The organism is Endozoicomonas sp. ALB091 (assembly GCF_049310265.1).
Lineage (GTDB): Bacteria > Pseudomonadota > Gammaproteobacteria > Pseudomonadales > Endozoicomonadaceae > Endozoicomonas.
On the sequence record NZ_JBLYNQ010000013.1, the window covers coordinates 1 to 57,671 of the forward strand.

The 57,671-nt window shown below is 50.7% G+C and carries 24 protein-coding genes (1 of these 24 running past the window's edge); 4 read left to right on the plus strand and 20 right to left on the minus strand.

Features of this window, described 5'->3' with window-relative positions:
- The 10 genes from ACO6UX_RS23410 to ACO6UX_RS23455 form a co-directional block, all read right to left on the minus strand.
- Positions 1 to 575, minus strand: a 575-nt coding sequence (locus tag ACO6UX_RS23410; protein WP_422450707.1) for a hypothetical protein, incomplete at its 3' end; no start/stop codon positions are given.
- A gap of 147 nt (positions 576 to 722) precedes the next feature.
- Positions 723 to 3,845: a DUF1601 domain-containing protein gene (locus ACO6UX_RS23415; RefSeq protein ID WP_422450708.1), complete on the minus strand. Its 3,123-nt coding sequence runs from the start codon at positions 3,843 to 3,845 to the stop codon at positions 723 to 725.
- A 156-nt stretch (positions 3,846 to 4,001) separates the two neighbouring features.
- Positions 4,002 to 7,256 carry a DUF1601 domain-containing protein gene (locus tag ACO6UX_RS23420; RefSeq protein WP_422450709.1) on the minus strand — a complete coding sequence of 1,085 codons (3,255 nt, stop codon included), beginning with the start codon at positions 7,254 to 7,256 and terminating at the stop codon, positions 4,002 to 4,004.
- A gap of 106 nt (positions 7,257 to 7,362) precedes the next feature.
- Positions 7,363 to 10,785 carry a DUF1601 domain-containing protein gene (locus ACO6UX_RS23425; protein ID WP_422450710.1) on the minus strand — a complete coding sequence of 1,141 codons (3,423 nt, stop codon included), beginning with the start codon at positions 10,783 to 10,785 and terminating at the stop codon, positions 7,363 to 7,365.
- A 155-nt stretch (positions 10,786 to 10,940) separates the two neighbouring features.
- The gene (locus ACO6UX_RS23430; protein WP_422450711.1) at positions 10,941 to 12,239 is read right to left on the minus strand and encodes an RAP domain-containing protein; all 1,299 of its coding nucleotides are present in this window, start codon (positions 12,237 to 12,239) and stop codon (positions 10,941 to 10,943) included.
- A 45-nt stretch (positions 12,240 to 12,284) separates the two neighbouring features.
- Positions 12,285 to 13,535, minus strand: coding sequence for a DUF1601 domain-containing protein (locus ACO6UX_RS23435; RefSeq protein ID WP_422450712.1), 1,251 nt, complete (start codon positions 13,533 to 13,535; stop codon positions 12,285 to 12,287).
- Between the two features lie 106 nt (positions 13,536 to 13,641).
- Positions 13,642 to 16,911: a DUF1601 domain-containing protein gene (locus ACO6UX_RS23440; protein WP_422450713.1), complete on the minus strand. Its 3,270-nt coding sequence runs from the start codon at positions 16,909 to 16,911 to the stop codon at positions 13,642 to 13,644.
- A gap of 106 nt (positions 16,912 to 17,017) precedes the next feature.
- Positions 17,018 to 19,885 (minus strand): DUF1601 domain-containing protein, encoded by a 2,868-nt coding sequence (locus ACO6UX_RS23445; RefSeq protein WP_422450714.1) that lies wholly within the window; start codon positions 19,883 to 19,885, stop codon positions 17,018 to 17,020.
- A gap of 156 nt (positions 19,886 to 20,041) precedes the next feature.
- Complete coding sequence (locus tag ACO6UX_RS23450; protein WP_422450715.1) at positions 20,042 to 22,747, minus strand: DUF1601 domain-containing protein; 2,706 nt, start codon at positions 22,745 to 22,747, stop codon at positions 20,042 to 20,044.
- A gap of 123 nt (positions 22,748 to 22,870) precedes the next feature.
- Positions 22,871 to 25,780, minus strand: a complete 2,910-nt coding sequence (locus ACO6UX_RS23455) for a DUF1601 domain-containing protein (RefSeq protein WP_422450716.1) — start codon at positions 25,778 to 25,780, stop codon at positions 22,871 to 22,873.
- Here ACO6UX_RS23455 and ACO6UX_RS23460 point away from each other — a divergent pair.
- Positions 25,775 to 25,993, plus strand: coding sequence for a hypothetical protein (locus tag ACO6UX_RS23460; RefSeq protein ID WP_422450717.1), 219 nt, complete (start codon positions 25,775 to 25,777; stop codon positions 25,991 to 25,993). The two genes, ACO6UX_RS23455 and ACO6UX_RS23460, sit on opposite strands and share 6 nt — an antisense overlap.
- 1 nt (position 25,994) lies before the next feature.
- Here the strand turns inward: ACO6UX_RS23460 and ACO6UX_RS23465 are convergent, their stop codons facing one another.
- Positions 25,995 to 29,420 carry a DUF1601 domain-containing protein gene (locus ACO6UX_RS23465; protein ID WP_422450718.1) on the minus strand — a complete coding sequence of 1,142 codons (3,426 nt, stop codon included), beginning with the start codon at positions 29,418 to 29,420 and terminating at the stop codon, positions 25,995 to 25,997.
- Here ACO6UX_RS23465 and ACO6UX_RS23470 point away from each other — a divergent pair.
- Positions 29,415 to 29,633 carry a hypothetical protein gene (locus ACO6UX_RS23470; RefSeq protein ID WP_422450719.1) on the plus strand — a complete coding sequence of 73 codons (219 nt, stop codon included), beginning with the start codon at positions 29,415 to 29,417 and terminating at the stop codon, positions 29,631 to 29,633. The genes ACO6UX_RS23465 and ACO6UX_RS23470 overlap by 6 nt on opposite strands.
- A gap of 1 nt (position 29,634) precedes the next feature.
- Here ACO6UX_RS23470 and ACO6UX_RS23475 read toward each other — a convergent pair whose 3' ends face one another.
- Positions 29,635 to 32,400, minus strand: coding sequence for a DUF1601 domain-containing protein (locus ACO6UX_RS23475; RefSeq protein ID WP_422450720.1), 2,766 nt, complete (start codon positions 32,398 to 32,400; stop codon positions 29,635 to 29,637).
- Between ACO6UX_RS23475 and ACO6UX_RS23480 the strand changes: the two genes are divergently transcribed.
- The gene (locus ACO6UX_RS23480; RefSeq protein WP_422450721.1) at positions 32,395 to 32,613 is read left to right on the plus strand and encodes a hypothetical protein; all 219 of its coding nucleotides are present in this window, start codon (positions 32,395 to 32,397) and stop codon (positions 32,611 to 32,613) included. The genes ACO6UX_RS23475 and ACO6UX_RS23480 overlap by 6 nt on opposite strands.
- 1 nt (position 32,614) lies before the next feature.
- Here ACO6UX_RS23480 and ACO6UX_RS23485 read toward each other — a convergent pair whose 3' ends face one another.
- From ACO6UX_RS23485 to ACO6UX_RS23510, 6 genes are all read right to left on the minus strand, one after another.
- The gene (locus ACO6UX_RS23485; protein ID WP_422450722.1) at positions 32,615 to 36,040 is read right to left on the minus strand and encodes a DUF1601 domain-containing protein; all 3,426 of its coding nucleotides are present in this window, start codon (positions 36,038 to 36,040) and stop codon (positions 32,615 to 32,617) included.
- Between the two features lie 140 nt (positions 36,041 to 36,180).
- Positions 36,181 to 39,447, minus strand: coding sequence for a DUF1601 domain-containing protein (locus ACO6UX_RS23490; RefSeq protein WP_422450723.1), 3,267 nt, complete (start codon positions 39,445 to 39,447; stop codon positions 36,181 to 36,183).
- Positions 39,448 to 39,674: 227 nt separating this feature from the next.
- Positions 39,675 to 42,692, minus strand: coding sequence for a DUF1601 domain-containing protein (locus ACO6UX_RS23495; protein ID WP_422450724.1), 3,018 nt, complete (start codon positions 42,690 to 42,692; stop codon positions 39,675 to 39,677).
- Positions 42,693 to 42,743: 51 nt separating this feature from the next.
- Positions 42,744 to 45,524, minus strand: coding sequence for a DUF1601 domain-containing protein (locus ACO6UX_RS23500; RefSeq protein WP_422450725.1), 2,781 nt, complete (start codon positions 45,522 to 45,524; stop codon positions 42,744 to 42,746).
- 84 nt (positions 45,525 to 45,608) lie between these two features.
- Positions 45,609 to 48,863, minus strand: a complete 3,255-nt coding sequence (locus tag ACO6UX_RS23505; protein WP_422450726.1) for a DUF1601 domain-containing protein — start codon at positions 48,861 to 48,863, stop codon at positions 45,609 to 45,611.
- 206 nt (positions 48,864 to 49,069) lie between these two features.
- The gene (locus tag ACO6UX_RS23510) at positions 49,070 to 52,375 is read right to left on the minus strand and encodes a DUF1601 domain-containing protein (RefSeq protein WP_422450727.1); all 3,306 of its coding nucleotides are present in this window, start codon (positions 52,373 to 52,375) and stop codon (positions 49,070 to 49,072) included.
- 99 nt (positions 52,376 to 52,474) lie between these two features.
- On the opposite strand from ACO6UX_RS23510, the gene ACO6UX_RS23515 reads away from it, so the two are divergent.
- Positions 52,475 to 53,916 (plus strand): ISNCY family transposase gene (locus tag ACO6UX_RS23515; RefSeq protein ID WP_422448707.1). Its coding sequence is split into 2 segments (ribosomal slippage): positions 52,475 to 52,910 and positions 52,910 to 53,916, totalling 1,443 coding nucleotides; the frame shifts between segments, so codons are not numbered across the junction.
- Between the two features lie 345 nt (positions 53,917 to 54,261).
- Here the strand turns inward: ACO6UX_RS23515 and ACO6UX_RS23520 are convergent.
- Both ACO6UX_RS23520 and ACO6UX_RS23525 read right to left on the minus strand, forming a co-directional pair.
- Complete coding sequence (locus ACO6UX_RS23520; protein ID WP_422450728.1) at positions 54,262 to 57,156, minus strand: DUF1601 domain-containing protein; 2,895 nt, start codon at positions 57,154 to 57,156, stop codon at positions 54,262 to 54,264.
- Between the two features lie 76 nt (positions 57,157 to 57,232).
- Positions 57,233 to 57,671: the 3' end of a DUF1601 domain-containing protein gene (locus ACO6UX_RS23525; protein ID WP_422450729.1), read on the minus strand. The gene runs 2,621 nt beyond the window's last position; 439 of the gene's 3,060 nt are visible here — the last part of the coding sequence; its start codon lies beyond the right edge, outside the window; it ends in the stop codon at positions 57,233 to 57,235.

Here is a 57,671-nt window from a genome sequence, read left to right on the forward strand (position 1 = left end):
CAGTTAAATATTATTGCATCAAGCAGAGTTGACAATAAGGCAGCTTGAGTCAACTGAACACGCTCATGCATGGGTTTATAAGGGGTAAAAACACCCGCTGAAGTCAATGAATGAAGAGTTGTCGTCAGGCTTCGCCAATCCCAACGCCGTGTTGGGGTAAAATTTTGCAGCATACGTATCAGCTGGCTTTGTTCCGCCCGGTTTAACGGTCTTTTAGCAGCTGACGTGTATCTTTTAATTGAAAGGGCATATTGACTGTGATTTTTTCCATTATAGCGATGACCGAAACGATCCGCTTTACTCAACAGATCAGCCATTATTTCCTGTTTGATGAGGGCATTAAAATCCTGAGCAGGGTTTACTGAACGGCCCTGTAGATGTTGAGAAGAGCTTGCTCCAGAAGAATGGTAAAATTCATGGCGACCCGGCGCAGTGCGGGGGGGATTATCCCATGGTCTGACTGTGGCATGTCTGTATCGTCCACGCCCTGAAGAAGGGGCATGGCCTTTCGGTTGGTTGTAATCATTACCTGATCTTGTGTATTTACCATTGATACCAGCAGATCTTCTATCCATAATTATATTTCATTAATTCATGAGAATATAAAAAGCAGACTGCGGTTCTGTTCAGAAGTTCATTTTGCTGAACTGTCTAGTAGTTGGAGAAGAACATCTACTCTGAATTGTAAAAACGGTTCCTGAGTCTTGATGGCAGGGAGACGATTACTGGCTGTTTGTTCTCTTCTTTATTCGATCAATAAATGGTTTCATTAAATCCCGGTTCCAACGCTGTTTAACCGGAATTTCAATGACCTCAAACCCTGCTTTTTGCAACAGTGCAATTTTCAGCAGAGTCGAACCCTTCCTGGTTTTGAAATCACCATTCACGTAATGAGACGGTCCCTGAACTTCAATCACCATGTTGTGATCTGGCAGTAACAGGTCAACCGGAGGTAATGAGTTCAGACTCTTTTCTTCTTCAATCTTCAAAGAGGGCATGCATGATTGGAGTTGATTGCGGAAGTCGGCCTGATGTTTTGAAATGGTTGTCTGGTAATGGGGGGTGAACGGACACGCTCTGCCAAGCCAACTGGCGGCCATGGCAATGATGGTTTGATCCTCTTCATTATCTGGTGATGTATTTTCCAGGCGAGTCAACAGGTCATCCATGTGCTTTTCAAGCACGTTATTTTTATTGGCATTGGAGTCTAGAGACAACCTGGCACAGCATACCATTACGCCCCAGAGAGACATCGATATAACTTGCCTGCAGAGCTGAGGGTTTTCACTGATTCGGTAGACAAGCGATTCGAATGTAGAGGTAACCACATTCAGCTCAACGAGTTCACCCAGTTTCGCCATGGCCCACAGCAGGTTGGCGATACCCTGTGGTTTAAAGTTAGCTTTCTGTGCGCTCACGTGGGGTAACAGCGCAGCCACGGCCGCTTGGAACTCTGGTGTCCACTCCTGCCCGTTATCCACCAGTTTCGCCATGGCCCACAGCAGGTTGGCGATGTGCTGAGGAATAAATTGGTCTTTCTGTGCGTTCACGTGAGGCAACAGCGTGGCCACAGCCTCGTTGAGCGCTGGTGTCTGCTCCTGCCCGTTGTCCACCAGTTTCGCCATGGCCCACAGCAGGTTGGCGATCTCTTGTGGTTTAAAGGTAGCTCTCTGTGCATTCACGTGGGGCAACAGTGCGGTCACGGCCTCGTTGAGTTCTGGTGTCGACTCCTGCCCGTTGTCCACCAGTTTCGCCATGGCCCACAGCAGGTTGGCGATGTGCTGAGGAATAAATTGGTCTTTCTGTATTTTCACGCGGGGCAACAGTGCGAGCACGGTTTTGTTAAGCGCTGTTGTCTTCTCCTGCCCGTTGTCCACCAGTTTCGCCATGGCCCACAGCAGGTTGGTGATACCCTGTGGTTTAAAGTGAGCCTTTTGTGCGTTCACGTGGGGCAACAGGGCGGCCACAGCTTCTTTGAGCTCTGGTGTCGACTCCTGCCCGTTGTCCACCAGTTTCGCCATGGCCCACAGCAGGTTGGCGATATCCTGGGCTTTAAATTGGTCTTTCTGTACGTTCACGTGGGGCAACAGGGCGGCCACGGCCTCGTTGAGCCCTGGTGTCCGCTCCTGCCCGTTGTCCACCAGTTTCGCCATGGCCCACAGCAGGTTGGCGATACCCTGGGCATTAAATGTGTTTTTCTGTGCGTTCACGTGGGGCAACAGCGCGGCCACGGCCTCTTTGAGTCCTGGTGTCCACTCCTGCTCGTTGTCCACCAGTTTCGCCATGGCCCACAGCAGGTTGGCGATATCCTGGACATTAAATTGGTCTTTCTGTGCGTTCACCCGGGGCAACAGCGCGACCAGGGCTTCGTTGAGCCCTGGTGTCCGCTCCAGCCCGTTGTCCACCAGTTTCGCCATGGCCCACAGCAGGTTGGCGATATGCTGAGGAATAAATTGGTCTTTCTGTGCGTTCACGAGAGGCAACAGGGCGGCCACGGCCTCGTTGAGCCCTGGTGTCCGCTCCAGCCCGTTGTCCACCAGTTTCGCCATGGCCCACAGCAGGTTGGCAATGGCCTGGGCATTAAGTTGGTTTTTCTGTGCGTTCACGAGGGGCAACAGGGCGGCCACGGCCTCGTTGAGCCCCGGTGTCCGCTCCAGCCCGTTGTCCACCAGTTTCGCCATGGCCCACAGCAGGTTGGCAATGCCCTGGGCATTAAGTTGGTCTTTCTGTGCGTTCACGAGGGGCAACAGGGCGGCCACGGCCTCGTTGAGCCCTGGTGTCCGCTCCAGCCCGTTGTCCACCAGTTTCGCCATGGCCCACAGCAGGTTGGCAATGGCCTGGGCATTAAGTTGGTTTTTCTGTGCGTTCACGAGGGGCAACAGGGCGGCCACGGCCTCGTTGAGCCCTGGTGTCCGCTCCAGCCCGTTGTCCACCAGTTTCGTCATGGCCCACAGCAGGTTGGTAATGCCCTGGGCATTAAGTTGGTCTTTCTGTGCGTTCACGAGGGGCAACAGGGCGGCCACGGCCTCGTTGAGCCCTGGTGTCTGCTCCAGCCCGTTGTCCACCAGTTTCGCCATGGCCCACAGCAGGTTGGCGATACCCTGGGCATTGAATTGGTCTTTCTTTACGTTCACGTGGGGCAGCAGGGCGGCCACGGCCTCGTTGAACTCTGGTGTCTGCTTCTGCCCGTTGTCCACCAGTTTCGCCATGGCCCACAGCAGGTTGGCGATTCCCCGGGCATCAATATCCCTGGCTTCAGGTTTTTGGTTGCAGTTAAATATTATTGCATCAAGCAGAGTTGACAATAAGGCAGCTTGAGTCAGCTGAACACGCTCATGCATGGGTTTATAAGGGGTAAAAACACCCGCTGAAGTCAATGAATGAAGTGTTGTCGTCAGGCTTCGCCAATTCCAGCTCCGTGTTGGGGTAAAATTTTGCAGCATACGTATCAGCTGGCTTTGTTCTGCCCGGTTTAACGGTCTTTTAGCAGCTGACGTGTATTCTTTAATTGAACTGGCAAATTGACTGTGATTTTTTCCATTATAGCGATGACCGAAATGATCCGATTTACTCAACAGATCATCCATTATTTCCTGTTTGATGAGGGCATTAAAATCTTGAGCAGGGTTTACTGAACGGCACTGTAGATGTTGAGAAGAGCGTGTGCCAGAAGAATGGTAAAATTCATTGCGATCCGGTGCAGTGCGGGGGGGATTATCCCATGGTCTGACTGTGGCATGTCTATATCGTCCACGCCCTGAAGAAGGGGCATGGTTATTCGGTTGGTTGTAATTATTACCTGATCTTGTGTATTTACCACTGATACCAGCAGATCTTCTATCCATAATTATATTTCATTAATTCATGAGAATATAAAAAGCAGACTGCGGTTCTGTTCAGAAGTTCATTTTGCTGAACGGTTTATAAACGCAAGTGGTTGGAGGAGAACATCTACTCTGAATTGTGAAAACGGTTCCTGAGTCATGATGACAGGGAGACGATTACTGGCTGTTTGTTCTCTTCTTTACTTGATCAATAAATGGTTTCATTAAATCCTGGTTCCAAAGCTGGTTAACCGGGATTTCAATGACCTCAAACCCTGCTTTTTGCAACAGTGCGATTTTCAGCAGAGTCGAACCTTTCCTGGTTTTGAAATCACCATTCACGTAATGAAACGGCCCCTGAACTTCAATAATAATGTTGTGATCTGGCAGTAACAGGTCAACCGGAGGTAATGAGTTCAAACTCTTTTCTTCTTCAATCTTCAAAGAGGGCATACAGGATTGGAGTTGATTGCGGAAGTCGGATTGACGTTTTGAAACGATTGTCTGGTAATGGGGGTTGAACGGACACGCTCTGCCAAGCCAACTGGCGGCCATGGCAATGGTGGTTTGATCCTCTTCATTATCTGGGAATGTATTTTCCAGGCGAGTCAACAGGATATCCATGTGCTTTTCAAGCACACTATTTTTATTGGCATTGCAGTCCAGATACAACCTGCCACAGCATACCATTACTCCCCAGAGAGATATCAATATCGCTTGCTGAGAGAACTGAGGGTTTTCACTGATTCGGTAGACAAGCGATTCGAACGTGGATGTAACCACGTTCAGCTCAACGAGCTCACCCAGTTTCGCCGTGGCCCACAACAGGTTGGCGATACCCTGGGCTTTAAATTGGTCTTTCTGTGCGTTCACTTGGGGCAACAGCGCGGCCACGGCCTCTGTGAAATCTGGTGTCCACTCCTGGCTGTTGTCCACCAGTTTTGCCATGGCCCACAGCAGGTTAGCGATAGCCTGGGCATTAAATTGGTCTTTCTGTGCGTTCACGTGGGGCACCAGCGCGGCTACGGTCTCTTTAAGCTCTGGCGTCTGCTCCTGGCCGTTGTCCACCAGTTTCGCCATGGTCCACAGCAGGTTAGCGATAGCCTGGGCATCAAATTGGTCTTTCTGTGCGTTCACGTGGGGTAACAGCGCGGCCACGGCCTCGTTGAGCCCTGGTGTCCGCTCCTGCCCGTTGTCAGCCAGTTTCGCCATGGCCCACAGCAGGTTGGCGGTAGCCTGGGCATTAAATTGGTCTTTCTGTGCGTTCACGTGGGGCAACAGCGCGGCCACGGCCTCGTTGAGCCCTGGTGTCCGCTCCTGCCTGTTGCCCACCAGTTTCGCCATGGCCCACAGCAGGTTGGCGATAGCCTGGGCATTAAATTGGTCTTTCTGTGCGTTCACGTGGGGCAACAGCGCGGCCACGGCCTCGTTGAGCCCTGGTGTCCGCTCCTGCCCGTTGTCCACCAGTTTCGCCATGGCCCACAGCAGGTTGGCGATGCCCTGGGCATTAAATTGGCCTTTCTGTGCGCTCACGTGGGGCAACAGCGCGGCCACGGCCTCGTTGAGCTCTGGTGTCTGCTCCTGCCCGTTGTCCACCAGTTTCGCCATAGCCCACAGCAGGTTGGCGATAGCCTGGGCATTAAATTGGTCTTTCTGTGCGTTCACGTGGGGCAACAGCGCGGCTACGGTCTCTTTAAGCTCTGGCGTCTGCTCCTGCCCGTTGTCCACCAGTTTCGCCATGGCCCACAGCAGGTTGCCGATATCCTGGGCATTAAATTGGTCTTTCCATGTGTTCACGTGGGGCAATAACGCGGCCACGGCCTCTTTGAGCCCTGGTGTCTGTTCGTGCCCGTTGTTCACCAGTTTCGCCATGGCCCACAGCAGGTTAGCGATACCCTGAGGAATAAATTGATCTTTTTGTGCGTTCACTTGGAGCAACAGCGCGGTCACGGCCTCTTTAAACTCTGGTGTCCACTCCTGCAAGTTGTCCACCAGTTTCGCCATGGCCCACAGCAGGTTGGCGATACACTGGGCATTAAATTGGTCTTTCTGTGCGTTCACCTGGGGCAACAGCGCGGCCACGGCCTCGTTGAGCCCTGGTGTCTGCTCCTGCCCGTTGTCCACCAGTTTCGCCATAGCCCACAGCAGGTTGGCGATACACTGGGCATTAAATTGGTCTTTCTGTGTGTTCACGTGGGGCACCAGCGCGGCTACGGTCTCTTTAAGCTCTGGCGTCTGCTCCTGGCCGTTGTCCACCAGTTTCGCCATGGCCCACAGCAGGTTGCCGATATCCTGGGCATTAAATTGGTCTTTCCATGTGTTCACGTGGGGCAATAACGCGGCCACGGTCTCTTTGAGCCCTGGTGTCTGTTCGTGCCCGTGGTTCACCAGTTTCGCCATGGCCCACAGCAGGTTAACGATACCCTGAGGAATAAATTGATCTTTTTGTGCGTTCACTTGGAGCAACAGCGCGGCCACTGCCTCTTTGAGCCCTGGTGTCCGCTCCAGCCCGTTGTTCACCAGTTTCGTAATGGCCCACAGCAGGCTGGCAATGTCCCGGGCGTTAAGTTGGTTTTTCTGTGTGTTCACGAGGGGCAACAGTGTGGCCACAGCCTCTTTGAGCCCTGGTGTCCACTCCTGCAAGTTGTCCACCAGTTTCGCCATGGCCCACAGCAGGTTGGCGATATGCTGAGGAATAAATTGGTCTTTCTTTGCGTTTACGTGGGGCAACAACGCGACCACGGCCTCTTTGAGCCCTGGTGTCTGCTCCTGCCCGTTGTCCACCAGTTTCGCCATGGCCCACAGCTGGTTGGCGATTCCCCGGGCATCAATGTCCCTGGCTTGAGGTTTTTGGTTGCACTTGAATATTATTGCGTCAAGCAGAGTGGACAATAAGGAAGCTTGAGTTAGCTTGACACGCTCATCCATGGGGTTATGAGGGGTAAAAAAACCCGCTGAAGTCAATGAATGTAGTGTTGTCGTAAGGCTTCGCCAGTCCCAACGCCGTGTTACGGTAAAATTTTGCAGCAAACGTATCAGCTGGCTTTGTTCAGCTTGATTTAACGGTCTTTTAGCAGCTGATGTGTATCTTTTAATTGAATCAGCATACAGACCGTGATGTCTCCCATCATAGCGATCACCGAAACGATAAGATTTACTCACCAGATCATCCATTATTTCCTGTTTGATGAGCGCATTAAAATCCTGAGCAGGGTTTACTGAGCGGCCCTGTAGATGTTGAGAAGAACGTGTGCCAGAAGAATGGTAAAATTCATTGCGACCCGGCGCAGTGCGGGGGGGATGATCCCATTGTCTGACTGTGGCATGTCTATATCGTCCACGTCCTGAAGAAGTGGCATGGCCATCCGGTCGGTTATAATAATTATCTGATCTTGCGTATTTACCACTGATACCAGCAGAACTTCTATCCATAATTATATTTCATTAATTCATGAAAATATAACAAGCAGACTGCGGTTCTGCTCAGAAGTTCATTTTGCTGAACTGTCTATAAACGCCAGTGGTTGGAGAAGAACAACTACTCTGGATTGTTAAATGATTCAGAGCCATGCCCTTTTGGTTGGGTGTTTATCCTGGTCTTTATTTGATCAATACATCGTTTTATTGAATCCGAGCTCCAAAGCGTGTTAATCGGGATTTCAATGACCTCAAATCCTGATTTTTGCAGCAGAGCAATTTTAAGTAGAGTTGAACCATTCCGGGTTTTGAAATCGTTACTCACGTAATGAAACGGTCCCTGAATTTCAATCACCATGTTGTGATCTGGCAGTAACAGGTCAACCGGAGGTAATGAGTTCAAACTCTTTTCTTCTTCAATCTTCAAAGAGGGCATGCATGATTGGAGTTGATTGCGGAAGAAGGTTTGAGGTTTTGAAATGGTTGTCTGGTAATGGGGGACGATCGGACACGGTCTGCCAAGCCAACTGGCGGCCATGGCAATGACGCGTTGATCCTTTTCATTGTCCGGGGGGGTATTTTCCAGGCGAGTAAGCAGGTCATCCATGTGCTTTTCAAGCACGTTATTTTTATTGGCATTGGAGACCAGAGACAACCTGGCACAGCATACCATTACGCCCCAGAGAGACATAAATATATCTTGCTGAGAGAACTGAGGGTTTTCACTGATTTTGTGGACAAGCGATTTGAAGATAGAGGTAACCACGTTCAGCTCAACGAGTTCACCCAGTTTCGCCATGGCCCACAGCAGGTTGGCGATTTCCTGTGGTTTAAAGTTAGCTTTCTGTGCGCTCACGTGGGGTAACAGCGCAGCCACGGCCGCTTTGAACTCTGGTGTCCACTCCTGCCCGTTATCCACCAGTTTCGCCATGGCCCACAGCAGGTTGGCGATGTGCTGAGGAATAAATTGGTCTTTCTGTGCGTTCACGTGAGGCAACAGCGTGGCCACAGCCTCGTTGAGCGCTGGTGTCTGCTCCAGCCCGTTGTCCACCAGTTTCGCCATGGCCCACAGCAGGTTGGCAATAAACTGGACATGAAATTGGGTTTTCTGTGCGTTCACCCGGGGCAACAGCGCGACCAGGGCTTCGTTGAGTCCTGGTGTCGACTTCTGCCCGTTGTCCACCAGCTTCGCCATGGCCCACAGCAGGTTGGCGATATGCTGTGGGTTAAAGTCAGCTTTCTGTGTGTTTACGTGGGGCAACAGCGCGGCTACGGCCTTGTTGAGTTCTGGTGACCTCTCATGCCCGTTGTCCACCAGTTTCGCCATGGCCCACAGCAGGTTGGCGATATCCTGTGGGTTAAAGTCAGCTTTCTGTGCGTTTACGTGGGGCAACAGCGCGGCTACGGCCTTGTTGAGTTCTGGTGTCGACTCCTGCCCGTTGTCCACCAGTTTCGCCATGGCCCACAGCAGATTGGCAATACCCTGTGGTGTAAAGTTGGCTTTCTGTGCGCTCACGTGGGGCAACAACGCGGCCATGGCCTCGTTGAGCTCTGGTGTCCGCTCCTGCCCGTTGTCCACCAGTTTCGCCATGGCCCACAGCAGGTTGGTGATTTGCTGTGGTTTAAAGTTAGCTTTCTGTGCGATCACTTGGGGCAATAGCGCGGCCACGGCCTCGTTGAGTCCTGGTGTCCGCTCCAGCCCGTTGCCCACCAGTTTCGCCATGGCCCACAGCAGGTTGGCAATATGCTGAAGAATAAATTGGTTTTTCTGTGCACTTACCTGGGGTAACAGTGTGGCTACAGCCTCTTTGAGACCCGGTGTCCACTGCTGCCCGTTGCCCACCAGTTTCGCCATGGCCCACAGCAGGTTGGCGATATCCTGGACATTAAATTGGTCTTTCTGAGCGTTCACCCGGGACAACAGCGCGACCAGGGCCTTGTTGAGTCCTGGTGTCCGCTCCAGCCCGTTGTCCACCAGTTTCGCCATGGCCCACAACAGGTTGGAAATGCCCTGGGCATTAAGTTGGTCTTTCTGTGCGTTCACATGGGGCAACAGGGCGGCCACGGCCTCGTTGAGCCCTGGTGTCCACTCATGCTCGTTGTCCACCAGTTTCGCCATGGCCCACAGCAGGTTGGTGATATCCTGGACATTAAATTGGTCTTTCTGTGCGTTCACCCGGGGCAACAGTGCGACCAGGGCCTCGTTGAGCCCTGGTGTCCGCTCCAGCCCGTTGTCCACCAGTTTCGCCATGGCCCACAACAGGTTGGCAATGTCCCGGGCATTAAGTTGGTTTTTCTGTGCGTTCACATGGGGCAGCAGCGAGGCCACGGCCTCGTTGAGCCCTGGTGTCCGCTCCAGCCCGCTGTCCACCAGTTTCGCCATGGCCCACAGCAGGTTGGCGATTTCCTGTGGTTTAAAGTTAGCTTTCTGTGCGTTCACCCGGGGCAACAACGCGGCCACGGCCTCGTTGAGCTCTGGTGTCTGCTCCTGGCCGTTGTCCACCAGTTTCGCCATGGCCCACAGCAGGTTGGCGATACCCTGAGGAATAAATTGGTCTTTCTGTACGTTCACGTGGGGCAGCAGCGCGGCTACGGCCTCGTTGAGCTTCGGTGTCTGCTTCTGCCCGTTGTCCGACAGTTTCGCCATGGCCCACAGGAGGTTGGCAATATTCTGGGTATTAAATTGGTCTTTCTGTGCGTTCACATGGGGCAACAGCGTGGGCACAGCTTCTTTGAGCTCTGGTGTACACTCCCCGTTGTCCACCAGTTTCGCCATGGCCCACAGCAGGTTAGCGATACCCAGAGGAATAAATTGGTCTTTCTGTGCATTCACGTGGGGCAGCAGGGCGGCCACGGCCTCTTTGAACTCCGGTGTCTGCTTCTGCCCGTTGTCCACCAGTTTCGCCATGGCCCACAGCAGGTTGGCGATTCCCAGGGCATCAATATCCCTGGCTTGAGGTTTTTGGTTGCACTTGAATATTATTGCATCAAGAAGCGTGGACAATAAGGCAGCTTGAGTGAGCTTAATACGCTGATCCACGGGGTTATGAGGGGTAAAAACACCCGCTGAAGTCAATGAATGAAGTGTTGTTGTCAGGCTTCGCCAATTCCAACTCCGTGTTACTGTGAAATTTTGCAGTAAATGTATCAGCTGGCTTTGTTCGGCTCGATTTAACGGTCTTTTAGCAGCTAACGTGTATTTTTTAATTGAACTGGCATATCGACCGTGATGTCTCCCATCATAGCGATGACCGAAACGATCCGATTTTCTCAACAGATCATCCATTACTTCCTGTTTGATGAGCGCATTAAAATCTTGAGCAGGGGTTACTGAACGGCGCAGTAGATGTTGAGAAGGGCATGCGTCAGAAGAACGGTAAAATTTATTACGCCCCGGGTTATTGCGTGGGGTATCATCCCACTGCCTGACCATGGCATGTCTATATCGTCCACGCCTTGAAGAAGCGGCATGGCCACCCGGTCGGTTATAATAATTATCTGATCTTGCGTATTTACCACTGATACCAGCAGAACTTCTATCCATAATTAAATTTCATTAATTCATGAAAATATAAAAAGAAGACTGCTGTTCTGTTCAGAAGTTCATTTTGCTGAACTGTCTATAAACGACAATGGTTGGAGAAGAACATCTATTCTGAATTGTGAAAATGGTTCTGAGTCATGATAGCAGGTAGACGATTACTGGCTGCTTGTTCTCTTCTTTACTTGATCAATAAATGGTTTCATTAAATCCTGGTTACAAAGCTGGTTAACCGGGATTTCAATGACTTCAAACCCTGCTTTTTGCAACAGTGCGATTTTCAGCAGAGTCGAACCTTTCCTGGTTTTGAAATCACCATTCACGTAATGAAACGGCCCCTGAACTTCAATAATAATGTTGTGATCTGGCAGTAGCAGGTCAACTGGAGGCAATGAGTTCAGGCACTTTTCTTCTTCAATCTTCAAAGAGGGCATGCATGACTGGAGTTGATCGCGGAAGAAAGTTTGAGGTTCTGAAATGGTTGTCCGGTAATGGGGGACGATCGGACACGCTCTGCCAAGCCAACTGGCGGCCATAGTAATAATGTGTCGATCCTTTTCATTGTCCAGGGATGTATTTTCCAGGCGAGTCAACAGGTCATCCATGTGCTTTTCAAACACGTTATTTTTATTGGCATTGGAGACCAGCGACAACCTGGCACAGCATACCATTACGCCCCAGAGAGATATCAATATATCTTGCCTGGAGAGCGGAGGATTTTCACTGATTCGGTAGACAAGCGATTCGAACGTAGAGGTAAACACATTCAGCTCAACGAGTTCACCCAGTTTCGCCATGGCCCACAGCAGGTTGGCGATGCCCTGTGGTTTAAAGTTAGCTTTCTGTGCGTTCACGTGGGGTAACAGTGCGGCCATGGCCGCTTTGAACTCTGGTGTCCACTCCTGCCCGTTGTCCACCAGTTTCGCCATGGCCCACAGCATGTTGGCGATGTGCTGAGGAAGAAATTGGTCTTTCTGTGCGTTCACATGGGGCAACAGCGTGGCCACAGCCTCGTTGAGCGCTGGTGTCCGCTTTTGCCCGTAGTCCACCAGTTTCGCCATGGCCCACAGCAGGTTGGCAATATGCTGGGCATTCAATTGGTCCTTCTGTGCGTTCACGTAGGGCAACAGGGCGTCCACGGCCTCGTTGAGCCCTGGTGTCCGCTCCAGCCCGTTGTCCACCAGTTTTGCCATGGCCCACAGCAGGTTGCTGATCTGCTGAGGAATAAATTGGTCTTTCTGTGCGTTCACGCAGTGCAACAGCGCGGCCACGGCCTCGATGAACTCTGGTGTCTGCTCCTGGCTGTAGTCCGACAGTTTTGCCATGGCCCACAGCAGGTTGGCGATAACCAGTGGTTTAAAGTCAGCTTTCTGTGCGTTCACATGGGGCAACAGCGCGGCCACGGCCTCTTTGAGCTCAGGTGTCCGCCCCTGCCCGTTTTTCACCAGTTTCGCCATGGCCCACAGCAGGTTGGTGATATCCTGTGGTTTAAAGTTAGCTTTCTATACGTTCACGTGGGGCAATAGTGTGGCCACGGCCTCGTTGAGCCCTGGTGTCTGCTTCTGCCCGTTGTTCACCAGTTTCGCCATGGCCCACAGCAGGTTGGTGATATCCTGGACATTAAATTGGTCTTTCTGTGCGTTCACCCGGGATAACAACGCGACCAGGGCTTCGTTGAGCGATGGTGTCTGCTCCTGCCCATTGTCCACCAGTTTCGCCATGGCCCACAGCAGGTTGGCGATATGCTGAGGAATAAATTGGTTTTGCTGTGCGTTCACATAGGGCAACAGGGCGGCCACGGCCTCGTTGAGCCCTGGTGTCCGCTCCTGCCCGTTGTCCACCAGTTTCGTAATGGCCCACAATAGGTTGGCGATTCCCTGGGCCTTAAATTGGTCTTTCTGTGCGTTCACGTGGGGTAACAGCGCGACCACCGCCTCTTTGAGCCCAGATGTCCACTCCAGCCCGTTGTCCACCAGTTTCGCCATGGCCCACAGCAGGTTGGCGATACCCTGAGGAATAAATTGGTCTTTCTGTGCATTCACGAGGCGCAACAGGGCGGCCACGGCCTCTTTGAACTCTGGTGTCTGCTTCTGCCCATTGTCCACCAGTTTCGCCATGGCCCACAGCAGGTTGGCAATTCCCTGAGCATCAATATTCCTGGCTTCAGTTTTTTGGTTACAGTTAAATATTATTGCATCAAGTAGCCTTGACAATAAGTGAGCTTGAGTAAGCTTAACACGCTCATCCATGGGTTTATGAAAGGTAAAAACACCCGCTGAAGTCAATGAATGAAGTGTTGTCGTCAGGCTTCGCCAGTTCCAGCTCCGTGTTACTGTATAATTTTGCAGCAAATGTATCAGCTGGCTTTGTTCGGCTCGATTTAACGGTCTTTTAGCAGCTGACGTGTATTTTTTAATTGAACTGGCATATTGACCGTGATGTCTCCCATCATAGCGATGACCGAAACGATCCGATTTTCTCAACAGATCAGCCATTATCTCCTGTTTGATGAGGGCATTGAAATCCTGAGCAGGGTTTATTGAACGGCCCTGTAGATGTTGAGAAGAGCTTGCTCCAGAAGAATGGTAAAATTCATTGCGACCCGGTGCAGTGCGGGGGGGATGATCCCACTGCCTGATCGTGGCATGTCTATATCGTCCACGCCCTGAAGAAGCGGCATGGCCACCCGGTCGGTTATAATAATTATCTGATCTTGCGTATTTACCACTGATACCAGCAGAACTTCTGTCCATAAGTATATTTCATTAATTCATGAAAATATAAAAAGCAGACTGCTGTTCTGTTCAGAAGTTCATTTTTCTGAACTGTCTATAAACGCCGATGGTTGGAGAAGAACAATTACTCTGGATTGTTAAATGATTCAGAGCCATGCCCCTTCGGTTGGGTGTTGATTATGGTCTTTATTTGATCAATACATCGTTTTATTGAGTCCGGGCTCCAAAGCGTGTTAATCGGGATTTCAATAACCTCAAATCCTGATTTTTGCAGCAGTGCAATTTTCAGTAGAGTCGAACCATTCCGGGTTTTGAAATCGTTACTCACGTAATGAAACGGTCCCTGAATTTCAATCACCATGTTGTGATCTGGCAGTGACAGGTCAACTGGAGGTAATGAGTTCAGACTCTTTTCTTTTTCAATCTTCAAGGAGGGCATGCATGATTGGAGTTGATTGCGGACGACAGTTTGAGTTTTTGAAGTCATCGTCTGGTAATGGGGGGCGAAAGGACACGGTCTGCCAAGCCAACTGGCGGCCATGGCAATGGTAGTTTGATCCTCTTTATCCGGTGATGTATTTTCCAGGCGAGTCAACAGGTCATCCATGTGCTTTTCAAGCACGTTATTTTTATTGGCATTGGAGACCAGATACAACCTGGCACAGCATACCATGACTCCCCAGAGAGACATCGATATATCTTGCCTGGAGAGCTGAGGTTTTTCACTGATTTTGTGGACAAGCGATTCGAATGTAGAGGTAACCACATTCAGCTCAACGAGTTCACCCAGTTTCGCCATGGCCCACAGCAGGTTGGCGATATGCTGGGGAATAAATTGGTCTTTCTGTGCGTTCACGTGGGACAACAGGGCGGTGACGGCCTCATTAAGCTCCGGTGTCCGGTCATGCACGTCGTCCACCAGTTTCGCCATGGTCCACAACAGGTTGGCGATTTCCTGTGGTTTAAAGTTAGCTTTCTGTGCGTTCACTTGGGGCAACAGCGCGGAGACGGTCTTTTTGAGCTCTGGTGTCTGCCCCAGTCCGTTGTCCACCAGTTTCGCCATGGCCCACAGCAGGTTGGCGATAGCCTGGGCATTAAATTGGTCTTTCTGTGCGTTCACGAGAGGCAACAGGGCAAACACGGCCTTTTTGAGCGCTGGTGTCTGCTCCAGTCCGTTGTCCACCAGTTTCGCCATGGCCCACAGCAGGTTGGCGATATGCTGGGGAATAAATTGGTCTTTCTGTGCGTTTACGTGGGGCAACAGGGCGACTACGGCTTCCATGATACCTGTTGCCTGCTCCTGCCCGTTGTCCACCAGTTTCGCCATGGCCCACAGCAAGTTGGTGATTTCCTGTGGTTTAAAGTTAGCTTTCTGTACGTTTATATGGGGCAACAGCGCGGCCACGGCCGCTTTTAGCGCTGGTGTCAGCTCTTGCCCGTCCACCAGTTTCGCCATGGCCCACAGCAAGTTGGCGATACCCTGGGCAGTAAATTGGTTTTTCTGTGCGCTCACAAGGAGCAACAGCGCGGCCACTGCCTCTTTGAACTCTGGTGTCCACTCTCCGTTATCCAACAGTTTCGCCATGGCCCACAGCAAGTTGGCGATATGCTGAGGAGTAAATTGGTCTTTATGTGCCTTTACGTGGGGCAACAGCGTGGCCACGGCCTCGTTGAGTTCAGGTGTTCGCTCCTGCCCGTTGTCCACCAGTTTCGCCATGGCCCACAGCAGATTGGCGATATGCTGAGGAATAAATGGGGCTTTTTGAGCGTTTACGTGGGGCAACAGCACGGCCACCGCTTCGTTGAGTTCTGGTGTCTGCTCCTGCCCGTTGTCCACCAGTTTCGCTATGGCCCATAGCAGGTTGGCAATACCCTGGTCATTAAACTGGTCTTTCTGTGCGTTCACGTGGGGCAACAGCGCGGCAACGGCCTCTTTGAACCCTGGTGTGTGCTCCTGCCCGTTGTCCACCAGTTTCGCTATGGCCCACAGCAGGTTGGCGATTTCCTGTGGGTTAAAGTTAGCTTTCTGAGTGTTCACGTTGGGCAATAACGCGGCCACAGCCTCTTTGAGTTCTGGTGTCTGCTCCTGCCCGTTGTCCACCAGTTTTGCCATGGCCCACAGCAGGTTGGCGGTACCCTGAGGAATAAATTGGTCTTTCTGTGCGTTCACGAGGAGCAACAGGGCGGCCAGGGCCTCTTTGAACCCTGGTGTCCGCTCCAGCCCGTTGTCCATCAGTTTCGCCATAGCCCAAAGCAGGTTGGCAATGCCCTGGGCACTAAGTCGGTTTTTCTGTGCGTTCAGAAGGGGCAGCAGGGCGGCCACAGCCTCTTTCAGCCCTGGTGTCCGCTCCAGCCCTTTGTCCACCAGTTTCGCCATGGCCCACAGCAGGTTGGCAATGCCATGGGCATTAAGTTGGTTTTTCTGTACGTTCACGAGGGGCAACAGGGCGGCCACGGCCTCGTTGAGTTCTGGTGTCTGCTCCTGCCCGTTGTCCACCAGTTTTGCCATGGCCCACAGCAGGTTGGTGATACTCTGAGGAATAAATTGGTCTTTCTGAGCGTTCACGAGGAGCAACAGCGCGGCCACGGCCTCTTTGAACCCTGGTGTCCGCTCCAGCCCTTTGTCCACTAGTTTCGCTATGGCCCACAGCAGGTTGGCGGTATCCCGGGCATTAAATTGGTCTTTCTGTGCGTTCAAGTGGAGCAAAAGTGCAGCCACTGCCTCGTTGAACGCAGGTGTCAATTCTTGCCCGTTGTCCACCAGTTTCGCCATGGCCCACAGCAGGTTGGCGATACCCCGGGCTTCAGGTTTTTGGTTGCAGTTAAATATTATTGCATCAAGTAGCGTTGACAATAAGTGAGCTTGAGTAAGCTTAACACGCTCATCCATGGGTTTATGAAAGGCAAAAACACCCGCTGAAGTAAATGAATGAAGTGTTGTCGTCAGGCTTCGCCAGTTCCAGCTCCGTGTTGGGGTAAAATTTTGCAGCATACGTATCAGCTGGCTTTGTTCCGCCCGGTTTAACGGTCTTTTAGCAGCTGACGTGTATTTTTTAATTGAACTGGCATATTGACCGTGATGTCTCCCATCATAGCGATGACCGAAACGATCCGATTTTCTCAACAGATCAGCCATTATCTCCTGTTTGATGAGGGCATTGAAATCCTGAGCAGGGTTTATTGAACGGCCCTGTAGATGTTGAGAAGAGCTTGCTCCAGAAGAATGGTAAAATTCATTGCGACCCGGTGCAGTGTGGGGGGGATGATCCCACTGCCTGACCATGGCATGTCTATATCGTCCACGCCCTGAAGAAGCGGCATGGCCACCCGGTCGGTTATAATAATTATCTGATCTTGCGTATTTACCACTGATACCAGCAGAACTTCTATCCATAATTAAATTTCATTAATTCATGAAAATATAAAAAGCAGACTGCTGTTCTGTTCAGAAGTTCATTTTGCTGAACTGTCTATAAACGCAAATGATTGGAGAAGAACAACTACTCTGGAATATGAAAACGCAAGATATTTACCCTGGCCTTTATTTGATCAATAAAGGGTTGCCTTAAATCCTGGTTCCAAAGCTGGTTAGCCGGAATTTCAATGACCTCAAACCCTGCTTTTTGCAGCAGTGCGATTTTCAGCAGCGTCGAACCCTTCCTGGTTTTGAAATCACCATTCACGTAATGAGACGATCCCTGAATTTCAATCACCATGTTGTGATCTGGCAGTAGCAGGTCAACCGGAGGTAATGAGTTCAGACTCTTTTCTTCTTCAATCTTCAAAGAGGGCAAGCATGATGTGAGGTGATTGCGGACGACAGTTTGAGGTTTTGAAGTCATTGTCTGGTAATGGGGGGCGAACGGACACGCTCTGCCAAGCCAACTGGCGGCCATGGCAATGATGGTTTGATCCTCTTCATTATCCGGGGAGGTATTTTTCAGGCGAATAAACAGGTCATATATGTGTTTTTTAAGCCAGTCATTTTTATTGGCATTGGAGACCAGAGACAACCTGGCATAGCATACCATTACACCCCAGAGGGAGATAAATATGTCTTGCTGAGAGAGCTGAGGGTTTTCACTGATTTTGTGGACCAGCGATTTGAAGATAGAGGTAACCACGTTCAGTTCAACGAGCTCACCCAGTTTCGCCATGGCCCAAAGCAGAATAGCGATTTCCCGGGGTTTAAAGTTAGTTTTCTGCGCATTCACGTGGGGCAACAGCGCGGTGACGGCTTCTTTAATCTCTGGTATCTGCACGTTGTCCACCAGTTTCGCCGTGGCCCACAGCAGGTTGGCAATTTCCTGTGGTTTAAAGTTAGCTTTCTGTGCGTTCACTTGGGGCAACAGCGCGGTGGCGGCCTTTTTGAGCTCTGGTGTCGGCTCTTGCACGTCGTCCACTAATTTCACCATGGCCCACAGCAGGTTGGCGATCCCCTGGGCATCAAATTGGTCTTTCTGTGCGTTCACGAGGGGCAACAGGGCAACCACGGCCTCGTTGAGCGCTGGTGTCTGCTGTTGCCCGTTGTCCACCAGTTTCGCCACGGCCCACAGCAGGTTGGCAATATTCTGGGCATTAAATTGGTCTTTCAGTGCGCTCACTTGGGGCAACAGCGCGGCCACGGCTTCCATGAGACCTGTTGCCTGCTCCTGCCCGTTGTCCACCAGTTTTGCCATAGCCCAGAGCAGGATAGCGATTTCCTGTGGTTTAAAGTTAGCTTTCTGCGCATTCACCTGGGGCAATAGCACGGCCACGGTCGCGTTGAATTCTGGTGTCCCTTCTTGACCGTTGTCCGACAGTTTCGCCATTGCCCACAGCAGGTTGGCGATATGCTGGGCATTAAATTGGTTTTTCTGTGCATTCACTTTCGGCAACAGTGCGGCAACGGCCTCTTTGAGCCCTGGTGTTCGCTCCTGCCCGTTGTCCACCAGCTTCGCCATGGCCCACAGCAGATTGACGATCCCCTGGGCATTAAATTGTTCTTTCTGTGCGTTCACGAGGGGCAACAGGGCGACCACGGTCTCTTCGAGTTCTGGAGTCCACTCCTGCCCGTTGTTCACCAGTTTAGCCATGGCCCACAGCAGGTTGGCGATTTCCTGTGGTTTAAAGCAAGCTTTTTGTGTGTTTACGTAGGGCAACAGCGCAGCTACAGCCTCTTTGAGTTCTGGTGTCTGCTCCTGACCGTTGTCCACCAGTTTCGCCATGGCCCACAGCAGGTTGGCGATAGCCTGAGGAATAAATTGGTCTTTCTGTGCGTTCACGTGGGGCAACAGGGCGGCCACGGCCTCGTTAAGCCCTGGCGTCCGCTTCTGGCCGTTGTCCATCAGTTTCGCCATGGCCCACAGCAGGTTGGCAATACCCTGCGGTTTAAAGGTAGCTTTTTGTACGTTCACGTGGGGCAGCAGCACGGCTACGGCCTCGTTGAGCTCTGGTGTCCGCTTTTGTCCGTTGTCCGACAGTTTCGCCATGGCCCACAGCAGGTTGGCAATATTCTGGGCATTAAATTGGTCTTTCTGTGCGTTCACATGGGGCAACAGTGTGGCCACAGCTTCTTTGAGCTCTGGTGTCCACTCCCCGTTGTCCACCAGTTTTGCCATGGCCCACAGCAGGTTGGCGATACCCAGAGGAATAAATTGGTCTTGCTGTGCATTCACGTGGGGCAACAGTACGGCCACGGCCTCTTTGAACTCTGGTGTCTGCTTCTGCCCGTTGTCCACCAGTTTCGCCATGGCCCACAGCAGGTTGGAGATTCTCAGGGCATCAATATCCCTGGCTTGAGGTTTTTGGTTGCACTTGAATATTATTGCATCAAGTAGCGTGGACAATAAGGCAGCTTGAGTGAGCTTAACACGCTGATCCACGGGTTTATGAGGGGTAAAAACACCCGCTGAAGTCAATGAATGAAGTGTTGTCGTCAGGCTTCGCCAGTTCCAGCTCCGCGTTGCTGTAAAATTTTGCAGCAAACGTATCAGCTGGCTTTGTTCCGCTCGATTTAACGGTCTTTTAGCAGCTGACGTGTATTTTTTAATTGAACTGGCATATTGTCCGTGATTTCTCCCATCATAGCGATGACCGAAATGATCCGATCTACTCACCAGATCAGCCATTATTTCCTGTTTGATGAGGGCATTAAAATCCTGAGCAGGGTTTACTGAACGGCCCTGTAGATGTTGAGAAGAGTTTGCTCCAGAAGAATGGTAAAATTGATTGCGACCCGGTGCAGTGCGGGGGGGATTATCCCATTGTCTGACTGTGGCATGTCTATATCGTCCACGCCCTGAAGAAGGGGCATGGCCTTTCGGTTGGTTGTAATCATGACCTGATCTTGTGTATTTACCACTGATACCAGCAGATCTTCTATCCATAATTATATTTCATTAATTCATGAGAATATAAAAAGCAGACTGCTGTTCTGTTCAGAAGTTCATTTTTCTGAAATGTCTATAAAACCAGGTGTTTGGGGATACACATCGACCCCTGGTGTCACCCATCCGTTATTTGCAAATCATCCGGGGCGAGATTCATGAACAAAATGTGTTCAACGCTGGCACGCCATCCCTTGAATGTGACAACGGTTTTTGAGTCATGATGGAAGGGGGGAGATTACTGGTTTTTTTTCTCTTCTTTTTTTTGCTTTTTGGTTTGCGTGGTTGCTGTTCTGCAGGTTCTTCGGCAGTGAAGTAGCCTTGTTCTTCCCACCCTTCATCGGCAGTAAAGTATTCCTCATCTGTCTCCCCGCTGGTAAATGATTCAGAGTCATGCCCCTGTGGCGGGATGTTTATCCTGGTCTTTATTTGATCAATACACAGTTTTATTAAGTCCCGGTTCCAAATCTGTTTAAACGGGACTTCAATGACCTCATATCCTGCTTTTTGCAACAGTGCGATTTTAAGCAGGGTTGATCCATTCCTGGTGCTGAAATCACCATTTACGTAATGAAACGGTCCCTGGACTTCAATCACAATGTTGTGATCTGGCAGTAGCAGGTCGACTGGAGGTAATGAGTTCAGACTCTTTTCTTCTTCAATCTGCAAAGAGGGAATGCATGATTGGAGTTGATTGCGGAAGTCAGATTGACGTTTTGACATGATTATCGGGTAACAGGGAGTGACCGGATAGGCTCTGCCAAGCCAACTGGCGGCCATTACAATGATGGATTGATCCTCTTCATTGTCTGGGCAGGTATTTTCCAGCCGGGTAAACAGGTCCTCCATGTGCTTTTCAAGCACGTTATTTTTATTGGCATTGGAGGCCAGAGACAACCTGGCACAGCATACCATTACTCCCCAGAGAGACATCAATATCGTTTGTTGACAGAGCTGAGGATTGTCACTGATTCGGTAGACAAGCGATTCGAACGTAGAGGTAACCTCGTTCAGCTCAACAAGCTCACCCAGTTTCGCTATGCACCACAGCAGGTTGGCGATATGTTGAGGAATAAATTGGTCTTTCTGTGCGTTTACGCGGGGCAAAAGTGCAGCCACAGCCTCGTTGAGTTCCGGAACCCGCTCCCGGCCGCTGTCCATCAGTTTCGCCATGGCCCACAGGAGCTTGGTTATCCCCTGGGCATTAAATTGGTCTTTATGTGCGTTCATGTGGGGCAAAAGTGCGGCCAGGGCCTTTTTGAGCCCTGGTGTCTGCTCCTGGCCGTTGTCCACCAGTTTTGCCATGGCCCACAGGAGGTTGGCGATTTCCTGTGGTTTAAAGTTAGCTTGATATGCGTTCACGTGAGTCAACAGCGTGGCCCCAGCTGCTTTGAGATCTGGTGTCCACTCCCCGTTGTCCACCAGTTTCGCCACGGCCCACAGAAGGTTGGCGATATGCTGAGGAATAAATTGGTCTTTCTGTGCGTTCACGCGGGGCAACAGCGCGGCGACGGCCTCATTGAGCTCGGTTGTCCGCTCCAGCCCGTTGTCCACCAGTTTCGCCATGGCCCACAGCAGGTTGGCGATCTGCTGAGGAGTAAATTGGTCTATATGTGTGCTCATGTGGGTCAACAGCGTGGCCACAGCATCGTTGAACTCTGGTGTCCGCTCCAGCCCGTTGTCCACCAGTTTCGCCATGGCCCACAGCAGGTTGGCGATACCCTGGGCCTTAAATTGGTCTTTCTGTGCATTCACATAGGGCAACAGCCCGGTTATGGCCTCGTTGAGATCTGGTGTCTGCTTAAAGCCGTTGTCCACCAGTTTTGCCATGGCCCACAGCAGGTTGGCTATTTCCTGTGGGTTAAAGTTAGCTGTCTGGACACTCACGTGGGGTAACAGGGCAACCACAGCTTCTTTGAGCCCACGTGTCTGCTCCTGCCCGTTCTCCACCAGTTTCGCCATGGCCCAGAACAGGTTGGTGATGCCCTGGGCACTAAATTGGTCTTTCTGTGCTTTCACGAGGGGCAACAGCACGGCCACAGACTCGTTAAACTCAGGTGTTCGCTCCAGCCCGTTGTCCACCAGTTTCGCCATGGCCCACAGCAGGTTGGTGATACCCTGGGCCTTAAATTGGTCTTTTTTTGCGTGGACGCAGGGCAACAGCACGGCCACGGCCTCGATCAGTTCTGGTGCACACTGCTGGCCGCTGTCCACCAGTTTCGCCATGGCCCACAGCAGATTGGCGATTCCCCGGGCATCAATATCCCTGGCTTCAGGTTTTTGGTTGCAGTTAAATATTATTGCATCAAGTAGCGTTGACAATAAGGCAGCTTGTGTTCGCTTAACACGCTCATCCATGGGTTTATGAGGGGTAAAAACACCTGCTGAAGTCAATGAATGAAGTGTTGTCGTCAGACTTCGCCAATTCCAGCTCCGTGTTGCGGTAAAATTTTGCAGTAAACGTATCAGCTGGACTTGTTCAGCTCGATTTAGAGGTCTTTTAGAAGCTGACGTATATTTTTTAATTGAACTGGCATATTGTCCGTGATGTCTCCCATCATAGTGATAACCCAGGTGATCCGATTTTCTCACCAGACTTTCCATTAACTCCTGATTGATAAGGGCATTAAAATCCTGGGCAGGGTTTACTGAACGGCGCTGTAGATCTTGAGAAGAGCTTGCGCCCGAAGAATGGTGGAATTTGTTGACCTCCGGAGTATTGCGGGGGGAATTATCCCACTTTCTGACTGTGCCATGTCTGTATCGCCCACCCATTGAAGAAGCGACACGGTCATCCTGTTGGTTGTAATCATTACCTGATTTTGCGTATTTACCGCTGATATCAGCAGAGCTTCTATCCATAATGATATTTCATTAATTCATGAAAATATAAAGGGCAGACTGTTATTCTGTTCAGAAGTTCATTTTACTGAAATGTCGATAAAACTGACACTCATTCCCTTGAATGTGAAAACGGTTCTTCAGTCATGATGGAAGGGGGGAGATTACTGGCTTTTTTTTTCTCTTCCTTGTTCTACTTTTTGGTTTGCCTGGTTGCTCTTCTCTATGTTCTTCGGCGGTTAAGTAACCGTGATCTTGCCATCCTGCATCGGCAGCAAAGTATGCCACATCTCTCCCTGGGCGTGTAAATGATTCAGAGCCATGCCCCTGTGGCGGGGTGTTCACCCTGGTCTTTATTTGATGAATACATCGTTTGATTAAATCCCGGTTCCAAAGCTGGTTAACCGGGATTTCAATAACCTCAAATCCTGCTTTTTGCAGCAGTGCAATTTTAAGCAGAGTCGAACCATTCCGGGTTTTGAAATCACTACTCACGTAATGAAACGGTCCCTGAATTTCAATCACAATGTTGAGATCTGGCAGTAACAGGTCAACCGGAGGTAATGAGTTCAGACTCTTTTCTTCTTCAATCTTCAAAGAGGGAAAGCATGATTGGAGTTGATCGCGAAAGTCAGATTGAAGTTTTGACCTGATAGTCTGGTAATGAGGGACGACCGGACACGGTCTGCCAAGCCAACTTGCGGCCATGGCAATGATGCGTTGATCTTCTTCATTGTCCGGGCATGCATTCTCCAGGCGAGTAAAGAGATCATCCATGTGCGTTTCAAGTACGTTATTTTTATTGGCATTGGAGACCAGAGACAACCTGGCGCAGCATACCATTACTCCCCAGAGCGTCATCAAGATATCTTGCCTGGAGAGTAGAGGGTTTTCATGGGTTCTGTACACAAGAGATTCGAACATAGATGTAACCGCATTCAACTCAACGATCTCACCCAGTTTCGCTATGGCCCACAGCAGGCAGGCAATATCCACTGATTTAAAGTTGGCATTCTGTACGTTTTCGTTGGATAACAGCGAGTTGACAGCTTCTTTGAGCCCTGGTGTTTGCTCTTGCCCGTTGTCCACCAGTTTTGCAATGGCCCAAAACAGGTTGGCAATTTCCTGGGCATTAAATTTGTTTTTCTGTGTGTTCACGTTGGGCAACAGCGCGGCCACGGCATCTTTCAGTTCTGCTGTCCGCACCAGCCCCTTGTTGACCAGTTTCACCATGGCCCACAGCAGATTGGCGATTTCCTGTGGCTTAAAGTTAGCTTTCTGTTCGTTCATGAGGGGCAACATGCCAACCACGGCCTTGTGGAGCCCTGGTAACGGCTCTGGCCCGTTGTCCACCAGTTTCGCCATGGCCCAGAACAGGTTGGCAATAGCCTGGGCATGAAATTGGTCTTTATATGCATTCACGTAAGGTAACAGTGCGGTGACAGCTTGTTTGAGAGCTGGTGTCGGATCCAGCCCGTTGTCCACCAGTTTCGCCGTGCCCCACAGCAGGTTGACGATACCTTTTGGCTTAAAGTTGGCTTTCTGTGCGTTTACGCAATGCAACAGCGCGGCTACGGCCGCTTTGAACTCCGGTGTCTGCTCCTGCCCGTTGTCCACAAGTTTCGCCATGGCCCACAGCATGTTGGCAATATCCCGTGGTTTGTAAGCTTTCTGTGGGTTCACACTGGGCAACAGCACGACTACCGCCTTGTTCAGCTCTGGTGTCCGTTTCTGCCCACTGTCTACCAGTTTCGCCAAGGCCCACAGCAGGTTGGCGATTTCCTGTGGTTTAAAGTTAGCTTTCTGGACGTTCACGTGGGGCAACAGCGCGGCCACGGCTTCGTTGAGTTCTGGTGTTTGCTGCTGGCCATGCTCCATCAGTTTCGCCATGGCCCACAGCAGGTTGGCGATTTCCTGTGGTTTAAAGTTAGCTTTCTGTGCGTTCACGAAAGGTAACAGCGCGGCTAAGGCCTTGTTGAACTCTGGTGTTTGCTCCTGGCCGTTGTCCATCAGTTTCGCCATGGCCCACAGCAGGTTGGCGATTTCCTGGGAGTTAAAGTTAGCTTTCTGTGCGTTCGTATGGGGCAATAGAGCGGCCACGGCCTCGTTGAGTTCTGGTGTCTGCTCCTGTCCATTGTCCACCAGTTTTGCCATGGCCCACAGCAAGTTGGCGATACCCTGGGTCTTAAATCGGTCTTTCAGTGCATTCACGCGGGGCAACAAGGCGGCCATGGCCCCATTGAGTGCTGGTGTCTGCTCCTGCCCGTAGTTCACCAGTTTCGCCATGGCCCACAGCAGGTTGGCGATATGCTGAGGAATAAACTGGTCTTTATTGGTGTTCACATGGGGCAATAGCGCGGCCATGGCCTCTTTGAACTCTGGTGTCTGCTCCTGCCCGGTTTCCACCAGTTTCGCCATGGCCCACAGCAGATTGGCGATGCCCTGGGCATCAATATCCCTGGCTTCAGGTTTTTGGTTGCACTTGAATATTAATGCATCAAGTAGCGTTGACAATAAGGCCGCTTGAGTAAGCTGAACCAGCTGATCCATGGGTTTATGAAGGGTAAAAACACCCGCTGAGGTAAATGAATGAAGTGTTGTTGTCAGACTTAGCCAATTCCAGCTCCGCGTTGCTGTAAAATTTTGCATCACACGTATCAGCTGGCTTTGTTCCGCTCGATTTAACGGTCTTTTAGCAGCTGACGTGTATTTTTTAATGGAACTGGCATATTGGCCGTGATGCCTCCCATCATAGCGATGACCGAGCCGATCAGATTTACTCACCAGGCCATCCATTATTTCCTGTTTGATGAGGGGATTAAAATCTTGAGCAGGGTTTACCGAACGGCACTGTATATGTTGTGAGGAGCGTACGGCAGAAGATCGGTAAAATTTATCACGCCCCGGGTTAGTGCGGGGGGGATTATCCCATTGTTTGACTGTGGCATGTCTGTATCGCCCACGCCTTGAATCAGCGGCATGGTCGTCCGGTTGGTGGTAATTATTACCGGATCCTGCGTATTGACCACCGATACCAGCAGAGCTTCTATGCATAGTTATTTTTCATTAATTCATGAAAATATAAAAAACAGACTGCTGTTCTGTTCAGAAGTTCATTTTGCTGAAATGTCGATAACACCACACGGTTGGGGATACTCATCTACCCCTGATGCCACCAATCCATTATTTTCAAATCATCCGGGGCGAGATGCATGGGCAACAGGTGTTCAACGCTGGCACTCCCTTGAATGTGCATACGGTTCTTGAATCATGATGGAAGGGAGGAGATTACTGGCTTTTTTCTTGTCCTTTTTCTCCTTTTTGATGTACCTGTTTGCTTTTCTGAATGTTCTTTGACGGTTAAGTAACCGTGATCTTGTCGTCTTTTATCGGTAGTAACGTATGCCTCATCTCTGTTAAGTGATACAGAATGACCCTGTGGCGGGATGCCTGCCCTGGCCTTTATTTGATCAATATATAATTTCATTGAATCCTGATTCCAAAGCATGTTGGCCGGGATTTCAATGACTTCAAATCCTGATTTTTTCAGCAGTGCGATTTTCAGCAGAGTCGAACCATTCCTGGTTTTGAAATCAGCACTTGTGTAATGAGATGGTCCCTGAATTTCAATAACAATGTTGTGATCTGGCAGTAGCAGGTCAACCGGAGGCAAGGAGTTCAGACTCTTTTCTTCTTCAATCTTTAAAGAGGGAATGCATGATTTGAGTTGATCAAGGAAATTGGATTGAGGTATTGAAATGGTTGTCTGGTAATGGGGGATGATCGGACACGTTCTGCCAAGCCAACTTGCGGCCAGGGCAATGATGGATTGATCATCTTCATTGTCGGGAGGTATATTTCCCAGGCGAGTAAACAGGTCATCTATGTGTTTTTCAAGCACATTATTTTTATTGGCAGTGGCGAGCAGAGACAACCTGGCACAGTATACCATGACTCCCCAGAGAGACATCAATATGCCTTTTTGAGAGAGCAGGGGGGGTTCACGAATTCGGTAGACAAGCGATTCGAACGTGGAGGTAAACACGTTCAGTTCAACGAGTTCACCCAGTTTTGCCATGGCCCACAGCAGGTTGGCGATACCCTGAGGATTAAATTGGTCCTTCAGTGCGTTCACGTGAGGCAACAGCGCAGCCACGGGCTGGTTGAACTCTGGTGTCTGGTCCTGTTTGCTGTCCACCAGTTTTGCCATGGCCCAGAGCAGGTTGGTGATACCCTGAGCATTAAATTGGCCTTTCTGCGCGGTCACATGAGGCAACAGCACGGCCACAGCCTCGTTAAACTCTGGTGTTCGCTCCAGCCCGTTGTCCACCAGTTTCGCCATGGCCCACAGCAGGTTGGTGATATGCTGGGGAATAAATTGGTCTTTCTGTGCGTTTACCAGGGGCAACAGCACGGCCACAGCCTCGTTAAACTCAGGTGTTCGCTCCAGCCCGTTGTCCACCAGTTTCGCCATGGCCCACAGCAGATTGGCGATATGCTGAGGAATAAATTGTTTTTTCTGTGGGTTCACGAGAATCAACAGTGCAGCCACGGCCTCGTTGAGCTGTGGTGTCCGGTCCTGTCCGTTGTCCACCAGTTTTGCCAAGGCCCACAGCAGATTGGCGATATCCCGCGCATTAAATTGGCTTTTCTGTGCGTTCACATGAGGCAACAGCGCGGCCACGGTCTTTTCGAGTCCTGTTGCTCTCTCCTGTTTGTTGTCCACCAGTTTCGCCATGGCCCCCAGCAGGTTGGTGATTTCTTTTGGTTTAAATTCAGATTCCTGTGCAATCACGAGGGGCAATAGCGCGGCCAGAGCCCCGTTGAACTCTGGTGTCCTGTCCTGCCCATTGTCCACCAGTTTTGCCATGGCCCACAGCAGGTTGGCGATACCCTGTGGTTTGAAATCAGCTTTCTGTGCTTTCACGTTGGGCAATAGAGCCGCCACGGCCTCTTCGAGTTCTGCTGTCTGCTCCAGCCCGTTGTCCACCAGTTTCGCCATGGCCCACATCATGTTGGTGATATGCTGAGCAAAAAACTGGTCTTTCTGTGCTTTTATCCGGGGCAACAGCGCGGCCACAGCCTCGTTGAGCTCTGGTGTCCGCTCATGCCTGTTGTCCACCAGTTTTGCTATGGCCCACAGCAGGGTGGCGATTTGCTGATGAATAAATTGTTCTTTCTGTTCGTTCACGCGGGGCAGCAACGCGGTCAGGACTCCGTCGAGCCTTGTTGTCTGCTCCAGCCCGTTGTCCACCAGTTTTGCCATGGTCCACAGCAGGTTGGCGATATCCTGTGGTTTAAAGTTAGCTTTCTGTGCGTTCACGTGGGGCAATAACACGGCTACGGTCTTACTGAGATCTGTTGTCTGCTCCAGCCCGTTGTCCATCAGTTTCGTCATGGCCCATAGCAGGTTGGCGATTTCCTGCGGGTTAAGTTTGGCTTTCTGAACGTTCACCTGGGGCAACAATGTAACCAGAGCCTCTTTGAACTCTGGTGTTTGTTCCTGCCCGTTGTCCAACAGTTTTGCCATGGCCCAGAGCAGGTTGGTGATATCCTGGGCATTAAATTGGCCTTTCTGCGCGTTCACATGGGGCAACAGCACGGCCACGGTTTCTTTGAGCTGTGGTGTTCGCTCCTGCCTGTTGTCCATCAGTTTCGCCATGGTCCACAGCAGGTTGGCAATTTCCCTTGGTTTAAAGTCAGTTTTCTGTGCGTTTACCTGGGGCAACAACGCGGCCACGGCCTTGTTGAGCTCTGGTGTTCGCTCCTGCCCGTATTCAACCAGTTTTGTTATGGCCCACAGCAGGTTGGTGACTCCCTGTGGTTTAAAGTTAGCTTTCTGTATGTTCACATGTGGCAACAGCAAGGCCACGGCCTCGTTGAGCCCCGGTGTCCGCTCCTGCCAGTTGACCACCAGTTTCGCCATGGCCCACAGCAGGTTGGCGATACCCTGGGCTTTAAATTGATTTCTCTGTGCGTTCACGTGGGGCAACAGGGCGGCCACGGCCTCTTTGAGCTCTGGTGTCTGCTCCAGCCCGTTTTCCACCAGTTTCGCCATGGCCCACAGCAGGTTGGCGATTCCCTGGGCATCAATATCCCATGATGCAGCTTTTCGGTTGCACTTGAATATTATTGCATCAAGCAGTGTTGACAATAAGGCAACCTGAGTATGCCTGACACGCTCATCCACGGGTTTATGAGGGGTAAAAACACCCGCTGAAGTAAATGAGTGAAGTGTTGTTGTCAGGCTTCGCCAACTCCAACGCCGTGTGGCTGTATAATTTTGTAAAAAAACCATCAGCTGGCTTTGTTCCGCTCGGGTTAAGGGGCTTTGAGAAGCTAACGTGTATCTCTTGATTGAATTGGCATATTGACTGTGATTTTTCCCATCATAACGATAACCGAAATGATCAGATTTACTCATCAGTTCATCCATTACTTCCTGTTTGACGAGGGCATTGAAATCTTGAGCAGGGTTTACTGAACGGCACGGCAGGTTTTGGGCAAAATATGGGGCAGAAGAGTGGTAAAATTCATTACGCTCCGGAGTAGTGCGGGGGATATTATCCCGCTTTCTGACGGTGGCATGTTTAAATTGTCCACGCTTTGAATAAGCGGCATGGTCATCCGGTTGGTTGTAATCATTACCTGATCCTGCGTATTGACCACCGATACCAGCAGAGCTTCTATGCATAGTTATATTTCATTAATTCATGAAAATATAAAAGACAGACTGCTGTTCTGTTCAGAAGTTCATTTTGCTGAAATATCGATAAAACCGCACGGTTGGGGATACTCATCTACTCCTGATGCCACCAATTCGTTATTTCCAAATCATCCGGGGCGAGCTGCATGGGCAACAGGTGTTCAACGCTGGCACTCCCTTGAATGTGAAAACGGTTCTTGAGTCATGATGGAAGGGAGGAGATTACTGGTTTTTTTCTCGTCCTTTTTCTCCTTTTTGGTTTACCTGTTTGCTCTTCTGAAGGTTCTTTGGCGGTTAAGTAACCGTGATCTTGCTGTCTTTTATCGGTAGTAACGTATGCCTCATCTCTGTTAAGTGGTACAGAATGACCCTGTGGCGGGATGCCTGCCCTGGTCTTTATCTGGTCAATATAGAATTTCATTGAACCCTGATTCCGAAGCATGTTGGCCGGGATTTCAATGACTTCAAATCCTGATTTTTTCAGCAGTGCGATTTTCAGCAGCGTCGAACCCTTCCTGGTTTTGAAATCAGCACTTGTGTAATGAGATGGTCCCTGAATTTCAATCACCATGTTGTGATCGGGCAGTAGCAGGTCAACCGGAGGCAATGAGTTCAGACACTTTTCTTCTTCAATCTTTAAAGAGGGAATGCATGATTGGAGTTGATCACGGAAATTGGATTGAGGTTTTGAAATGCTTGTATGGTAATGGGGGATGATCGGACACGTTCTGCCAAGCCAACTTGCGGCCATGGCAATGATGGATTGATCATCTTCACTGTCGGGGGATGTATTTCCCAGGCGCGTAAACAGGTCATCCATGTGTTTTTCAAGCGCATTATTTTTATTGGCAGTGGCGAGCAGAGATAACCTGGCACAGCATACCATGACTCCCCAGAGAGACATCAATATGGCTTGCTGAGAGAGCCGGGGAGTTTCACGGATTCGGAAGACAAGCGATTCGCACGTGGCGGTACACTCGTTTAGCTCAATGAGTTCACCCAGTTTTGCCATGGCCCACAGCAGGTTGGCGATACCCTGAGGATTAAATTGGTCCTTCAGTGCGTTCACGTGGGGCAACAGCGCAGCCACAGCCTCATTGAACTCTGGTGTCTGGTCCTTTTTGCTGTCTACCAGTTTCGCCATGGCCCACAGCAGGTTGGCGATTTCCTGAGGGGTAAAATGAGCTTTTTGTGCGTTTACATGGGGCAACAGGGCGGCCACTACATCATTGAACTCTGGCGTCCGTTCTTGCCCGTTGTCCAGCAGTTTTGCCATGGCCCACAGCAGGTTGACGATTTCCTGTGGGTTAAAGTTAGCTTTCTGTGCGTTCATGTGTGGCAACAGCGCGGCCACGGCCTCGTTGAGTTCTTGTGTCTGCTCCTGCCCGTTGTCCACCAGTTTCGCGATGGCCCACAGCAGATTGGCAATATGTTGAGGAATAAATTGTTCTTTCTTTGCGTTCACGCGGGGCAGCAATGCGGTCACGACTCCGTTGAGCCTTGCTGTCAGCTCCAGCCCGTTGTCCACCAGTTTCGCCATGGCCCAAAGCAGGTTGGCGATACCCTGTGGTTTAAAGTTAGTTTTCTGTGCGTTCACGTGGGGCAATAGCGCTGCTACGGCCTCCCTGAGATCTGTTGTCTGCTCCAGCCCGTTGTCCACCAGTTTTGCCATGGCCCACAGCAGGTTGGCGATTTCCTGCGGGTTAAGTTTGGCTTTCTGTGCGTTCACCTGGGGCAACAATGTAACCAGAGCCTCTTTGAGCGCTGGTGTTCGCTCCAGCCCGTGTTCAACCAGTTTTGTTATGGCCCACAGCAGGTTGGCTATTCCCTGTGGTTTAAAGTTCGCTTTCTGCATGTTCACATGTGGCAACAGCGCAGCCACGGCCTCATTGAGCCCTGGAGTCCGCTCCCGCCCGTTGACCGCCAGTTTCGCCATGGCCCACAGCAGGTTGGCGATCCCCTGAGCATTAAATTGATCTTTTTGTGCGTTCACATGAGGCAGCAGCGCGGCCATAGCCTCGTTGAGCTCTGGTGTTCGCTCCTGTCCGCTGTCTACCAGTTTCGCCATGGCCCACAGAAGGTTGACGATTCCCTGAGCTTTAAACTGGTCCTTCTGTGCGTTCACGTGGGGCAACAGCGCGGCCACGGTCTCTTTGAACTCTGGTGTCTGCTCCAGCCCGTGTTCAACCAGTTTCGCCATGGCCCACAGCAGGTTGGCAATGCCCTGAGGAATAAATTGGTCCACCTGTGCTTTCACGTGGGGCAACAGCGCGGCCACGGCCTCTTTGAGCCCTGGTGTCTGCTCCTGCCCGTTGTCTACCAGCTTCGCCATGGCCCACAGCTGGTTGGCGATTCCCCAGGCATCAATGTCCCGGGCTTGAGGTTTTTGGTTGCACTTGAATATTATTGCATCAAGTAGCGTTGACAATAAGGCAACCTGAGTGTGCCTGACACGCTCATCCACGGGTTTATGAGGGGTAAAAACACCCGCTGAAGTAAATGAGTAAAGTGTTGTTGTCAGGCTTCGCCAGCTCCAACGCCGTGTGGCGGTATAATTTTGCAAAAAAATCATCAGTTGGCTTTGTTCCGCTCGGGTTAAGGGGCTTTGCGAAGCTAACGTGTATCTCTTAATTGAATTGGCATATTGACTGTGATTTTTCCCATCATAACGATAACCGAAATGATCAGATTTACTCATCAGATCATCCATGACTTCCTGTTTGATGAGGGCATTGAAATCTTGAACAGGGTTTACTGAACGGCACGGCAGGTTTTGGGACAAGTATGGGGCAGAAGAGTGGTAAAATTCATTACGTCCCGGAGTAGTGCAGGGGATATTATCCCTCTTTCTGACGGTGGCATGTTTATATTGTCCACGCTTTGAATAAGCAGCATGGTCATCCGGTAGGTTGTAATCATTACCTGATCCTGCGTATTGACCACCGATACCAGCAGAGCTTTTATGCATAGTTATATTTCATTAATTAATGAAAATATAAAAAGCAGACTGCTGCTCTGTTCAGAAGTTCATTTTGCTGAAATGTCGATAAAACCACACGGTTGGGGATACTCATCTACTCCTGATGCCACCAATTCGTTATTTTCAAATCATCCGGGGCGAGCTGCATGGGCAACAGGTGTGCAACGCTGGCACTGCCTTGAATGTGAAAACGGTTCTTGAGTCATGATGGAAGGGAGGAGGTTACTGGTTTTTTTCTCGTCCTTTTTCTCCTTTTTGGTTTACCTGTTTGCTCTTCTGAAGGTTCTTTGGCGGTTAAGTAATCGTGATCTTGCGGTCTTTGATCGGTAGTAACGTATGCTTCATCTCTGTTAAGTGATACAGAACAATCCTGTGGCAGGATGCCTGTCCTGATTTTTATTTGATCAATATATGATTTCATTAAATCCTGATTCCAAAGTATGTTTGCCGGGATTTCAATGACTTCAAATCCTGATTTTTTCAGCAGTGCGATTTTCAGCAGAGTCGAACCCTTCCTGGTTTTGAAATCAGCACTTGCGTAATGAGATGGTCCCTGAATTTCAATAACCATGTTGTGATCTGGCAATAGCAGGTCTACCGGAGGCAATGAGTTCAGACATTTTTCTTCTTCAATCTTTAAAGAGGGAATGCATGATTGGAGTTGATCACGGAAATTGGATTGAGGTTTTGAAATAGTTGTCTGGTAATGGGGGATGATCGGACACGGTCTGCCAAGCCAATTTGCGGCCATGGCAATGATGGAGTGATCATCTTCATTGTCGGGGGATGTATTTCCCAGGCGAGTAAACAGGTCATCCATGTGTTTTTCAAGCAAATGGTTTTTGTTGGCAGTTGCGACCAGAGACAACCTGGCACAGCATACCATGACGCCCCAGAGAGACATCAATATGACTTGCTGAGAGAGCCGGGGGGGGTCACGGATTTGGTAGACAAGCGATTCGCACGTGGCGGTAAACTCGTTCAGCTCAATGAGTTCACCCAGTTTCGCCATGGCCCACAGCAGGTTGGCGATACCCTGAAGATTAAATTGATCCTTCTGCGCGTTCACGTAAGGCAACAGCGCAGCTACGGTCTCGTTGAACTCTGGTGTCTGGCCCTGCTTGCTATCCACCAGTTTTGCCATGGACCAGAGCAGGTTGGCGATTTCCTGGGGGTTAAAATGAGCTTTTTGTGCGTTTACATGGGGCAACAGGGCGGCCACTACATCATTGAACTCTGGCGTTCGTTCCTGCCCGTTGTCCACCAGTTTTGCCATGGCCCACAGCAGGTTGGCGATACCCTGTGGGTTAAAGTTAGCTTTCTGAACGTTGACTTGGGGCAACAGCGTGGCCACGGCCTCTTTGAGCCCTGGTGTCCGGTCCTGTCCGTTGTGCACCAGTTTTGCCATGGCCCATAGCAGGCTGGTGATTTCCTGTGGTTTAAAATGAGCTTTCTGTGCGTTCACGCAGGGCAACAGCGCAACCACTGCCTCGTTGAGCTCTGGTGTCCGGTCCTGTCCGTTGTCCACCAGTTTCGCCATGGCCCAGAGCAGGTTGGTGATACCCTGAGCATTAAATTGGCCTTTCTGCGCGGTCACATGAGGCAACAGCACGGCCACAGCCTCGTTAAACTCTGGTGTTCGCTCCAGCCCGTTGTCCACCAGTTTCGCCATGGCCCACAACAGGTTGGTGATTTCATTTGGTTTAAATTCAGCTTTTTGTGCCATCACTTGAGGCAACAACACGGCCAGAGCCCCGTTGAGCTCTGGTGTCCTGTCCTGCCCGTTGTCCACCAGTTTCGCGATGGCCCACAGCAGGTTGGCGATACCCTGTGGTTTGAAATCAGCTTTCTGTGCTTTCACGTTGGGCAATAGAGCCGCCACGGCCTCTTCGAGTTCTGCTGTCTGCTCCAGCCCGTTGTCCACCAGTTTCGCCATGGCCCACATCATGTTGGTGATATGCTGGGCAATAAACTGGTCTTTTTGTCCGTTCACATGAGGCAACAGCGCGGCCACAGCCTCGTTGAACTCTGGTGTCCATTCCTGCCTGTTGTCCACCAGTTTCGCGATCGCCCACAGCAGGCTGGCGATTTGCTGAGGAATAAATTGTTCTTTCTGTGCATTCACGCCAAGCAGCAACGCGACCACGGCCTCTTTGAGTTCTGCTGTCTGATCCAGCCCGTTGTCCACCAGTTTTGCCATGGCCCATAGCAGGTTGGCGATACCCTGTGGTTTAAAGTTAGCTTTCTGTGCGTTCACGTGGGGCAATAGCACGGCTACGGCCTCGCTGAGATCTGTTGTCTGTTCCAGTCCGTTATCCACCAGTTTCGCCATGGCCCATAGCAGGTTGGCGATTCCCTGGGGGTTAAGTTGAGCTTTCTGTACGTTCACGTGGGGCAACAATGCAACCAGAGCCTCTTTGAGCCCTGGTGTTTGCTCCTGCCTGTGGTCCACCAGTTTTGCCATGGCCCAAAGAAGGTTGGCGATATCCTGCGCATTAAATAGGCCTTTCTGTGCGTTCACGCAGGGCAACAGCGCGGCTACAGCTTCTTTAAGCTCTGGTGTCTGCTCCAGCCCGTTGTCCACCAGTTTCGCCATGGCCCACAGCAGGTTGGCAATTTCCCTTGGTTTAAAGTCAGTTGTCTGTGCGTATACCTGGGGCAACAACGCGGCCACGGCCTGGTCGAGCTCTGGTGTTCGCTCCTGCCCGTGTTCAACCAGTTTGGTTATGGCCCACAGCAGGTTGGCGATTTCCTGTGGTTTAAGGTGAGCTTTCTGTGCGTTCACTTGGGGCAACAGCGAAGCCACGGCCTCGTTGAGCCCTGGTGTCCGCTCCTGCCCGTTGACCGCCAGTTTCGCCATGGCCCACAGCAGGTTGGAGATCCCCTGAGCATTAAATTGATCTTTTTGTGCGTTCACATGGGGCAACAGCGCGGCCATAGCCTCGTTGAACACTGGTGTTCGCTCCTGCCCGCTGTCTACCAGTTTGGCCATGGCCCACAGCTGATTGGCGATTCCCCGGGCATCAATGTCCCGGGCTTGAGGTTTTTGGTTGCACTTGAATACTATTGCATCAAGCAGCGTTGACAATAACGCACCCTGCGTGTGCCTGACACGAACATCCACGGGTTTATGAGGGGTAAAAACACCCGCTGAAGTAAATGAATGAAGTGTTGTTGTCAGGCTTCGCCAACTCCAGCGCCGTGTGGCGGTATAATCTTGCAAAAAAATCATCAGCTGGCTTTGTTCCGCTCGGGTCAAGGGGCTATGGGAAGCTAACGTGTATCTTTTAATTGAATTGGCATATTGACTGTGATTTTTCCCATCATAACGATAACCGAAATGATCCGATTTACTCATCAGATCATCCATTACTTCCTGTTTGACGAGGGCATTGAAATCTTGAGCAGGGTTTACTGAACGGCACGGCAGGTTTTGGGCAAAATATGGGGCAGAAGAGTGGTAAAATTCATTACGTCCCGGAGTCGTGCGGGGGATGTTATCCCTCTTTCTGACGGTGGCATGTCTAAATTGTCCACGCCTTGAATAAGCGGCACGGTCATCCGGTTGGTGGTAATTATTACCGGATCCTGCGTATTGACCACCGATACCAGCAGAGCTTCTATGCATAGTTATATTTCATTAATTCATGAAAATATAAAAAGCAGACTGCTGTTCTGTTCAGAAGTTCATTTTGCTGAAATATCGATAAAACCACACGGTTGGGGATACTCATCTACTCCTGATGCCACCCATTCGTTATTGCCAAATCATGATACAGAATGACCCTGTGGCCCGATGCCTGCCCTGGCCTTTATCCGGTCAATATATAATTTCATTGAATCCTGATTCCGAAGCATGTTGGCCGGGATTTCAATGACTTCAAATCCTGATTTTTTCAGCAGAGCGATTTTCAGCAGAGTCGAACCATTCCTGGTTTTGAAATCAGCACTTGCGTAATGAGATGGTCCCTGAATTTCAATCACCATGTTGTGATCTGGCAGTAGCAGGTCAACCGGAGGCAACAAGTTCAGACACTTTTCTTCTTCAATCTTTAAAGAGGGAATGCATGATTGGAGTTGATCACGGAAATTGGATTGCGGTATTGAAATGGTTGTCTGGTAATGGGGGATGACCGGACACGTCCTGCCAAGCCAACTTGCGGCCATGGCCATGATGGATTGATCCTCTTCATTGTCGGGGGATGTATTTCCCAGGCGAGTAAACAGGTCATCCATGAGTTTTTCAAGCACATCATTTTTATTGGCAGTGGCGAGAGACAACCTGGCGCAGCATACCATGACGCCCCAGAGAGACATCAATAGGGTTTGCTGAGAGAGCCGGGGAGTTTCACGGATTTGGTAGACAAGCGATTCGCACGTGGTGGTAAACTCTTTCAGCTCAATGAGTTCACCCAGTTTGGCCACGGCCCACAGCAGGTTGGCGATACCCTGAGGATTAAATTGGTCCTTCAGTGCGTTCACGTGGGGCAACAGCGCAGCCACGACCTCGTTGAACTCTGGTGTCTGGTCCTGTCTGGTGTCCACCAGTTTCGCCATGGCCCAGAGCAGGTTGGTAATACCCTGAGCATTAAATTGGTCTTTCTGCGCCTTCACATGAGGCAACAGGACGGCCACAGCCTGGTTAAACTCCGGTGTTCGCTCCAGCCCGTTGTCCACCAGTTTCGCGATGGCCCACAGCAGGTTGGTGATATGCTGGGGAGTTAATTGGTCTTTCTGTGCGTTTACCATGGGCAACAGCACGGCCACAGCCTCGTAGAGCCGTGATGTTTGCTCCAGCCCGTTGTCCACCAGTTTCGCCATGGCCCACAGCAGGCTGGCGATATGCTTGGGAATAAATTGTTTTTCCTGTGGGTTCACGTGAATCAACAGTGCCGCCACGGCCTGGGTGAGCTCTGGTGTCCGGTCCTGTCCGTTGTCCACCAGTTTTGCCATGGACCACAGCAGGTTGGCAATATCCTGTGCATTAAATTGGCTTTTCTGAGCGTTCACATAAGGTAACAGCGCGGCCACGGTCCTTTCGAGTGCTGTTGTTCGCTCCTGTTTGTTGTCCACCAGTTTCGCCATGGCCCACAGCAGGTTGGCGATTTCCTTTGGTTTAAATTGAGCTTTTTGTGCCATCACGTGAGGCAACAGCGCGGCCAGAGCGCCGTTGAGCTCTGGCGTCCTTTCCTGCCCGTGGTCCACCAGTTTTGCCGTGGCCCACAGCAGGTTGGCGAGACCCTGTGGTTCAAAATCAGCTTTCTGTGCCTTCACGTTGGGCAATAGCGCGGCCACGCCCTCTTTGAGTTCTGCTGTCTGCTCCAGCCCGTTGTCCACCAGTTTTGCCATGGCCCACATCAGGTTGGTGATATACTGGGCCATAAACTGGTCTTTTTGTCCGTTCACATGGGGCAACAGCGTGGCCACAGCCTCGTTGAGTTCTGGTGTCCACTCCTGCCTGTTTTCCACCAGTTTCGCGATGGCCCATAGCAGGCTGGCGATTTGCTGAGGAATAAATGGTTCTTTCTGTGCGTTCACGCGAAGCAGCAACGCGGCCACGGCCTCTTTGAGTTCTGCTGTCTGATCCAGCCTGTTGTCCACCAGTTTTGCCATGGCCCACAGCAGGTTGGCGATACCCTGAGAATTAAATTGGTCCTTCTGTGCGTTCACGTGGGGCAATAGCACGGCGATGGTCTCGCTGAGATCGGTGGTCTGCTTTAGCCCGGTGTCCACCAGTTTTGCCATGGCCCACAGCAGGTTGACGATACCCTGTGGTTTAAAGTTGGTTTTTAGTGCGTTCAGCAATAGCACGGTTACGGCCTCGCTGAGATCTGTTGTCTGCTCCAGCCCGTGGTCCAGCAGTTTCGCCATGGCCCAGACAAGGTTGGTGATATCCTGCGCATTAAATAGGCCTCTCTGTGCGTTCACACAGGGCAACAGTGCGGCCACAGCTGCTTTAAGCTCTGGTGTCTGCTCCAGCCCGTTGTCCAACAGTTTCGCCATGGCCCACAGCAGGTTGGCAATTTCCCGTGGTTTAAAGTCAGTTTTCTGTGCGTTTACCTGGGGCAACAACGCAGCCAGGGCTTTGTTGAGTTCTGGTGTTCGCTCCTGTCCGTGTTCAACCAGTTTGGTTATGGCCCACAGCAGGCTGGCGATTCCCCATGGTTTAAAGTTCGCTTTCTGTAGGTTCACATGTGGCAACAGCGCAGCCACGGCTTCATTGATCCCCGGAGTCCGCTTCTGCCCGTTGACCACCAGTTTCGCCATGGCCCACAGCAGGTTGGTGATCCCCTGAGCATTAAATTGATCTTTTTGTGCGTTCACATGGGGCAACAACGCGGCCATAGCCTTGATGAGGCCTGGTGTTCGCTCCTGCCCACTGTCGACCAGTTTGGCCATGGCCCACAGCAGGTTGGTGATTCCCTGGGCATCAATATCCCACGCTGCAGCTTTTCGGTTGCACTTGAATACTATTGCATCAAACAGCGTTGACAATAAGGTGCCCTGAGTGTGCCTGACACGAACATCCACGGGTTTATGAGGGGTAAAAACACCCGCTGAAGTAAATGAATGAAGTGTTGTTGTCAGGCTTCGCCAACTCCAACGCCGTGTGGCGGTATAATCTTGCAAAAAAATCATCAGCTGGCTTTGTTCCGCTCGGGTTAAGGGGCTTTGCGAAGCTAATGTGTATCTCTTGATTGAATTGGCATATTGACTGTGATTTTTCCCATCATAACGATAACCGAAATGATCCGATTTACTCACCAGTTCATCCATTACTTCCTGTTTGATGAGGGCATGGAAATCTTGAGCAGGGTTTATTGAACGGCACGGCAGGTTTTGGGCAAAGTATGGGGCAGAAGCGTGGTAAAATTCATTACGCTCCGGAGTAGTGCGGGGGATATTATCTCTCTTTCTGACGTTGGCATGTCTATACTGTCCACGCTCTGAATAAGCGACATGGTTTTCCGGTTGATTGTAATTATTATCTGATCTTACGTATCTACCACTGATGCCAGCAGAGGTTCTATGCATAATTATATTTCATTAATTCATGAGAATATAAAAAGCAGACTGCTGCTCTGTTCAGAAGTTCATTTTGCTGCCACCGCAGTAGGGCAGTCTATTCTCGGACAGGCTCCTGGTGTCTCCGTTATTTTCAAATCATCCGGGGCAGGACGCATGGGTAACAGATATTCAACGCTGGCATTCTTTCCCGGGAATGTGCAAATGGTTCTTGAGTCATGATCGAAGGGCAGAAATTACTGGCTGTTTTTTCTCTTCCTCTTTGCTGGTTTGCCGATTTGCTCTTCTGAAGGTTCTTTGCCAGTCAAGTAACCATGATCTGAGGGTTGCCTGCCTTTATCAGCAGTAATGTATTCCTGATCTGCCCACCTTCTTTTAAGTGATACAGAGCCATGCTCCTGTGGCAGGATGCCTGCCCTGGTCTTTATTTGATCAATATATGGTTTCATTAAATCTTGATTCAAAAGCCTGTTAACCGGAATTTCAATGACCTCAAATCCTGCTTTTTGCAACAGTGCGATTTTCAGCAGAGTCGAACCATTTCTGGTGTTGAAATCACCACCCACATAATGAGAGGGGCCCTGAACTTCAATCACCATGTTGTGATCTGGCAGCAGCAGGTCAACCGGGGGTAATGAGTTCAGACTCTTTTCTTCTTCAATCTGCAAAGAGGGAACGCATGATTGGAGCTGATCGCGAAAGTCGGATTGACGTTTTGATACGGTAGTCTGGTAATGGGGGACGACTGGGGACGCTCTCCCAAGCCAACTTGCGGCCAGGGCAATGATGGATTGATCATCATCATTGTCGGGGAATGTATTTCCCAGGCGAGTAAACAGGTCATCCATGTGTTTTTCAAGCACATTATTTTTATTGGCAGTGGAGACCATAGACAACCTGGCACAGCACACCATTACTCCCCAGAGAGACAACAATATTGTTTGCTGAGAGAGCTGGGGGGTTTCACTGATTTTGTAGACAAGCGATTCGAACGTGGATGTAGCTACGTTCAGCTCAACGAGCTCACCCAGTTTCGCCATGGCCCACAGCAGGCTAGCGATTTCCTGTGGGTTAAAGTTAGCTGTCTGTGCGTTCACCCGGGGCAACAGCACGGTCACGGCCTTGTTGAGCTCAGGTGTCTGCTCATGCCCATTGTCAACCAGTTTCGCCATAGCCCACAGTAGGTTAGCGATTTCCTGTGGAATAAATTGATCTTTCTGTGCACTCACGTGGGGTAATAGCGTGGCCACGGCTTCGTTGAGTTCTGGTGTCCACTCCTGCCCGTTGTCCACCAGTTTCGCCATGGCCCACAGCAAGTTGGCGATATCCTGAGGCGTACATCGGTCTTTCGGTGGGTTCACGTAGGGCAACAGCGCGGCCACGGCCCCTTTGAGACTTGGTGTCTGCTCCTGCCCGTTGTCCACCAGTTTCGCCGTGGCCCACAGCAGGTTGGCAATACCCTGGGCAGTAAATTGGTCTTTCTGTGCGTTCACTTGGGACAACAGCGCGGCGACGGACGCTTTGAGTTCTGGTGTCCACTCCTGCCCGTTGTCCACCAGTTTCGCCATGGCCCACAGCAAGTTGGCGATATCCTGCGCATTAAATTGGCTTTTCTGCGCGTTCACATGAGGCAATAGCGCGGCCACGGCCTCATTGAACTCTGGCGTCTGTTTCTGCCCGTTGTCCACCAGTTTTGCCATGACCCACAGCAAGTTAGCGATTTCCTGTAGTTTAAATTGAGCTTTCTGTGTGTTTACGTATGGTAACAGCGCGGCCACGGCCTTTTTTAGCTCTGATATCCTATCCAGCCCGTTGTCCAGCAGTTTCGCCATGGCCCATAGCAGGTTGGCGATACTTTGGGCATTAAATTGGCCTTTCTGTGCGTTCACGAGGGGCAATAGCGCAGCCACGGCCTCGTTGAGCTCCGGTGTTCGCTCCTGCCCGCTGTCTACCAGTTTCGCCATAGCCCACAGCAGGCTGGTAATGCCCTGGGCATTAAATTGGCCTTTCTGTGCGTTCACGAGGGGCAACAGCTCGGCTATGGCTCCCTTGAAAACTGATGTCCGCTCTTGCCCGTTGTCCACCAGCTTCGCCATGGCCCACAGCAGGTTGGCGATATGCTGAGGTATAAATTGGTCTTTCTGTGCACTCGCAAGGGGTAACAGCACGGCCACGGCCCCTTTGAGCTCTGGTGTCTGCTGCTGCCCATTGTCCACCAGCTTCGCCATGGCCCACAGCAGGTTGGCGATATGCTGAGGAATAAATTGGTCTTTCTGTACGTACACGAAAGGCAACAGCGATGCCACGGCCTCGTTGAACGCTGGTGTCTGCTCCTGCCCGTTGCTCACCAGCTTCGCCATGGCCCACAGCAGGTTGGCGATATGCTGAGGAATAAATTGGTCTTTCTGTACGTACACGAAAGGCAACAGCGATGCCACGGCCTCGTTGAACGCTGGTGTCTGCTCCTGCCCGTTGCTCACCAGTTTCGCCATGGCCCACAGCAGGTTGGCGATTTCCTGTGGTTTAAAGTCAGCTTTCTGTGCCTTCACGTGGGGCAACAGCGCAGCCACGGCCTCTTTGAGCCCTGGTGTCCGCTCGTGCCCGTTGTCCACCTGCTTTGCCATGGCCCACAGCAGGTTAGTGATTTCCTGGGCACCAATATCACTGGCTTCCGGTTTTTGGTTGCCGTTAAATATGATGGCATCAATTAACGTTGACAATAAGGCAGTTTGAGTACGCTTAACACGCTCATCGAGGGATCTATGAGAGCTAAAAACACCCGCTGAAGTAAATGAATGAAATGTTGTCGTCAGACTTCGCCAATTCCAGCTCCGCGTTACAGTAAAATTTTGCAGCAAACGCATCAGCTGGCTTTGTTCTATTCGATTTAACGGTCTTTTAGCAGCTAACGTGTATTTTTTAATTGAACTGGCATAATGACCGTGATATCTCCCATCATATTCAGGACCGAAACGATTCGATTTATTCACCAGAGTATTGATTGTTTCTTTTTTGATGAGGGAATTAAAATCCTGAGCAAGGTTTACTGAACGGCTCAGTAGATTTTGAGGAGGGCGTGCGCCAGGAGAATGGTAAAATACATTACGCCTCTGGCGGGGGGGATGATCCCGCTGTCTGACTGTACACTCTCTATATCGTCCACGCCTTCCGGAAGCGGCATGGTTATCCGGTTGGTTGTCATTACTACCTGATCTTGCGTATTGACCACTGATATCAGCAGAGGTTCTATGCATAATTATATTTCATTAATTCATGACAATATAAAAAGCAGACTGCGGTTCTGTTCAGAAGTTCATTTTGCTGAAATGTTTATGAGTTTTTTTTCTTTTCTTTTTTCTATTTTTTGGTTTGTCTGTTTGCTTTTCTAAATGTTCCCCGGCGGCTAAATAACGTGGATCTGAGGATTGACACTCTTTGTCGGCGGTAACGTTTGTCTCATCTACGCACTCGATTTTAACTGATGCACTGCCATGGCCCTGTGGTGGGATGGCCACCCTGGTCTTTATTTGATCAATAATTAAATCTGGGTTCCAAAGCTGGTTAACCGGGATTTCAATGACCTCAAATCCTGCTTTTCGCAACAGTGCGATTTTCAGCAGAGTCGACCCATTCCTGGTTTTGAAATCACCACTCACGTAATGAAACTTTCCCTGAATTTCAATCACCATGTTGTGATCTGGCAGTATCAGGTCAACCGGCGGTAATGAGTTCAGGCTCTTTTCTTCTTCAATCTGCAAAGATGGAATGCATGATTGGAGCTGATGGCGAAAGTTGGATTGATGTTTTGATATGAAAGTCTCGTAATGGGGGACGACTGGGGACGCTCTCCCAAGCCAACTTGCGGCCATGGCAATGACGGTTTGTTCCTCTCCATTGTCCGGGGATGTCTTTTCCAGACGAGTAAACAGGTCAACTATGTGCTTTTCAAGCACGTTATTTTTATTGGCATTGGAGACCATAAACAGCCTGGCACAGCATACCATGACTCCCCAGAGAGATATCAATATCCCTTGCTGAGAGAGCTGCGGGTTTTCACTGATTTTGTAGACCAGCGATTCGAACGTAGAGGTAACTGCGTTCAGCTCAACGAGCTCACCCAGTTTCGCCATGGCCCACAGCAGGTTAGCGATTTCCTGTGGTTTAAAATTAGCTTTCTGTGCGTTCACGTGGGGCAACAGCACGGTCACGGCCCGGTTGAGCTCTGGCACCTGTTCTTGCCCGTTGTCACCCAGTTTCGCCATGGCCCACAGCAGGTTTGCGATTTCCTGTGGAATAAACTGGTGTTTCTGAGCACTCACGTGGGGTAACAGCGCGGCCACGGCTTCGTTGAGTTCTGGTGTCTGCTCTTGTTGGTTGTCCACCAGTTTTGCCATGGCCCACAGCAGGTTGACGGTATCCTGGGGATTAAATTGGGATTTCTGTGTGCTCACGAAGGGCAACAGCGCGGCCACGGCCTTTTTGAGTCCTGATGTCTGCTCCAGCCCGTGGTCCACCAGTTTCGCCATGGCCCACAGCAGGTTGGCGATACCTTGTGGTTTAAAGTTAGCTTTCTGTGCGTTCACCTGGGGCAACAGGGCGTCCACGGCTTCTTTGAGATTTGGTGTCTGCTCCTGCCCGTTGTCCAGCAGTTTCGCCATGGCCCAGAGCTGGTTGGCGATGCCCTGTGGTTTAAAGTTTGTTTTCTGTGCGTTCACCTGGGACAACAGGGCGTCCACGGCTTCTTTGAGATTTGGTGTCTGCTCCAGCCCGTTGTCCACCAGTTTCGCCATGACCCACAGCAGGATGGCGATGCCCTGTGGTTTAAAGTTTGCTTTCTGTGCGTTCACGAGGGGCAACAGCGCGGCCACGGCCTCGTTGAGTGCTGGTGTCCACTCCTGTCCGTTGTCCACCAGTTTTGCCATGGCCCACAGCAGGTTGGCGATACCCTGTGGTTTAAAGTGAGCCTGCTGTTCGTTCACGAGGGGCAACAGCGCGGCCACGGCCTCGTTGAGCGCTGGTGTCCACTCCTGTCCGTTGTCCACCAGTTTTGCCATGGCCCACAGCAGGTTGGCGATACCCTGTGGTGTAAAGTGAGCCTGCTGTTCGTTCACGAGGGGCAACAGCGCGGCCACGGCCTCGTTGAGCGCTGGTGTCCGCTCCTTCCCGTTGTCCACCAGTTTCGCCATGGCCCACAGCAGGTTGGTGATACTCTGGGCATTAAATTGGTCTTTCTGTGCGTTCACGCGGGGCAACAGCGCGGCTATGGCCTCGTTGAGCGCTGGCGTCCGCTCCCGCCAGTTGTCCACCAGTTTCGCCATGACCCACAGCAGGTTGGTGATATTCAGAGGAATAAACTGGTCTTTATGTGCGCTCACCTGGGGTAACAGCGCGGCCACGGCCTCTTTGAGTTCTGGTGTCCGCTGCAGCCCGTTGTCCACCAGTTTCGCCATGGCCCACAGCAGGTTGGCAATTGCCCGGGCTTCAATATCCATGGCTTGAGGTTTTTGGTTGCAATTGAATATTATTGCATCAAGTAACGTTGATAATAAGGCAGCTTGAGTAAGCTTAACACTCTGATCCATGGGGTTATGAGGGGTAAAAACGCCCGCTGAAGTCAATGAATGAAGTGTTGACGTCAGGCTTCGCCAATTCCAACTCGGTGTTGCGGTAAAATTTTGCAGCAAATGTATCAGCTGGCTTTGTTCAGTCCTGTTTAACGGTCTTTCAGCATCTAGCGTGTATTTTTTAATTGAAATGGCATATTGCCCGTGATTTCTTCCATCATAACGGTGGCCGAAATGATAGGATTTATTCACCAGATCATCCATTATTTCTGGTTTGATGAGTGCATTAAAATCTTGAGCAGGGTTTACTGAACGGCACTGTAGATGTTGAGAAGGGCATACGTCAGAAGAACGATAAAATTCATTACGCCCCGGGTTTGTGCGGGGGGGATTATGCCACTGTCTGACTGAACAATGTCCATATCGACCACGCTTTGAAGAATCGGCATGATCATTCGGCTGGTTATAATCATTATCCAATCTTGCGTATTGACCACTGATACCAGTAGAGCTTCTGTCCATAATTATATTTCATTAATTCATGAAAATATAAGAAGCAGACTGCTGTGCAGTTCAGAAGTTCATTTTGCTTAAATGTTTATAAATTTAAGCGGTTATTGGCTTTTTTTTCTTCCTTTTTCTTTTTTTGGGTTTGCCTTTTTGCTTTTCTAAATGTGCTTCGGCGGTTAAGTAACGGTGATCAGAGGATTGCCACCCGGTGTTATGAGATGCAAAGGCATGATCCTGTGGCGGGAAGTCCACCCTGGTCTTTATTTGATCAATACATCGTTTTATTGAACCCGGTTTCCAAAGCGTGTTAGTCGGGATTTCAAAGACTTCAAATCCTGCTTTTTGCAACAGTGCGATTTTCAGCAGAGTCGACCCATTCCTGGTTTTGAAATCACCACTCACGTAATGAAATGGTCCCTGAACTTCAATCACAATGTTGTGATCTGGCAGTAGCAGGTCGACTGGCGGTAATGATTTCAGACTCTTTTCTTCTTCAATCTTTAATGATGGAATGCATGATTGGAGTTGATCTCGGACGACGCTTTGAGGTTTTGAAATGATTGCCTGGTAATGGGGGGTGACCGGACACGCTCTTCCAAGCCAACTGGCGGCCATGGCAATGGTGCATTGATTCTCTTCATTATTCGGGGAGGTATTTTTCAGGCGAGTAAACAGGTCATCCATGTGCTTTTCAAGCACGTTATTTTTAGCATGGGAGTCTAGAAACAGCCTGGCACAGCACACCATGACTCCCCAGAGAGACATCCATATCTCTTGCTCAGAGAGCTGAGGGTTGCCACTGATTCGGTAGACAAAAGATTCAAAGGTAGAGGTCACCACACCCAGCTCAACGAACTCACCCAGTTTTGCCATGGCCCACAGCAGGTTGGCGATACCCTGGGCATTAAATTGTTCTTTCTGTGCATTCATGTGGGCAAACAGCGCGGCCAGGGCCGCTTTGAGCTCTGGTGTCTGCTCCAGCCCGTTGTCCACCAGTTTGGTCATGGCCCACAGCAGGTTGGTGATGCCCTGGGCACTGAATTGGTCTTTCTGTGCGTTTACGCAGGGCAGCAGAGCGGCGACTGCCCCGTTGAGCCCCGGGAGCCACTCTTGCCTGCCGTCTATCAGTTTCGCCATGGCCCACAGCAGGTTGGCGATATGCTGAGGAACCAATTGGTCTCTCTGTGCATTTACGTGGGGTAACAGCGCGGTCATGGCCGCTTTGAGCTCTGCTGTCTGCTCCAGCCCGTTGTCCACCAGTTTCGCCATGGCCCACAGCAGGTTGGCGATATGCTGAGGAATAAATTGGTCTTTCTGTGCGTTCACGCAGGGCAACAGTGCGGCCACGGCCTGGTTGAGCCTTGCTGTCCACTCCAGCCCGTTGTCCACCAGTTTCGCCATGGCCCACAGCAGGTTGGCGATTTCCTGGGCATTAAATTGGTCTTTCTTTACGTTCACGTGTGGCAACAGCGCGGCCATGGTCTCGTTGAGTTCCGGGGTCCGTTCCTGCCCGCTGTCCACCAGTTTCGCCATGGCCCACAGCAGGTTGGTAATACCCTGTGGGTTAAAGTTAGCTGTCTGTGCGATCACGTGGGGTAACAGCCTGGCCACGACTTCTTTGAGCTCTGGTGTTTGCTCCAGCCCGTTGTCCACCAGTTTCGCCATGGCCCACAGCAGGTTGGCAATACCCTGTGGTGTAAAGTTAGCCTTCTGTGCGTTCACGTGAGGCAACAGCCTGGCTACCGCTTTTTTGAGCTCTGGTGTCCACTTCAGTCCGTTGTCCACCAGTTTCGCCAAGGCCCACAGCAGGTTGGTTATTTCCTGTGGTTTACTGTTAGCTTTTTGTGCGACCACTTGGGGCAACAGCGTGGCCAGGGCCTCTTTGAACTCTGGTGTCCGCTCCAGCCCGTTGTCCACCAGTTTCGCTATGGCCCAGAGCAGGTTGGAGATTTCCTGTGGTTTGTTAGCCTGTGCGTTTACGTGGTGCAGCAGCCCGGCCACGGCTTTGTTAAGTTCTGGTGTTCGCTCCAGCCCGTTGTCCACCAGTTTCGCCATGGCCCACAGCAGGTTGGCGATACCCTGGGGATTGAACCGGTCTTTATGTGTGTTTACCAGGGGGATTAGCGTGGCCAGGGTTTCTTTGAGCTCTGGTGTCCGCTCCTGTCCGTTGATCACCAGTTTCGCCATGGCCCACAGCAGGTTGGCGATATCCTGGGCATTAAATTGGTCTTGCTGCGCGTTGACGTGGGGCAGCAGCTCGGCCACGGCTTCGTTGAGCCCTGGGGGCTGCTCCTGCCCGTTGACCACGAATTTAGCCATGGCCCACAGAAGGTTAGCGATTTCCTGTGGATTAAAGCCAACTTTTTGTACGCTCACGTGGGGCAACAACGCAACCAGAGCTTCTTTGAGCCCTGGTATCCACTCCTGCCCGTCGTCCAACAGTTTCGCCATGGCCCACAGCAGGTTAGCGATATGCTGAGGAATAAATTGGTCTTTCTGTGTTTTCACGTGGGGCAACAGTGCAAGCACGGCTTCTTTCAGACCAGGTGTCTGTTCCTGCCCATTGTTCACCAGTTTCACCATGGCCCACAGCAGGTTAGCGATATGCTGAGGAACAAATTGCTCTTTCTGTGTGTTTGCGTGGGGCAAAAGGGCGGCCAAGGCCTTTTTGAACTCTGGTGTCCGTTCCTGCCCGTTGTCCACCAGTTTTGCCATGGCCCACAGCAGGTTGACGATTCCCCGGGCATCGATATCCCTGGCTTCAGGTTTTTGGTTGCACTTGAACGTTATTGCATCAAATAGCGTGGACAATAAAGTAGCTTGAGTGAGCTTAACACGCTCATCCACGGGCTTATGAGGGGTAAAAACACCCGCTGAAGTCAATGAATGAAATGTTGTCGTCAGGCTTCGCCAATTCCAGCTCCGTGTGACTGTGAAATTTTGCAGCAAATGTATCAGCTGGCTTTGTTCAGCTCGATTTAACGGTCTTTTAGACGCTGACGTGTATTTTTTAATTGAACTGGCATATAGGCCGTGATCTCTTCCATCATAGTGATGACCGAAATGATCCGATTTACTCACCAGGCCATCCATTATTTCTGGTTTGATGAGCGCATTAAAATCTTTAGCAGGGTTTACTGAACGGAGCAGTACATATTGAGAAGAGCATGGGGCAGAAGAATGGTAAAATCCATTGCGCCCCGTGGCAGAGTGGGGGGGAGTATCCCATTGTTTGACTGTGGCTTGTCTATATCGTCCACGCATTGAAGAAGTGGCATGGTTATCCGGTTTGTTGTAATTCTTGCCTGGTCTTGCGTATTGACCACTGATACCAGCAGAGCTTCTATCCATAACTATATTTCATTACTTCATGAAAATATAAAAAGTAGACTGCTGTTCTGTTCAGAAGTTCATTTTACTGAAATGTCTATAAAACCAGGCCGTTGGGGGATACACATCTACTTCTGATGCCACCAATCCGTTATTTTCAAATCATTTTGGGCAACAGGTATTCAACGCTGGCGCTCCTTCCCTGGAATATGAATACAGTTCTTGAGTCATGAGGAAAGGGAAGAGGTTATTGGCTTTTTTTTCTTTCTTTTTTTTGGTTTGCCTGTTTGCTTCTCTAAATGTTCTTCGGCGGTCAGGTAACAGTGATCTGAGGATTGCCATTCTTTATCGGCGGTAACGTTTGCCTCATCTGCCCACCCGATTTTATGTGATACAGAGCCATGGCCTTGTGGCGGGATGTCCACCCTGGTCTTTATTTGATCAATACATCGTTTTATTGAATCCGGGTTCCAAAGCGTGTTAACCGGGACTTCAATGACCTCAAATCCTGCTTTTTGCAGCAGTGCGATTTTCAGCAGAGTCGAACCAGTCCTGGTTTTGAAATCACCACATACGTAATGAGAGGGTCCCTGAATTTCAATAATAATATTGTGGTCTGGCAGTAGCAGATCAACCGGAGGTAATGAGTTCAGACTCCTTTCTGCTTCAATCTTTAAAGAGGGAATACATGATTGAAGTTGATCGCGGAAGTCGGTTTGAGTTTTTGAAATGGTTGTCTGGTAGTGGGGGACGATCGGACACGCTCTGCCAAGCCAGCTTGCGGCCATGGCAATGATGGATTGTTCATCTCCATTGTTTGAGGCTGCATTTTCCAGGCGAGTAAACAGGCCATCCATGTGCTTTTCAAGCAAGCTGTTTTTATTGGCATTGGCATCTTGGGACAGCCTGACACAGCATACCAATACTCCCCAGAGAGACATCGATATATCTTGCTGAGATAACTGAGGGCATTTACTGATTTGGTAGACAAGAAGTTCAGTCGTGGATTTAACCACGTTCAGCTCAACGAGCTCACCCAGTTTCGCCATGGCCCACAGCAGGTTGGCGATATGCTGAGGAATAAACTGGTCTTTCTTTGCGTTCACTTGGGACAAAAGTGCGGTCACGGCTTCGTTGAGCTCTGGTGTCTGCTCCTGCCCGTTGATCACCAGTTTCGCCATGGCCCACAGCAGGTTGGCGATTTCCTGTGGTTTAAAGTTCGCTATTTGTGTGTTTACGTGGGGTAACAGCGCGGCCACAGCTTCGTTGAGCCCCGGTGTTCGCTCCTGCCCGTTGTCCACCAGTTTCGCCATGGCCCACAGCAGATTGGTGATACCCTGTGGTTTAAAGTTAGCTTTCTGTATGTTGACGTAGGACAACAGCGCGGTCACGGCCTCGTTGAGCTCTGATGTCTGATCCTGCCTGTTGTCCACCAGTTTCGCCATGGCCCACAGCAGGTTGGCGATATCCCGGGCATTGAATTGGTCTTTCTTTGCGTTCACGTGGGGCAACAGCGCGGCCACGGCCTCTTTGAGACCTGGTGTCTGCTCCTGCCCGTTGTCCACCAGTTTCGCCATGGCCCACAGCAGGTTGGCGATATCCCGGGCATTGAATTGGTCTTTCTTTGCGTTCACGTGGGGCAACAGCGCGGCCACTGCCTCTTTGAGACCTGGTGTCTGCTCCTGCCCGTTGTCCACCAGTTTTGCCATGGCCCACAGCAGGTTGACGATATGCTGAGGAATAAATTGGTCTTTCTGAGTGTCCACGTGGGGCAACAGCGCGGCCACGGCCTCGTTGAGCACTGGCATCTGCTCCAGCCCGTTGTCCACCAGTTTCGCCATGACCCACAGCAGGTTGGCGATATGCTGAGGCATAAATTGGTCTTTCTGTGTGTTCACGTGGGGCAACAGCGCGACCACGGCCTCGTTGAACTCTGGTGTTTGCTCCTGGCCGTTGTCCACCAGTTTCGCCATGGCCCACAGCAGGTTGACAATGCCCTGGGCATTAAATTGGTCTTTCTGTGTGTTCACGTGGGGCAACAGCGCGACCACGGCCTCGTTGAACTCTGGTGTTTGCTCCTGGCCGTTGTCCACCAGTTTCGCCATGGCCCACAGCAGGTTGACAATGCCCTGGGCATTAAATTGGTCTTTCTGTGCGATCACATGGGGCAACAGCGCGGCCACGGCCTCGTTGAGCACTGGTTTCCACTCTTGCCCGTTGTCCACCAGTTTCGCCATGGCCCACAGCAGGTTGGCGATATCCTGGGCACTAAATTGGTCTTTCTGTGCGTTAACGTGGGGCAACAGCGCGGCCACAGCCTCTTTGAGCCCTGGTGTCCACTCCTGCCCGTTGTCTACCAGTTTCGCCATGGCCCACAGAATGTTGGCGTTACCCTGGGCATTAAATTGGTCTTTCTTTGCGTTCACGTGGGGCAACAGCGCGGCCACGGCCTCTTTGAGCCCTGGTGTCCACTCCTGCCCGCTGTCCACCAGTTTCGCCATGGCCCACAGCAGGTTGACGATACCCTGGGCCTTAAATTGGTTTTTCTGTACGTTCACGTGGGGCAACAGCGCGGCCACGGCCTCTTTGAGTTCTGGTGTCTGCTCCTGCCCGTTGTCCACCAGTTTCGCCACGGCCCACAGCAGGTTGGCGATTTCCTGTGGTTTAAAGTTAGCTTGCTGTGCGTTTACGTGGGACAACAGTGCGGACACGGCCTCTTTAAGCTCTGGTGTCCACTCCTGCCCGTTGGCCATTAGTTTCGCCATGGCCCACAACAAGTTGGCAATATGCTGGGCATTAAATTGGGCTTTCTGTGCGTTCACTCGGTGCAACAGGGCGGTCACGGTCTCTTTGAGTTCTGATGTTTGCTCCTGCCCGTTGTCCACCAGTTTTGCCATGGCCCACAGCAGGTTGGCGACACCCTGGGCATCAATATACCTGGCGTGAGGTTTTTGGTTGCACTTGAATATGATTGCATCAAGTAGTGTTGACAGTAAGGCAGCCTGAGTACGCTTAACACGCTGATCCATGGGGTTATGAGGGGTAAAAACACCCGCTGAAGTCAATGAATGAAGCGTGGTCGTCAGGCTTCGCCAGTTCCAACGCCGTGTTACGGTAAAATTTTGCAGCAAACGTATCAGCTGGCCTTGTTCAGCTCGATTTAACGGTCTTTTAGCAGCTGATGCGTATTTTTTAATTGAATTGGCATACAGGCCATGATTTCTCCCATCATAGCGATGACCGAAACGATCCGATTTATTCACCAGATCATCCATCATTTCCTGTTTGATGAGCGCCTTAAAATCTTGAGCAGGGTTTACTGAACGGCGCTGTAGATGTTGAGAAGGGCATGCGTCAGAAGAACGGTAAAATGTATTACGCCCCGGGTTAGTGCGTTGGGTATCATCCAACTGCCTGACCTTGGCATGTCTGTATCGTCCACGCCTTGAAGAAGGAGCATGGCCACCCGGTCGGTTATAATCATTATCTGATCTTGCGTATTGACCACTGATACCGGCAGAGCTTCTGTCCATAAATAGTGCTTGTCCGAAAAACCATCAGTCCTTGAAAACAGGAGTCTGTGGCCTAACTTAATCATTGAAGTTTTCCACTGACAGGCTGTTTTCTCACTCATGCGCCAAACCATCAAGCCACAAATGCAGTTAGGCGAGGTCGATATCTCTGCCATCACCTTCAACCCCAAATCCAGGGACGACATACCCCGCCTCTTGCGGGCTTTTCAGCATATCTGGGTCACCCCAGAGCTGAGAGCGCAGGTTTTCCAAGCCCTTGAGCGAATGATACCCGCCAGCCGTGACAATGGCCGCCCTGGTATGGATCTCTGGAAAATACTGATTTTTGGCACCCTGCGTCTGACCATCAACTGCGACTACGACCGCCTTCAGGAGCTGGCCAATGAACACGGTACGTTGCGGCAAATGCTCGGACACGGACCGTACTGTACCCACTCTTATCACATCCAGACTTTGCAGGATAATATCGCCCTGTTCACCCCGGAAATACTGGACGGGATCAACCAGATTGTGGTCAATTCCGGTCACCAGCTGGTAAAAAAAAAGAAGACCGGATATGCGCCCGCGCTGACTCGTTTGTCGTAAAAACCAATGCCCACTTTCCAACGGATATTAACCTGCTCCGGGATGCCGTTCGCAAGATGATCGAGTGGGCAGCCTGCCTGTCGTCAGAGCAGCAGGAAAGCCTGTGGCGACAGAGCAAGTACTTGCAGGATCAGCACAAAAAGCGTTTTCACAAAGCCCGTAACCTGAAACGGTCAACGTCGTCCAATGAGTCGCTTCGTGAAGCACGACAGCATGATATCGAAACCGTCCATGCTGAGTATGTAGCCTACAGCCAGAAGCTTATCCGCAAGGCTGAAATAACCTTGAATCTCTTGAAAGCACGGATACCCGGAGACTTACGACTGGAAGAGCTGGAGCGCTGGATAAAAGATGCAGACTACCAGTGTCAACTGATTATCCGTCGTGTACTGAACCATGAAACCATTCCGCACAGTGAGAAGGTTTTTTCGTTATTTGAACGCCATACGGAATGGATCAGTAAAGGAAAAGCAGGCGTTCCTGTAGAACTTGGTCTCAGGGTGTGTGTACTGCAAGATCAGTTTGGTTTCACCCTTCACCATTTGGTCATGGAAAAACAGACTGATGACCAGGTGACTGTAGCCATTGCTAAAGGCGCAAAACAGCGGTTTCCTGAAGTATCGCAGGTCAGTTATGACCGGGGATTCTGGTCAAAAGAGAACCTTGAAAAGCTGGAAACATTTCTTGACCGAGCCGTCTTACCCAAAAAGGGGCGGTGGTCTGAACAAGACCGGAAGCGTGAACGACACCCTGAGTTTGTCAGGGCAATGAAGAAGCATTCCGCGGTAGAGTCCGACATTAATGCACTTGAGCAGCACGGGCTGGACAGGTGTCCGGACTCAGGGATTGACGGTTATCGTCGGTATGTTGGCCTGGCGGTTTTAGGAACCAATCTGCACCGCTTGGGCTCTATACTGCAAAAGCAATCCAGTCAGGCTGTCAAAAAAGCAGCCTGAACGGAGAAGCGTACCAGAAAACAAACGATCATCGTTGGGTGAAGATTACGGGCACCCGAAAAACGGGAAAATGATTAAATTTTGATCAAAAAAGGGGGGCGACAGGCATGAGCGGCCTGTTTTGTTTTCAAAAAAATTTTGTCAGTGCCTATTGAGTCGGATTATTCATGGGTTTTCTGACAGACACTAATTATATTTCATTAATTCATGAAAGTATAAAAAGCAGACTGCTGCTCTGTTCAGAAGTTCATTTTACTGAAATGCCTATAAAACCAAGCCGTTGGGGATACACATCTACTTCTGATGCCACCAATCCGTTATTTTCAAATCATTTTAGCCAACTACTTATTGCCTTTTTTTTCTCTTCCTTTTTCTTTTTTTTGGTTTGCCTGTTTGCTTTTCTAAATGTTCTTCGGCGGCCAGGTAACAGTGATCTGAGGATTGATCCCCTTTATCGGCGGTAGCGTTTGCCTCATCTGCCCACCCGATTTTATGTGATACAGATCCATGGCCCTGCGGCGGGATGTCCACTCTGGTCTTTATTTGATCAATACATCGTTTTATTGAATCCTGGCTCCTGAGCTGGTTAATCGGGATTTCAATGACCTCAAATCCTGCTTTTTGTAACAGTGCGATTTTCAGCAGAGTCGAACCAGTCCTGGTGTTGAAATCACCACACAGGTAATGAGAGGGGCCCTGAACTTCAATAATAATATTGTGATCTGGCAGTAGCAGATCAACCGGAGGTAATGAGTTCAGACTCCTTTCTGCGGCAATCTTTAAAGAGGGAATGCATGATTGAAGTTGATCGCGGAAGGCGGTTTGAGGTTTTGACATGTTAGTCTGGTAATGGGGGACGATCGGACACGCTCTGCCAAGCCAGCTTGCGGCCATGGCAATGATGGATTGATCCTCTTCATTATTTGGGAATGCATTTTCCAGGCGAGTAAACAGGTCATCCATGTGCTTTTCAAGCAAGCTGTTTTTATTGGCATTGGAGTCTGGAGACAGCCTGGCACAGCATACCAATGCTCCCCAGAGAGACATCGATATTTCTTGCTGAGATAACTGAGGACATTTACTGATTTGGTAGACAAGAAGTTCAGACGTGGATTTAACCACATTCAGCTCAACGAGCTCACCCAGTTTCGCCATGGCCCACAGCAGGTGGGAGATATGCTGAGGAATAAACTGGTTTTTCTTTGCGTTCACTTGGGATAAAAGTACGGTCAAAGCCTCGTTGAGCTCTGGCGTCAGCTCCTGCCCGTTGATCACCAGTTTCGCCATGGCCCACAGCTGGATGGCGACATCCTTGGCATTAAATTGGTCATTCTGTGCGTTCACGTGGGGCAACAGCGCGGCCACGGCTTGTTTGAGTTCTGGTGTCTGCGCCTGCCCGTTGTCCACCAGTTTCGCCATGGCCCACAGCAAGTTGGTGATTTCCTGGGGTTTAAAGTTAGCTTTCAGTGCTTTCACGTGGGGCAGCAGTGTGGCTACGGCCGCTTTGAGCCCTGGTGTCTGCTCCTGCCTGTTGTCCATCAGTTTCGCCATGGCCCACAGTAGGTTGGCGATACCTTGCGGTTTAAAGTTAGCTTTCTGTGCATTCACGTGGGGCAACAATGCACCTAAGGCCTCTTTGAGCCCTGGTATCTGCTCCAGCCCGTTGTCCACCAGTTTCGCCATGGCCCACAGCAGGTTGACGATATTCTGGGCATTAAATTGGACTTTCTGTGCGTTCACGTGGGGCAACAGCACGGCTAAGGCCGCTTTGAGCCCTGGTGCCTGCTCCAGCCCGTTGTCCACCAGTTTTGCCATGGCCCACAGCAGGTTGGCAGTTTCCTGTGGCTTAAAGTTAGCTTTCTGTGCGTTCACAGGGGGCAACAGCACGGCCACGGAATCTTTGAGCCCTGGTATCTCAAGCCTGTTGTCCACCAGTTTTGCCATGGCCCATAGCAGGTTGGCGATATTCTGGGCATTAAATTGGACTTTCTGTGCGTTCACGTGGGGCAACAGCACGGCTAAGGCCGCTTTGAGCCCTGGTGCCTGCTCCAACCCGTTGTCCACCAGTTTTGCCATGGCCCACAGCAGGTTGGCAGTTTCCTGTGGCTTAAAGTTAGCTTTCTGTGCGTTCACGTGGGGCCACAATACGGCCACGGCCTCTTTGAGCCCTGGTGTCAGCTCCTGCCCGTTGTCCACCAGTTTTGCCATGGCCCACAGCAGGCTGGTGATTTCCTGTGGTTTAAAGTAAGCTTTCTGTGCGTTCACCTGGGGCAACAACGTGGCCACGGCCTTTTTGAGCTCTGGTGCCTGCTCCAGCCCGTTGTCCACCAGCTTCGCCATGGCCCACAACAGGTTGGCTATTTCCTGTGGTTTAAAGTTAGCTTTCTGTGCGTATACGTGGGACAAAAGTGTGGAAACGTTCTCTTTAAGCTCTGGTGTCCACTCCTGCCCGTTGGCCATCAGTTTCGCCATGGCCCACAGCAAATTGGTAATATGCTGGGCATTAAATTGGGCTTTCTGTGCGTTCACGTGGGGCAACAGCGCGGCCACAGCCCCTTTGAGTTCTGGTGTTTGCTCCTGCCCTTTGTCCACCAGTTTTGCCGTGGCCCACAGCAGGTTGACGACACCCTGGGCATCAACATCCCTGGCCTGAGGTTTTTGGTTGCACTTGAATATGATTGCATCAAGTAGTGTTGACAATAAGGCAGCCTGAGTACGCTTAACACGCCCATCCATAGGTTTATGAGGGGTAAAAACACCCGCTGAAGTCAATGAATGAAGTGTGGTCGTCAGGCTTCGCCAATTCCAGCTCCGCGTGACTGTGAAATTTGGCAGCAAATGCATCAGCTGGCTTTGTTCCGCTCGATTTAACGGTCTTTTAGCAGCTGATGTGTATTTTTTAATTGAATTGGCATACAGGCCGTGATTTCTCCCATCATAGCGATGACCGAAATGATCCGATTGACTCACCAGGTCATCCATTATTTCTGGTTTGATGAGTGCCTTAAAATCTTGAGCAGGGTGTACTGAACGGCGCTGTAGATGTTGAGAAGGGCATGCGTCAGAAGAACGGTAAAATGTATTACGCCCCGGGTTAGTGCGTGGGGTATCATCCCACTGCCTGACCGTGGCATGTCTGTATCGTCCACGCCTTGAAGAAGCGGCATGGCCACCCGGTCGGTTATAATCATTATCTGATCTTGCGAATTGACCACTGATATCGGCAGAGCTTCTGTCCATAATTATATTTCATTAATTCATGGAAATATAAAAAGCAGACTGCTGTGCAGTTCAGAAGTTCATTTTGCTGAAATGTTCATATATAAGCAGTGCCGTATTTCTCATCTGCCGACCCGCTTTTAAGTGATACAGAGCCATGACCCTGTGGCGGGATGTCTATCCGGGTCTTTATTTCATCAATACATAGTTTCATTGAATTCTGGCTCCTGAGCTGGTTAACCGGGATTTCAATGACTTCAAATCCTGATTTTTGCAGCAGTGCGATTTTCAGCAGAGTCGAACCATTCCTGGTGTTGAAATCACCACTCACGTAATGAGACGGTCCCTGAACTTCAATCACCATGTTGTGGTCTGGCAGTAGCATGTCAACCGGAGGTAATGAGTTCAGACTTTTTTCTTCTTCAATCTGCAAAGAGGGAATGCATGATTGGAGTCGATTGCGGAAGTCGGCTTGAGGTTTTGACAGGTTAGTCTGGTAATGGGGGACGATCGGACACGCTCTGCCAAGCCAACTG

Bases quoted from the DNA above. Each gene is read 5' to 3' on its own strand.
- ACO6UX_RS23415 (WP_422450708.1), bottom strand. From the start codon at position 3,845: ATGGATAGAAGATCTGCTGGTATCAGTGGTAAATACACAAGATCAGGT.
- ACO6UX_RS23420 (WP_422450709.1), bottom strand. From the start codon at position 7,256: ATGGATAGAAGTTCTGCTGGTATCAGTGGTAAATACGCAAGATCAGAT.
- ACO6UX_RS23425 (WP_422450710.1), bottom strand. From the start codon at position 10,785: ATGGATAGAAGTTCTGCTGGTATCAGTGGTAAATACGCAAGATCAGAT.
- ACO6UX_RS23430 (WP_422450711.1), bottom strand. From the start codon at position 12,239: ATGGCGAAACTGGTGAAAAACGGGCAGGGGCGGACACCTGAGCTCAAA.
- ACO6UX_RS23435 (WP_422450712.1), bottom strand. From the start codon at position 13,535: ATGGACAGAAGTTCTGCTGGTATCAGTGGTAAATACGCAAGATCAGAT.
- ACO6UX_RS23440 (WP_422450713.1), bottom strand. From the start codon at position 16,911: ATGGATAGAAGTTCTGCTGGTATCAGTGGTAAATACGCAAGATCAGAT.
- ACO6UX_RS23445 (WP_422450714.1), bottom strand. From the start codon at position 19,885: ATGGATAGAAGATCTGCTGGTATCAGTGGTAAATACACAAGATCAGGT.
- ACO6UX_RS23450 (WP_422450715.1), bottom strand. From the start codon at position 22,747: ATGGATAGAAGCTCTGCTGATATCAGCGGTAAATACGCAAAATCAGGT.
- ACO6UX_RS23460 (WP_422450717.1), top strand. From the start codon at position 25,775: ATGCATAGTTATTTTTCATTAATTCATGAAAATATAAAAAACAGACTG.
- ACO6UX_RS23455 (WP_422450716.1), bottom strand. From the start codon at position 25,780: ATGCATAGAAGCTCTGCTGGTATCGGTGGTCAATACGCAGGATCCGGT.
- ACO6UX_RS23470 (WP_422450719.1), top strand. From the start codon at position 29,415: ATGCATAGTTATATTTCATTAATTCATGAAAATATAAAAGACAGACTG.
- ACO6UX_RS23465 (WP_422450718.1), bottom strand. From the start codon at position 29,420: ATGCATAGAAGCTCTGCTGGTATCGGTGGTCAATACGCAGGATCAGGT.
- ACO6UX_RS23480 (WP_422450721.1), top strand. From the start codon at position 32,395: ATGCATAGTTATATTTCATTAATTAATGAAAATATAAAAAGCAGACTG.
- ACO6UX_RS23475 (WP_422450720.1), bottom strand. From the start codon at position 32,400: ATGCATAAAAGCTCTGCTGGTATCGGTGGTCAATACGCAGGATCAGGT.
- ACO6UX_RS23485 (WP_422450722.1), bottom strand. From the start codon at position 36,040: ATGCATAGAAGCTCTGCTGGTATCGGTGGTCAATACGCAGGATCCGGT.
- ACO6UX_RS23490 (WP_422450723.1), bottom strand. From the start codon at position 39,447: ATGCATAGAACCTCTGCTGGCATCAGTGGTAGATACGTAAGATCAGAT.
- ACO6UX_RS23495 (WP_422450724.1), bottom strand. From the start codon at position 42,692: ATGCATAGAACCTCTGCTGATATCAGTGGTCAATACGCAAGATCAGGT.
- ACO6UX_RS23500 (WP_422450725.1), bottom strand. From the start codon at position 45,524: ATGGACAGAAGCTCTACTGGTATCAGTGGTCAATACGCAAGATTGGAT.
- ACO6UX_RS23505 (WP_422450726.1), bottom strand. From the start codon at position 48,863: ATGGATAGAAGCTCTGCTGGTATCAGTGGTCAATACGCAAGACCAGGC.
- ACO6UX_RS23510 (WP_422450727.1), bottom strand. From the start codon at position 52,375: ATGGACAGAAGCTCTGCCGGTATCAGTGGTCAATACGCAAGATCAGAT.
- ACO6UX_RS23520 (WP_422450728.1), bottom strand. From the start codon at position 57,156: ATGGACAGAAGCTCTGCCGATATCAGTGGTCAATTCGCAAGATCAGAT.